The organism is Amycolatopsis sp. NPDC114505 (assembly GCF_055633615.1).
This window is the reverse complement of sequence record NZ_JBVKDV010000002.1, coordinates 1,173,354-1,227,488: the sequence shown is the minus strand read 5'-3', so window position 1 is coordinate 1,227,488 and position 54,135 is coordinate 1,173,354. Positions and strand designations below refer to the sequence as shown.

The 54,135-nt window shown below is 72.1% G+C and carries 59 protein-coding genes and 1 pseudogene (2 of these 60 running past the window's edge); 23 read left to right on the top strand and 37 right to left on the bottom strand.

All coding sequences use genetic code 11. The features are described 5' to 3' along the window. Positions 1-480: the 3' portion of an ABC transporter ATP-binding protein gene (locus ACZ7OU_RS23905; RefSeq protein ID WP_470256744.1), read on the top strand. 246 nt of this gene lie to the left of the window's left edge; only the last 480 of its 726 coding nucleotides appear in the window; its start codon lies off the left edge, out of view; the stop codon is at positions 478-480. A 48-nt stretch (positions 481-528) separates the two neighbouring features. Here the strand turns inward: ACZ7OU_RS23905 and ACZ7OU_RS23900 are convergent, their stop codons facing one another. The 6 genes from ACZ7OU_RS23900 to ACZ7OU_RS23875 are packed head-to-tail and all read right to left on the bottom strand — an operon-like array spanning position 529 to position 5,087. Beyond that, positions 529-987 (bottom strand): hypothetical protein, encoded by a 459-nt coding sequence (locus ACZ7OU_RS23900; RefSeq protein ID WP_470237881.1) that lies wholly within the window; start codon positions 985-987, stop codon positions 529-531. Between the two features lie 12 nt (positions 988-999). After that, positions 1,000-1,971 (bottom strand): ThuA domain-containing protein, encoded by a 972-nt coding sequence (locus ACZ7OU_RS23895; protein WP_470256743.1) that lies wholly within the window; start codon positions 1,969-1,971, stop codon positions 1,000-1,002. Positions 1,972-2,030: 59 nt separating this feature from the next. Beyond that, complete coding sequence (gene pqqB, locus ACZ7OU_RS23890; protein WP_470256742.1) at positions 2,031-2,891, bottom strand: pyrroloquinoline quinone biosynthesis protein PqqB; 861 nt, start codon at positions 2,889-2,891, stop codon at positions 2,031-2,033. Continuing rightward, positions 2,888-4,273 carry a pyrroloquinoline quinone biosynthesis protein PqqE gene (gene pqqE / locus ACZ7OU_RS23885; RefSeq protein ID WP_470256741.1) on the bottom strand — a complete coding sequence of 462 codons (1,386 nt, stop codon included), beginning with the start codon at positions 4,271-4,273 and terminating at the stop codon, positions 2,888-2,890. The genes pqqB and pqqE overlap by 4 nt, the downstream gene beginning before the upstream one ends. Further along, the gene (pqqC, locus tag ACZ7OU_RS23880; protein ID WP_470256740.1) at positions 4,270-4,959 is read right to left on the bottom strand and encodes a pyrroloquinoline-quinone synthase PqqC; all 690 of its coding nucleotides are present in this window, start codon (positions 4,957-4,959) and stop codon (positions 4,270-4,272) included. Before pqqC ends, pqqE begins: the two co-directional genes overlap by 4 nt. Then, positions 4,944-5,087 (bottom strand): hypothetical protein, encoded by a 144-nt coding sequence (locus ACZ7OU_RS23875; protein ID WP_364385643.1) that lies wholly within the window; start codon positions 5,085-5,087, stop codon positions 4,944-4,946. The genes pqqC and ACZ7OU_RS23875 overlap by 16 nt, the downstream gene beginning before the upstream one ends. Before the next feature lie 254 nt (positions 5,088-5,341). On the opposite strand from ACZ7OU_RS23875, the gene ACZ7OU_RS23870 reads away from it, so the two are divergent. Further along, positions 5,342-7,492 (top strand): outer membrane protein assembly factor BamB family protein, encoded by a 2,151-nt coding sequence (locus tag ACZ7OU_RS23870; protein ID WP_470256739.1) that lies wholly within the window; start codon positions 5,342-5,344, stop codon positions 7,490-7,492. 65 nt (positions 7,493-7,557) lie between these two features. Next, positions 7,558-8,370 (top strand): Fpg/Nei family DNA glycosylase, encoded by an 813-nt coding sequence (locus ACZ7OU_RS23865; RefSeq protein ID WP_470256738.1) that lies wholly within the window; start codon positions 7,558-7,560, stop codon positions 8,368-8,370. Between the two features lie 10 nt (positions 8,371-8,380). Here the strand turns inward: ACZ7OU_RS23865 and ACZ7OU_RS23860 are convergent, their stop codons facing one another. Continuing rightward, positions 8,381-9,160, bottom strand: a complete 780-nt coding sequence (locus tag ACZ7OU_RS23860) for a class I SAM-dependent methyltransferase (protein ID WP_470256737.1) — start codon at positions 9,158-9,160, stop codon at positions 8,381-8,383. A 347-nt stretch (positions 9,161-9,507) separates the two neighbouring features. On the opposite strand from ACZ7OU_RS23860, the gene ACZ7OU_RS23855 reads away from it, so the two are divergent. The 9 genes from ACZ7OU_RS23855 (at position 9,508) to ACZ7OU_RS23815 (ending at position 17,411) form a co-directional block, all read left to right on the top strand. Beyond that, positions 9,508-11,241: a non-ribosomal peptide synthetase gene (locus tag ACZ7OU_RS23855; protein WP_470256736.1), complete on the top strand. Its 1,734-nt coding sequence runs from the start codon at positions 9,508-9,510 to the stop codon at positions 11,239-11,241. Further along, positions 11,238-11,945, top strand: a complete 708-nt coding sequence (locus ACZ7OU_RS23850) for a thioesterase II family protein (protein ID WP_470256735.1) — start codon at positions 11,238-11,240, stop codon at positions 11,943-11,945. The genes ACZ7OU_RS23855 and ACZ7OU_RS23850 overlap by 4 nt, the downstream gene beginning before the upstream one ends. Beyond that, the gene (locus ACZ7OU_RS23845; protein ID WP_470257648.1) at positions 11,945-13,123 is read left to right on the top strand and encodes a cytochrome P450; all 1,179 of its coding nucleotides are present in this window, start codon (positions 11,945-11,947) and stop codon (positions 13,121-13,123) included. Before ACZ7OU_RS23850 ends, ACZ7OU_RS23845 begins: the two co-directional genes overlap by 1 nt. 114 nt (positions 13,124-13,237) lie before the next feature. After that, positions 13,238-13,717, top strand: a complete 480-nt coding sequence (locus ACZ7OU_RS23840) for an Asp23/Gls24 family envelope stress response protein (RefSeq protein WP_470237892.1) — start codon at positions 13,238-13,240, stop codon at positions 13,715-13,717. 209 nt (positions 13,718-13,926) lie between these two features. Beyond that, positions 13,927-14,103 carry a hypothetical protein gene (locus tag ACZ7OU_RS23835; RefSeq protein WP_470237893.1) on the top strand — a complete coding sequence of 59 codons (177 nt, stop codon included), beginning with the start codon at positions 13,927-13,929 and terminating at the stop codon, positions 14,101-14,103. A gap of 6 nt (positions 14,104-14,109) precedes the next feature. Beyond that, entirely contained in the window at positions 14,110-14,481 is a 372-nt protein-coding gene (locus tag ACZ7OU_RS23830; protein WP_470256734.1) for an Asp23/Gls24 family envelope stress response protein, read from the top strand. Beyond that, the gene (locus ACZ7OU_RS23825) at positions 14,478-15,005 is read left to right on the top strand and encodes a DUF6286 domain-containing protein (protein WP_470256733.1); all 528 of its coding nucleotides are present in this window, start codon (positions 14,478-14,480) and stop codon (positions 15,003-15,005) included. Before ACZ7OU_RS23830 ends, ACZ7OU_RS23825 begins: the two co-directional genes overlap by 4 nt. Beyond that, positions 15,002-15,556, top strand: a complete 555-nt coding sequence (locus ACZ7OU_RS23820) for an alkaline shock response membrane anchor protein AmaP (protein WP_470256732.1) — start codon at positions 15,002-15,004, stop codon at positions 15,554-15,556. Before ACZ7OU_RS23825 ends, ACZ7OU_RS23820 begins: the two co-directional genes overlap by 4 nt. A gap of 100 nt (positions 15,557-15,656) precedes the next feature. Next, positions 15,657-17,411, top strand: coding sequence for a hypothetical protein (locus ACZ7OU_RS23815; RefSeq protein WP_470256731.1), 1,755 nt, complete (start codon positions 15,657-15,659; stop codon positions 17,409-17,411). 338 nt (positions 17,412-17,749) lie between these two features. On the opposite strand, the gene ACZ7OU_RS23810 is transcribed toward ACZ7OU_RS23815, so the two are convergent. The 10 genes and pseudogenes from ACZ7OU_RS23810 to ACZ7OU_RS23765 all read right to left on the bottom strand — a co-directional run bounded on the left by ACZ7OU_RS23810 (position 17,750) and on the right by ACZ7OU_RS23765 (position 25,937). After that, on the bottom strand, positions 17,750-18,184 hold the full coding sequence (locus ACZ7OU_RS23810; RefSeq protein WP_470256730.1) for a zinc ribbon domain-containing protein: 435 nt from the start codon (positions 18,182-18,184) through the stop codon (positions 17,750-17,752). Then, positions 18,181-18,429 carry a hypothetical protein gene (locus tag ACZ7OU_RS23805; RefSeq protein ID WP_470257670.1) on the bottom strand — a complete coding sequence of 83 codons (249 nt, stop codon included), beginning with the start codon at positions 18,427-18,429 and terminating at the stop codon, positions 18,181-18,183. Before ACZ7OU_RS23805 ends, ACZ7OU_RS23810 begins: the two co-directional genes overlap by 4 nt. A gap of 33 nt (positions 18,430-18,462) precedes the next feature. After that, positions 18,463-18,507, bottom strand: a pseudogene (locus ACZ7OU_RS23800) (hypothetical protein); the annotation flags it as partial. A 78-nt stretch (positions 18,508-18,585) separates the two neighbouring features. Continuing rightward, complete coding sequence (locus ACZ7OU_RS23795) at positions 18,586-19,002, bottom strand: S26 family signal peptidase (protein WP_470256729.1); 417 nt, start codon at positions 19,000-19,002, stop codon at positions 18,586-18,588. Then, positions 18,999-20,816 carry an ABC transporter ATP-binding protein gene (locus ACZ7OU_RS23790; RefSeq protein WP_470237901.1) on the bottom strand — a complete coding sequence of 606 codons (1,818 nt, stop codon included), beginning with the start codon at positions 20,814-20,816 and terminating at the stop codon, positions 18,999-19,001. The genes ACZ7OU_RS23795 and ACZ7OU_RS23790 overlap by 4 nt, the downstream gene beginning before the upstream one ends. Before the next feature lie 3 nt (positions 20,817-20,819). After that, entirely contained in the window at positions 20,820-21,323 is a 504-nt protein-coding gene (locus ACZ7OU_RS23785) for a TlpA disulfide reductase family protein (protein WP_470256728.1), read from the bottom strand. Then, on the bottom strand, positions 21,323-21,829 hold the full coding sequence (locus ACZ7OU_RS23780; protein WP_470256727.1) for a MauE/DoxX family redox-associated membrane protein: 507 nt from the start codon (positions 21,827-21,829) through the stop codon (positions 21,323-21,325). The genes ACZ7OU_RS23785 and ACZ7OU_RS23780 overlap by 1 nt, the downstream gene beginning before the upstream one ends. Positions 21,830-21,902: 73 nt before the next feature. Beyond that, a complete protein-coding gene (locus tag ACZ7OU_RS23775) occupies positions 21,903-22,070 on the bottom strand; it encodes a hypothetical protein (protein ID WP_470237904.1) in 168 nt (55 codons plus the stop codon). 497 nt (positions 22,071-22,567) lie between these two features. Next, the gene (locus ACZ7OU_RS23770) at positions 22,568-25,000 is read right to left on the bottom strand and encodes a tetratricopeptide repeat protein (RefSeq protein ID WP_470256726.1); all 2,433 of its coding nucleotides are present in this window, start codon (positions 24,998-25,000) and stop codon (positions 22,568-22,570) included. 40 nt (positions 25,001-25,040) lie between these two features. Then, the gene (locus tag ACZ7OU_RS23765) at positions 25,041-25,937 is read right to left on the bottom strand and encodes a LysR family transcriptional regulator (protein ID WP_470256725.1); all 897 of its coding nucleotides are present in this window, start codon (positions 25,935-25,937) and stop codon (positions 25,041-25,043) included. A 117-nt stretch (positions 25,938-26,054) separates the two neighbouring features. Between ACZ7OU_RS23765 and ACZ7OU_RS23760 the strand changes: the two genes are divergently transcribed. After that, positions 26,055-26,696, top strand: a complete 642-nt coding sequence (locus ACZ7OU_RS23760; protein WP_470256724.1) for an NADPH-dependent F420 reductase — start codon at positions 26,055-26,057, stop codon at positions 26,694-26,696. A 24-nt stretch (positions 26,697-26,720) separates the two neighbouring features. Then, complete coding sequence (locus ACZ7OU_RS23755) at positions 26,721-27,731, top strand: LLM class flavin-dependent oxidoreductase (RefSeq protein WP_470256723.1); 1,011 nt, start codon at positions 26,721-26,723, stop codon at positions 27,729-27,731. Here ACZ7OU_RS23755 and ACZ7OU_RS23750 read toward each other — a convergent pair. Next, positions 27,720-29,861 (bottom strand): 2Fe-2S iron-sulfur cluster-binding protein, encoded by a 2,142-nt coding sequence (locus tag ACZ7OU_RS23750; protein WP_470256722.1) that lies wholly within the window; start codon positions 29,859-29,861, stop codon positions 27,720-27,722. The two genes, ACZ7OU_RS23755 and ACZ7OU_RS23750, sit on opposite strands and share 12 nt — an antisense overlap. A 66-nt stretch (positions 29,862-29,927) precedes the next feature. Between ACZ7OU_RS23750 and ACZ7OU_RS23745 the strand changes: the two genes are divergently transcribed. Next, entirely contained in the window at positions 29,928-30,590 is a 663-nt protein-coding gene (locus ACZ7OU_RS23745; protein ID WP_470256721.1) for a TetR/AcrR family transcriptional regulator, read from the top strand. On the opposite strand, the gene ACZ7OU_RS23740 is transcribed toward ACZ7OU_RS23745, so the two are convergent. The 5 genes from ACZ7OU_RS23740 to ACZ7OU_RS23720 form a co-directional block, all read right to left on the bottom strand. Then, positions 30,559-32,811: a protein kinase domain-containing protein gene (locus ACZ7OU_RS23740; RefSeq protein ID WP_470256720.1), complete on the bottom strand. Its 2,253-nt coding sequence runs from the start codon at positions 32,809-32,811 to the stop codon at positions 30,559-30,561. The two genes, ACZ7OU_RS23745 and ACZ7OU_RS23740, sit on opposite strands and share 32 nt — an antisense overlap. Positions 32,812-32,947: 136 nt before the next feature. Next, a complete protein-coding gene (locus ACZ7OU_RS23735; protein ID WP_470256719.1) occupies positions 32,948-34,105 on the bottom strand; it encodes an NAD(P)/FAD-dependent oxidoreductase in 1,158 nt (385 codons plus the stop codon). A 16-nt stretch (positions 34,106-34,121) separates the two neighbouring features. Then, positions 34,122-34,886 carry an amino acid ABC transporter ATP-binding protein gene (locus tag ACZ7OU_RS23730; RefSeq protein WP_470256718.1) on the bottom strand — a complete coding sequence of 255 codons (765 nt, stop codon included), beginning with the start codon at positions 34,884-34,886 and terminating at the stop codon, positions 34,122-34,124. Further along, positions 34,883-35,728, bottom strand: coding sequence for an amino acid ABC transporter permease (locus ACZ7OU_RS23725; protein WP_470256717.1), 846 nt, complete (start codon positions 35,726-35,728; stop codon positions 34,883-34,885). Before ACZ7OU_RS23725 ends, ACZ7OU_RS23730 begins: the two co-directional genes overlap by 4 nt. A gap of 2 nt (positions 35,729-35,730) precedes the next feature. Continuing rightward, on the bottom strand, positions 35,731-36,627 hold the full coding sequence (locus tag ACZ7OU_RS23720) for a transporter substrate-binding domain-containing protein (RefSeq protein WP_470256716.1): 897 nt from the start codon (positions 36,625-36,627) through the stop codon (positions 35,731-35,733). A 71-nt stretch (positions 36,628-36,698) separates the two neighbouring features. On the opposite strand from ACZ7OU_RS23720, the gene ACZ7OU_RS23715 reads away from it, so the two are divergent. Beyond that, a complete protein-coding gene (locus ACZ7OU_RS23715; RefSeq protein ID WP_470256715.1) occupies positions 36,699-37,604 on the top strand; it encodes a MurR/RpiR family transcriptional regulator in 906 nt (301 codons plus the stop codon). Positions 37,605-37,620: 16 nt separating this feature from the next. Here the strand turns inward: ACZ7OU_RS23715 and ACZ7OU_RS23710 are convergent, their stop codons facing one another. Beyond that, a complete protein-coding gene (locus ACZ7OU_RS23710) occupies positions 37,621-38,475 on the bottom strand; it encodes an alpha/beta hydrolase (protein ID WP_470256714.1) in 855 nt (284 codons plus the stop codon). Between the two features lie 52 nt (positions 38,476-38,527). Here ACZ7OU_RS23710 and ACZ7OU_RS23705 point away from each other — a divergent pair, with 52 nt between their 5' ends. Continuing rightward, positions 38,528-39,076 (top strand): TetR/AcrR family transcriptional regulator, encoded by a 549-nt coding sequence (locus ACZ7OU_RS23705; protein WP_470256713.1) that lies wholly within the window; start codon positions 38,528-38,530, stop codon positions 39,074-39,076. A gap of 19 nt (positions 39,077-39,095) precedes the next feature. Here the strand turns inward: ACZ7OU_RS23705 and ACZ7OU_RS23700 are convergent, their stop codons facing one another. Beyond that, complete coding sequence (locus tag ACZ7OU_RS23700) at positions 39,096-39,575, bottom strand: hemerythrin domain-containing protein (RefSeq protein WP_470237919.1); 480 nt, start codon at positions 39,573-39,575, stop codon at positions 39,096-39,098. Between the two features lie 126 nt (positions 39,576-39,701). Here ACZ7OU_RS23700 and ACZ7OU_RS23695 point away from each other — a divergent pair, with 126 nt between their 5' ends. Then, complete coding sequence (locus ACZ7OU_RS23695; RefSeq protein ID WP_470237920.1) at positions 39,702-39,827, top strand: hypothetical protein; 126 nt, start codon at positions 39,702-39,704, stop codon at positions 39,825-39,827. A gap of 95 nt (positions 39,828-39,922) precedes the next feature. Continuing rightward, a complete protein-coding gene (locus ACZ7OU_RS23690; RefSeq protein ID WP_470256712.1) occupies positions 39,923-41,188 on the top strand; it encodes a PP2C family protein-serine/threonine phosphatase in 1,266 nt (421 codons plus the stop codon). A gap of 73 nt (positions 41,189-41,261) precedes the next feature. On the opposite strand, the gene ACZ7OU_RS23685 is transcribed toward ACZ7OU_RS23690, so the two are convergent. Next, the gene (locus ACZ7OU_RS23685) at positions 41,262-42,314 is read right to left on the bottom strand and encodes a hypothetical protein (RefSeq protein WP_470256711.1); all 1,053 of its coding nucleotides are present in this window, start codon (positions 42,312-42,314) and stop codon (positions 41,262-41,264) included. After that, positions 42,314-42,814, bottom strand: coding sequence for a SigE family RNA polymerase sigma factor (locus ACZ7OU_RS23680; protein WP_470237923.1), 501 nt, complete (start codon positions 42,812-42,814; stop codon positions 42,314-42,316). Before ACZ7OU_RS23680 ends, ACZ7OU_RS23685 begins: the two co-directional genes overlap by 1 nt. A gap of 122 nt (positions 42,815-42,936) precedes the next feature. Between ACZ7OU_RS23680 and ACZ7OU_RS23675 the strand changes: the two genes are divergently transcribed. Next, entirely contained in the window at positions 42,937-43,344 is a 408-nt protein-coding gene (locus ACZ7OU_RS23675; RefSeq protein WP_470256710.1) for a DUF6153 family protein, read from the top strand. A 55-nt stretch (positions 43,345-43,399) separates the two neighbouring features. Then, positions 43,400-43,975 (top strand): DUF305 domain-containing protein, encoded by a 576-nt coding sequence (locus ACZ7OU_RS23670; RefSeq protein WP_470256709.1) that lies wholly within the window; start codon positions 43,400-43,402, stop codon positions 43,973-43,975. Positions 43,976-44,047: 72 nt separating this feature from the next. Here the strand turns inward: ACZ7OU_RS23670 and ACZ7OU_RS23665 are convergent, their stop codons facing one another. Together ACZ7OU_RS23665 and ACZ7OU_RS23660 are read right to left on the bottom strand one after the other, a co-directional pair. Continuing rightward, entirely contained in the window at positions 44,048-44,647 is a 600-nt protein-coding gene (locus ACZ7OU_RS23665) for a DUF2218 domain-containing protein (protein WP_470256708.1), read from the bottom strand. A 3-nt stretch (positions 44,648-44,650) separates the two neighbouring features. Continuing rightward, positions 44,651-44,959 (bottom strand): hypothetical protein, encoded by a 309-nt coding sequence (locus tag ACZ7OU_RS23660; RefSeq protein WP_470256707.1) that lies wholly within the window; start codon positions 44,957-44,959, stop codon positions 44,651-44,653. A gap of 76 nt (positions 44,960-45,035) precedes the next feature. Between ACZ7OU_RS23660 and ACZ7OU_RS23655 the strand changes: the two genes are divergently transcribed. Continuing rightward, positions 45,036-45,617: a TetR/AcrR family transcriptional regulator gene (locus ACZ7OU_RS23655; protein ID WP_470256706.1), complete on the top strand. Its 582-nt coding sequence runs from the start codon at positions 45,036-45,038 to the stop codon at positions 45,615-45,617. 174 nt (positions 45,618-45,791) lie between these two features. On the opposite strand, the gene ACZ7OU_RS23650 is transcribed toward ACZ7OU_RS23655, so the two are convergent. The 8 genes from ACZ7OU_RS23650 to ACZ7OU_RS23615 are packed head-to-tail and all read right to left on the bottom strand — an operon-like array spanning position 45,792 to position 53,653. Continuing rightward, positions 45,792-46,871 carry an MSMEG_0565 family glycosyltransferase gene (locus ACZ7OU_RS23650; protein WP_470256705.1) on the bottom strand — a complete coding sequence of 360 codons (1,080 nt, stop codon included), beginning with the start codon at positions 46,869-46,871 and terminating at the stop codon, positions 45,792-45,794. Beyond that, positions 46,871-47,701: a carbon-nitrogen hydrolase family protein gene (locus tag ACZ7OU_RS23645; RefSeq protein WP_372665914.1), complete on the bottom strand. Its 831-nt coding sequence runs from the start codon at positions 47,699-47,701 to the stop codon at positions 46,871-46,873. The genes ACZ7OU_RS23650 and ACZ7OU_RS23645 overlap by 1 nt, the downstream gene beginning before the upstream one ends. Beyond that, the gene (locus ACZ7OU_RS23640) at positions 47,702-48,532 is read right to left on the bottom strand and encodes a carbon-nitrogen hydrolase family protein (RefSeq protein WP_470237930.1); all 831 of its coding nucleotides are present in this window, start codon (positions 48,530-48,532) and stop codon (positions 47,702-47,704) included. Further along, positions 48,529-49,899, bottom strand: a complete 1,371-nt coding sequence (locus tag ACZ7OU_RS23635) for an MSMEG_0567/sll0787 family protein (protein WP_470256704.1) — start codon at positions 49,897-49,899, stop codon at positions 48,529-48,531. Before ACZ7OU_RS23635 ends, ACZ7OU_RS23640 begins: the two co-directional genes overlap by 4 nt. A gap of 1 nt (position 49,900) precedes the next feature. Continuing rightward, positions 49,901-50,971 (bottom strand): MSMEG_0568 family radical SAM protein, encoded by a 1,071-nt coding sequence (locus ACZ7OU_RS23630; RefSeq protein WP_470256703.1) that lies wholly within the window; start codon positions 50,969-50,971, stop codon positions 49,901-49,903. A gap of 9 nt (positions 50,972-50,980) precedes the next feature. Beyond that, the gene (locus tag ACZ7OU_RS23625) at positions 50,981-51,493 is read right to left on the bottom strand and encodes an MSMEG_0572/Sll0783 family nitrogen starvation response protein (protein WP_086864132.1); all 513 of its coding nucleotides are present in this window, start codon (positions 51,491-51,493) and stop codon (positions 50,981-50,983) included. A 4-nt stretch (positions 51,494-51,497) separates the two neighbouring features. After that, positions 51,498-52,334 (bottom strand): amidohydrolase family protein, encoded by an 837-nt coding sequence (locus tag ACZ7OU_RS23620; RefSeq protein ID WP_470256702.1) that lies wholly within the window; start codon positions 52,332-52,334, stop codon positions 51,498-51,500. Beyond that, on the bottom strand, positions 52,334-53,653 hold the full coding sequence (locus ACZ7OU_RS23615) for an MSMEG_0569 family flavin-dependent oxidoreductase (protein WP_470256701.1): 1,320 nt from the start codon (positions 53,651-53,653) through the stop codon (positions 52,334-52,336). The genes ACZ7OU_RS23620 and ACZ7OU_RS23615 overlap by 1 nt, the downstream gene beginning before the upstream one ends. 245 nt (positions 53,654-53,898) lie before the next feature. On the opposite strand from ACZ7OU_RS23615, the gene ACZ7OU_RS23610 reads away from it, so the two are divergent. Continuing rightward, positions 53,899-54,135: the 5' portion of an ATP-binding protein gene (locus tag ACZ7OU_RS23610; protein ID WP_470256700.1), read on the top strand. It continues 216 nt past the right edge of the window; the window shows 237 of its 453 coding nt (coding positions 1-237); the start codon lies at positions 53,899-53,901; the stop codon falls past the right edge of the window.

Below are 54,135 nucleotides of genomic sequence, written 5' to 3'. Positions count from 1 at the left end.
CACGGCATCGGGTACGTACCGGAGGGCCGGCACGTGTTCACCGGCCTGACGGTGGAGAAGAACCTGCTGCTCGGCGCGTACCTGCGCTCGTGGAAGGGCGCGACGCAGGAGAAGCTGCGGGAGATCTACGAGATGTTCCCGGTACTGGGCGAGATGCAGCACCGCCTGGCCGGAGCGCTGTCGGGCGGTCAGCAGCAGATGCTGGCCATCGGACGGGCCCTGATGTCCGAGCCCCGGCTGGTGCTGCTGGACGAGCCGTCGATGGGCCTGTCCCCCAAGCTGGTCGAGGAGATCCTCGGCACGCTGCAGCGGCTGTCCGCGTCGGGGCTGGGGTTGTTGCTGGTGGAGCAGAACGCGAAGCTGACGTTCGAGGCGACCGAGACGTGCGTGGTGATGGAGAACGGGCGGATCGCGATGACGGGGAGTTCCGCGGATTTGGCGCACGATCCGCTGGTCCGGCAGATCTACCTCGGGCTCTAGGGCTTGCTCGGAAGCGCCCGGCCGTGGAAGCCACGGCCGGGCGTTTCGCTATCCGTGGAGGCACCTCGGCAGGTCACCGCGCTCGATGGTGCACCCGTCCAGGTACTTGCCGGTGGAGTCGGCGATCCAGACACCGACGCTCGCGGCACCGCCCACGACGTCGGCGCTGAGCGGGATACTCGGCCAAGTGTGGTCATCGCAATGCAGACTGGTACTGCGGTAGTCGAGCCGTTTCCCACTCGCGGTGTAGGTCGCTCCGTACAGCCGGAGGCAGCTGAACGTTCCCACTCGGAGCTCTCCGACGACGCTCGCCGACCGGTTGGTGAAGCTGACCGTCCCGTCGAACCAGGTCGTCATGTCGGTCCCCTCCAGGTAGACCCGCGTCGCGTCCGCGGCGGCCGCGCTCGGTGCGGCCACTGAGGTCAGGCCGGTCGCGGCCATGAGCGCTTTCGTGAAGTGCCCTGTCAACGCGATGAGCCCGGCCGGGGATCTCCCGGCCGGGCTCATCTGTGCGCAGGATCAGCGGCAGAACGGTGCCGCCCCCGCGGCGGACTTGATGCCGTTCGCGATCAGCGTCTGGAAGTACGCCGCGCCGTCCGCTGTCGTCGTGTTGGTGAACGCCCAGCTCTCGTGGCCGAGCGTGGTCACCCATGACCGGCCGCCGTCGTAGTACTGGCACCATGCCACCGGGTGGTCGTCGCCGTGGCCCGGGTGGCCCATCGAACCCTTCACGCCCTTGGCGAGTGTCGACTCGTCGACTTTGGCCAGGACCCGCACGTCGCTCGGGAACGGGACCAGGTTGTACCACTCGTCGGTGAACGCCCAGCGGTTCGGCAGGCCCTTCGTCGACACGTCGTTACGGTCCACCGTCTGCACCACGCCGGCCTGCGCCGGACCGTGGTCGTAGTAGTTCGCGCCGCCCAGGAGGCCCTCGTACCACGGCCAGTTGTACTCGGTGCCGAACGCGTTGTGGATGCCGACGAACCCGCCGCCGCCCCGGATGTACTGCCGCAGCGACGTCTGGGCCGAGTCGTCCAGTGCGTCGCGGGTCGTGCTCATGAAGATCACGGCGTTGTACTTGAACAGCGTGCTCGGGCTCGCGAGCTGGGTGACGTCCTCGGTCCAGTCGACGCCGAATCCGCTCTTCTTGCCGAGCTCGATCAGCCCGTTCTGCGCGACGTTCGCCGCGGTCAGCGGCGGGTTCAGCCCCGGCCCGAGCGCCGGCCCCAGGTTCGCGTGGCGCGGGCCCGCCGTGCGCGAGTAGACGAGGACCCGGACGCCCTTGGTGAGGTCGAAGTTGCCCCAGTTGTGGTAGCAGCGCGAGTCGAGGCCGCGGCACACGCCGTAGTCGGGGTCGCCGAGTGCCTGGGCGCCCTGCTGGTTCTTCCCGTCGTGGGCCGACGCGGGCATCCCGATCAGGGCGGCCGTGGTCAGCGCCGCGGTCACCGCGCTCCCGACCATCGTCAGCAACGTCGTCGATCTCTTCTTCATGGTGTTCCGACCTTTCTCCGGGCACGGCGGTGCCACGGCGTCCATGGGGAGGCGAGCGGTTACAGCTCGAGCAACCGGCCGTCGGCGGCCACCGACGCGCCCGCGGCGGTGACTTCGGCCCGCTCCGGCGCGTCCGGCCGGAGGAGCGGGTTGGTGTTGTTGAGGTGGGTGAACAGGAACCGCGTGCGCGGGCGGGCGTGGATCAGCGGGAGCTGCTCGCGCACGGCGAGGTGTCCCATGCCCGACGCCGGACGCGCCGGGCCCATCTCGTCTTCGGTGAAGAACGTGCCGTCGACCGCGACGACGTCGGCGCCGTCGATCGCCCGCTCGAACTCCGGGCTCCACGCGGCGAGGCCGGGTGCGTAGGTGAAGGAGCGGCCGCCCGCGTCGAACCGGTACGCGCACACCGCGTCGCCCGGGCCCAGCCCACTCGCGTACCGAGGCCGCTTGGCACTCAGCACGGTCGCCGTGACCCGCAGGCCGCCGGCCAGCTCGATCGGCTCGCCGTCGCGGACGTCGTGCCGGCGCACCCGGGTGTACCCGGACAGGACGGCGTGCAGCGGGAACGCCGTCGTCAGCGCCTCGTGCACCCACGCGGTGGCGTAGACGTCGAGCTCGCCGGCCTCGCGCAGGCCGAGCAGACCGAGGGTGTGGTCCAGTTCGGCGCTGGTGAACAGAACCCCGCGCACGGGGGTGTCCCGCGTACCGGCGGGCGGGCGCAGCTCGGGGGTCGCCAGCAGCTGCGCGCGCAGGTCCGGGGAGGCGTTGACGAGGTACCACGCGCGGCCGTCCCCGCTGACCGCCAGGCCGTCTTGGGTTCGCGACCGGCCGGCGTCGCGGGCCGCCTCACACTCCGTACAGCCGCAGTTCCATTGTGGAGAGCCGCCGCCGGCCGCGGTCCCGAGGATGCGGATCTTCATCGCATCCGCCGGGGGACGGCGGGTTCCGGCGTGAGGTTCGCGAGCCCGGCCAGCACGAGGTCGTGGTGCTCCGACAGGTCGCAGACGGGGTCGGTCACGGTCGCGTCGCCGGTCAGCTGGTAGGCCTGGCACCGGCAGCCGCCGAAGTCGATTTCCTTGAGCGCACAGCCACTGCAAGGCGAAGGCAGCCACTCGGTGCCGCGGAACTTCCGGAACGCCGGGGACTCGTACCAGATCGCCGCGAGCGGATCCGTGCGCACGGAAGGGACTTCCAGTCCGGGCAGCGTTTCCGCGGCCAGGCAGGGCAGGACGTGACCGTTGGGGGTGACGCTCAGCTGCCGGGCGCCCCAGCCGTAGTTGCACGGCTTGGGACGCGGGTCGTAGTAGTCGGCCGCGACGTGCACGACCTCGAAGGCGTACCGCTCCCGGACCGCGGCGACGTCCCGGGCGGCCTGGTCGACCTGGTCGCGCGTGGGTATGAGCGCGGCGCGGTTGCGCAGCGCCCAGCCGTAGAACTGCGTGTGGGCGAGTTCGAGCCGGTCCGCGCCCAGACGTTCGGCCAGCGCGGCGATCGCCGGGATGTGACCGGCGTTGGCCCGGTGCAGCACCACGTTGATGGTCAGCGGGAGCCCGGCGGCGCGGACCGCCCCGGCGACGACGAGCTTGCGGTCGTGCGCCGCCCGCCCGGCCACCCGGTCCGCCGGCGCCGCTTCGGCGTCCTGAAGGGACAGCTGGAAGTGATCGAGACCGGCGTCGGCGAGCCCGGCGATCCTCTTCTCGGTCAACGAGATCCCGCTGGTGACGAGGTTCGTGTACAGGCCGAGCCGGTTCGCCGCCGCGACCAGGTCGGCCAGGTCGCGGCGCAGGCCCGGCTCGCCGCCCGACAGGTGGAGCTGCAGCACGCCGAGGGAACGGGCCTGGGCGAACACGTCGAGCCACGCGGCGGTGTCCAGTTCGTCCCGGTAGCCGGCGAGGTCGAGCGGGTTCGCGCAGTAGGTGCACTGCAGCGGGCACCGGTAGGTCAGCTCGGCGAGCAGGCCGAGCGGCACCGGTGTTCGTTGCGGTACAACAGTTCCCGGCCGCGACGTCGGCATCCGGGCCGGCCGCGCGTCCGGCGTCTCCCCCACCAGCCCGCGGTCTTCGAGGCCGGCCAGCGTCCGGAGCACCGAGCCGGCCTCGACGCCCGCGTACTCGGCGGCGAGGTCGTCGACGATGTCCGCCACCGAGCGCCGGGTGTCGCACCGGGACACCACGGCCGCCGCGGTTTCGTTGAGCAGCAGCACCCCTTCGGGGAAGAGCAGCGCCGTGCGGCCGCGGACGGCGTCGAACTCCAGCCGCACGCCGCGGCGCAGGCCCGGCTTGCTCTCGGCGGTCACGCTCATGAGGCCCCCGCGTAGTCCACCGCGTCGAGCACCGCCCACAGCACGTCACACTTGAAGGACAGCGCACGGACGGCGGCGTCCTGCTGTTCCGCGGTGACGCAGTGGTCGAGCACGAGGCGCAGGGTGAGCGCGCTGTCCTCCCGCGCCGCGGGGATCCGGCGTTCGAAGTAGGCGAACCCCGCCGGCCGGATCCAGTCGTAGTGCTCGCGCCACGCGGTGACGCGGTCGGTCATGTGCCCCGGCGAGAACACCTCGGTCAGCGCCGCCGCGACGCTCTCGATCCACGGCTTCGTGCGGCAGAAGTGCAGGTACCCGTCGACGGCGAACCGCACCCCGGGCAGGACGTGCCGCTCGTCCAGGACCTCCGCCCGGCTCAGCCCGACCGCTTCCGCCAGGCCCAGCCACTGTTCCATGCCGCCCTCGCCGGCGTTCGCGCCGTCGTGGAAGACGATCCGGTCGACCCACGCGCGGCGCACCTCCGGCAGCGGGCAGGCCGCGATGATCGCGGCGTTCTTCCGCGCCAGGCACTTCTGGTAGTACCAGCGGTTGGCCACCCAGCGGCGCAGGTCCGCCGGGGTGCACCGGCCTTCGTGCAGCCGGAGGTGGAACGGGTGGTGAGCCCAGTAGCGCTTTTCGAGGCGGAGCAGGGCGTCGGTCAGCTCCGCCCGGCTCAGCGGGCCCGCCACGGCTCGCTCTCGCCGGCGTACGCGGTGACCTCCGGGCGGGTCTCGTAGCACTCGACCACCGGATCCGACCACTGGGGAAGGACCCCGCCTTCGCCCTGCGCCACAACGGTTTCCAGAACTGCGGACATACCGGGACTCCTTTTCGGTACGGCGGGGCGACGATGCCCCTAGGTCCACCCAGCGGTCCTTTCGGTCCGCCTGGCGTTCCGCGACAGTACCCCGGCGACGGCGCGCCGAACAAGAGGCGAATCCCCTTGTCCGGCGCACGCGACAGTTCTAGACTCGACCGTCGAGCGGTCCGATAGTACCACTAGACGGACCTCGTGCTCACTCAGACCATCTCGTGGCAGCGCGCTTTCCTCAACGAAGAGAGGCCCAACCGATGGATCGACGCAAATTCCTGACCGGCGCGACCGGGGCCGCCGTGGCCGGGACCGTGCTCGCCGCCACGCCCGCGGTCGCGGCGCCGTCGACGGCGGACACCCCGCGCCAGCCCGACGCCTTCGGCAAGCCGGGACGGGACTTCACCAAGGTGGGAGGCGACCTCGGCAACCAGAACCACACGCCGCTGCACCAGATCACCCGGCAGAACGTCACCCGCCTCGGCGGCGCCTGGCACGTCAACCTCGAAGGCGGGGACACCTCCCGCGCGCAGCAGAGCACGATCGTCGCCCAGAACGGCGTCCTCTACGTCCAGACCACCCAGCAGAACGTGTTCGCCGTCGACGGCCGGACCGGCGCGGTGCGCTGGAAGACCAACCTCGGCACCGAAACCACCAACATGCGCGGGGTGGCCCTCGGCCAGGGCAAGGTGTTCTCGACCTCGGGCGCCAACATCCTCTACGCACTCGACCAGAAGACCGGCGCCGTCGCCTGGAAGACCCAGCTGCTGACCGAGGACGCTTCGCAGGGCACACCCGAGCCGTGCGATCCGGCGAACGGCCAGTGCGGCGGCAGCATCGGCAGCCTCGCCGGCGCGGTCGTCTACTCCGACGGGCTCATCTACGTGGGCATGCAGGGCAGCACCGCCGGCGCCCGCGGCCGGGCGTACGCCCTCGACGCCGCCACCGGCAAGATCGCCTGGACCTTCTGGGCCGTCCCCGGCCCGGGCGAGTTCGGCCACGACACGTGGGAAGGCGAGTCCTGGAAGACCGGCGGCGCCGTGCCGTGGATCCACCCCGCGGTCGACCCCGAACTGGGGCTCGTCTACTGGACCTTCGGCAATCCCTACCCGCGCACCAACGGCTCGACCCGCGGCGGTGACAACCTCTTCGCCAACACGATCGTCGCGATCGACGCGAAGACCGGCAAGCGGCGCTGGCACTTCCAGTCGGTGCACCACGACATCTGGGACTACGACAACGTCATGGCGCCGGTCCTGATCGACCTGCGCATCGACGGCAGGCTGCGCAAGGTCGTCGTCTACGGCAGCAAGGTCGGCATGTACTACATCCTCGACCGCACGAACGGGAAGCCGGTCCAGGGCGTGACCGAGCGCCCGGTGCCGCAGGACCCGCGGCACAAGACGGCGCCGACGCAGCCCTTCCCGGCCGGTGACGCGTTCGTCCCGCAGGAGCCCCGGCTGGACAACTCGACGCGACCGGTGCCGTTCTACCCCACCGGCGGCCTGTTCGCGACGCACTGGGACCGTGCGACGATCATCTTCCCCGGCGCCGGCGGTGGCGCCGACTGGGCCCACGTCTCGTTCAACCCCACCACCGGCTGGGTCTACGTCGGCTACGGCCTCGTCAACTCCGCCTATTCCAACACGACCGGCGGCCGCGTCAACACCGCCCGCCCGTACGGCGAGTACTTCGCGGGCGGGATCGCCGCGGTCGACCCGCGCACGAACAAGCTGGTGTGGAGCAAGGACAGCGAGTGGTCCCTGGCCCACGGCAACGGCATCCTGACCACCGACGGCGGCGTGATGTTCCAGGGTGGCCCGGACGGCAACCTCCTGGCGATGAACGACGTCGACGGCCGCGAGCTGTGGCGCTTCCAGTGCGGCGCGGGCGTCCACACGAGCCCGATCAGCTACGAGATCGACGGCGACCAGTACCTGGCGGTCTTCGCCGGCGGCAACGGCCTCCCCTACCCCGACATCCCCAAGGGCGACCACCTCTGGGCGTTCAAGCTCGGCGGCAAGGTGGCCCCGGCCGCGACGCCGGTTCCCCCGTCGAAGCGCAACCAGATCCGCACGGCCGCGGTGACCGCGGCGGCCGCGAAGTACACGGTGACGCTCGGCCGCGTCTGGGACGCCACCGCGGGTGCGCCCGGCGCGACCGAGAACACGGTGGCGCAGACGGCGATGTCCCCGCAGAACCTGACGGTCCCGGCGGGCACGGAGATCACGTTCGTCAACCCCCAGGGCAACGCGTTCGCCCACGGCGCGGTCTCGTTCTTCGAGTACGAGTTCGACAGCGGCACGCTGATGCCGGGCCAGTCCTTCAAGCACACCTTCACGCAGAAGGGCGAGTTCTTCTACAACGACCCGATCTTCCCGCAGAACACCGGCAAGATCGTGGTGACCTAGCCGGCGTAGGCTGGTGCTCAGTCAGAGAACGTCCGTTCTCTGACTGAGCGGAGAGGGGCCATTCCGTGCCTGAGCTGCCCGAGGTCGAGTTCGCCCGCTCGGTGATCGAGCGCGCGGCGCTGGGCCGGCTGATCACCGGCGTCGACGACTCCGACGGCTACGTCTGCCGGCCGCACCGGCCCGGGCAGATCCGCGACGCGCTCGTCGGGCGGCGGCTCGTCGCCGCCCGGCGCCGGGGCAAGTCGATGGGGTGCGAGACCGACGGCGGGCCCGTGCTCGGCGTCCACCTGGGCATGTCCGGGAAGATCGTGGTGGCGGACCCGGACGGCTCCGAGGTCGACGGCGGCGACTACTGGGAAGGCCGGCGCGCGCCCGGCGACTACCGGTGGTCGCGCTTCGCCCTGACGTTCGAAGACGGGGGCCGCCTGCTGCTGGTCGACCCCCGCCGGCTCGGCCGGATCGTGCTCGATCCCGCGCTGGACGAGCTCGGTCCGGACGCCGCGACCATCAAGCCCGCCGAGTTCCGCGCGGTCATCACCAAGGGGACGACGGCGGTCAAGGCCCGGCTGCTGGACCAGAGCTCCATCGCCGGCGTCGGCAACCTGCTCGCCGACGAAATCCTGTGGCGGGCCCGGGTCCACCCCGCCCGTCCGGTGGACGACCTCGGTAGGGACGACGTCGAGCGGCTCCTGCGTGCCACGCGCGGTGCGGTGTCCGCCGCGCTGAAGCACGGCGGCGTGCACACGCTCGACGTCATCCCGTTCCGCAAGCCCGGTGCGCGGTGCCCGCGCGACCACGCGCCGATGGTGCGGGGGAAGGTCGGCGGTCGCACCACCTGGTGGTGCGACGCCGAGCAGCAGTGGGGCGGCGCCGCCTGATCCGGGGCCCTCAGCTCCGGCGGCCGCGCGCCCCGACGGTCATCCAGCTGTAGTCCACAAAGGACGGCGTCTCGTACAGCTCGTACGCCTCGTCGAGCACCTCCCGGGTGACCAGGCCGGTGGCGAGCGCGTGCTCCTCGACGAGCTTCGTCGTGTTCTTGAGCCAGCCCGCCAGCGGCCGCCCGCCCCGCGCCGGCAGGACCACGCCCTCCGCGGTGCAGTCCGCCAGACCCGCCGCTTCCAGCGGGACCGGGAAGGTGTGGCCCCACCGCGGGTCGGTGCCGACCCGGTCCGCCATGACCCGCGCGAGCGCCGTCATCGTGCGGCGGGTCGCCGGGTACGCGGACAGCTCGGGCAGCGTGGTGCCGATTTCGATGAGCAGCCACCCACCGGGTTTGAGCCAGGAAGCCAGCCGCTTGATCACGTCCTCGCGCTCGGGCAGGTGCTCCAGCACGAACCGGGTGTGGATGACGTCGAACTCCCCCGGCGCGTCGTCGGTGGTGACGTCGTGGTGCAGCACCGTCACCCCGAGGTCGGCGAGCGGGCCGAGGAACGCGTGGCTGAGGTCCGTCGCCACCACGTTCTCCGGGCCGGCCAGCTCGGCCATCCTGGTCGCCACCGAACCCGCCCCGGCGCCGACTTCCAGGCACTGCCACCCCGGCCGCACCCCGATACCGTCGAGCTGCCGGAAGCTGAACGGGTCGAAGCTCTCCTCGAGCAGTCGGAGCCGCCGGTACTCGGCCCGCGCCTGGGTGTCGACGAAGTTGTTCCAGCCGATGGTCTCTGGCATCCGGTGTTTTCCCTCATTCGATCAGATCGGGCGACGCCGCATCGTACGGCTCACCGGGCCGCGTCCGACAGGGGCAAAATCGCTTTTTCTCGCTGTGCCCGAACAAAAGGCGCGGCCGTGACGTGCGTCACCGGACGGCCGGTCACTACACCATCCACATCGGACCTGGGAAGGGAAAGCATGCCGGAATCACGGGAATCCACAGACTTACGCTGATCGGCTTATCCCACTCTGCCACGAACGGTCGCACACCGGGATTGATCACCTTGGCGCAGTATTGCCCCGGCCGCGATCTCGCCGTAGCTTCTCCAGCGTTCAGCCGCCTTTTCATTGTCGCGTCCGAAAGAATGGATTCCAGCACGATGACGGATCTCGCGTTGCCGGTGAACGCCGCCCGGAGCAGGGGCATCGGGTTGCTGGAGGAGGCGGTCGAGCGGTGGGCGGCCGACCGCCCGGCGGCCACCGCCTGCTCCGCACCGGACGGCGCGCTCGACTTCGCCGGCCTGGCCGAGCGGACGACGGCGATCGCCGGAGCGCTGGCGGCCGCCGGGGCGGGGCCGGGCACCGCCGTCGCGCTGACCACCGGCCGGTCGCGGCTGGCCGTGGCGAGCCTGCTCGCCGTGTGGCGCCTCGGCGCGACGGCGGTACCGCTGGACGAGCGGCACCCGGCCGCCCGGATCGCCGAGGTGCTCGACGACTCCGGCGTGACGCTGATCCTGGGACAGCGGCCTCCGGGCGCGCCGGCCGACCTGCCCGTGGTCGACCCGGAGAGTGCCCGCGGCGGGCGGTTCGCCGCAGCCACGAGTGAGATCGCCTACCTCATCCACACTTCGGGCAGCGCGGGACGGCCGAAGGGCGTCGAGGTCACCTACGCGGGGCTGGAAACGGCGCTGGGCGCCATGAGCACCCTCCACATCGGACCGGGCGGCTTGGGGATCAACCCGCTTTCGCCCGCGTTCGACGGCTGGCTCTGGTGCGTGCTGCTGCACCTGCTCAACGGGATCGGCACGGCGATCCTCGACCTCGCCGACGACGGCGAGCACGTCGACCTGGCCGGCCGGATCGCCGCGGTCGCGCCGCGCACGGCCAGCCTCACCCCGTCGCTGCTGGCCTCCTGCGCCGACGCGCTCGCCGGGGCCGAGGTCGTGGTGGTCGCCGGGGAACGCTGCCCGCGCGGGCTGCTCGAGGTGCTGCTGGCCCGGCACCGCGTGCTGAACGTCTACGGCCCCACGGAGGCCACGATCGCGGCGACCTGCGCCGACAGCGCCCGCGGCGACGACGTCACGACCATCGGGCGTCCCCTGCCGGGCTATAAGGCCCGGGTGCTCGACGCCGACTTACGGCCGGTCACACGCGGTGAGCTGTGCCTCGGCGGAACCGCGCTCGCCAGGGGCTACCGCGGCGACCCGGAGCTGACGGCACACCGGTTCGTCACCGTCGACGGCGAGCGGCTGTTCCGCACCGGCGACGAGGTCCTCGAACGCCCGGACGGCCAGCTCGAGTTCCTCGGCCGGCTCGACACCCAGGTGAAGGTCCGCGGGTTCCGGATCGAGCTCGGCGAGGTCGAGCGGGTGGTGGAGCAGCTGCCGGCGGTGCTCGCGGTGACGGCATTCGTGCGCACGGCGGGCGGCACCCTCGGCGTCGCCGCGGTACTGGCCGACGGGCACGACCCGGTCGCCGGCGCCCTGCTCGTCCGCGAGCACTGCCGGACGTTCCTGCCGGAGCACATGCTGCCGTCCACAGTGGACTTCGTACCCGCGTTGCCGTACAACGACCGCGGCAAGGTCGATCGGGAGGCGCTGGCCCTGGCCGCCGACGCGGCGCGGCCCACGGGCCGGGCGCCGGAGACTGACCGCGAAATCGAGGTATGCGCGGTTTTCGCGGAGGTGCTGGACCAGCCGGTGTCCGACGTGGCGGCCGACTTCTTCGAGCTAGGCGGGCACTCGCTGCTCGCCGCCCGGATGGTCGCGGCGCTGCGCAAGCGGACGGGGTTGCGGGCGTCGATTCCGCTGCTGCTGGGCAACCCCAATCCGGCGGCGCTGGCCTTGGAGCTGGACCGGCTCGCGGAGGTGCCCGCGTGAGCGGCTGGGTAATCCCGTGGCACCCATCCCCCGCCGGCCGCCCGACCTTGGTCTGCGCGCCGCCCGGGGGCGCCGGGTGCAGTCGTTTCCGCGGCTGGCAAGCCCGCCTCGGACTAGCCGTCTCAGTGGTCGGCATCCAACTTCCCGGGCGAGAGAACCGGTTCGCCGAAGAACACCCGGCGACCTTCGCCGAAGCCGTCGACGCCGTCGCCGCTGACCTCGCCGAACTCCGGGCCGGCGCGCCGCTCGTCATCGTCGGTGAGAGCTTCGGCGGGCTGCTCGCCTATGAGCTCGCGCGGGCGACCGGTCCCGACGCGCTGGTGCTCGCCGCGACCGAGCCCCCCGGCAACCGGTCGGCCGCCGAGCACCTGGTCATCGACGAGCAGATCCTGCGCGACCTGTTCGTCTCCGGCCCGCCCGAGCTCCGTGACCTCGATGAGGACAGCCAGGAGTTCCTGCTCGACGTGCTCCGGCGGGACGACAAGCTCGCCGACACCCACGTCCTCGCCGAGCGGTTCCGGCTGGACTGCCCGATCCACGCCTGGTCCGGCGACCTCGACACCGTCGTGCCCGGGCACCTGCTCGACGGCTGGTCGGGCTACAGCACCGCCGGCACCACCCGGCGGGCCTTCGCCGGCAGCCACACCTTCCTGACCGACCTCGCCGACGAGACCGTGCCCGCACTGGGGAGCCTGCTGTGCTGATGGACCTGACCGACGACCTCAGCTTCGCCGGTACCGAGTTCTGGCCGCACTTCGCGTGGCTGCGCGAGCACGATCCGGTGAGCCGGCACCCCGACGCACACGGCGGCTTCTGGGTCGTCACACGCTATGCCGACGTGCTGTCGGTCTACCGCGACGCCGCCGGGTTCAGCTCCCGGCACGGGATGCGGCTGGGCACCAACCCGACCGCGGTGGACGCCGTGACCGGGCAGATGCTGATCGTCTCCGACCAGCCGGACCACGCGCAGCTGAAAACGGTGCTGGCCAAGGGTTTCTCGCCCGCCGCGATCCCGCACGCGGAGGACCTCGTGCGCACGGTGGTGCGCGGTCTGCTCGACGACGCCCTCGCCGCCGGCGAAGTGGACGTCGTCGAGACCGCGCGCCGGCTGCCGACTCGCGTGGTCTGCGCGCTGATGGGCGTGCCGCGCGAAGAATGGGACTGGCTCGGCGGCACCATGAACGACGCCTTCGAGGGCGAGGACGAACAGAGCAGGCTCGCCGCGCACGCGGAGATCTTCCTGTACTTCTCGGAACTGGTGCTCGACCGCCGGGACCACCCGGGCGACGACTTCGTCAGCCGCATCGCCGCCGACCGGCGGTCCACGGCCGACGGGACGAAACGGCCGTTGACCGACACCGAGATCGTCGTGAACTGCAACGGTGTCCTCGCGGGCGGCAACGAGACCACGCGCTACTCCGCGGCCGGCGCCGTGCTCGCCCTCATCGAGCACCCGGACCAGTGGGCCGCGCTGCGCGCCGACCGCACGCTGCTGCCGGACGCGGTCGAGGAGGTCCTGCGCTGGACCACCCCCGGCGTGCACGTGCTGCGCACCGCGACCGCGCCCACCACGATCGGCGGCGTCGACATCGCCGAGGGCGACCGGGTGACCCTGTGGAACGTCTCGGCCAACCGCGACGACGCCGAGTTCGGCGACGCCGGCCGCTTCCGGGTGGACCGCACGCCCAACCGCCACCTCGCCTTCGGCGGCGGCCGCCACCAGTGCCTGGGGGCGCGCCTGGCCCGGCTCGAACTGACGGTGTTCCTGGAGGAGCTGCTGAACCGGGTGACCGCGGTGGACATCGTGGGCGAGCCCCGCTACACAGCGTCGAACTTCACCTGGGGTGTGCGCGAACTGCCCGTGCGCCTGCACTCCGTCTGAGCGAGATCCACGCCACACGATCGTGGTCGTGACGTTTCCCGGGTGGCCGGGTCCTTCAGGTGTGCAGGCAAGCGGCTTGCACGGCCCACACAGGACACCACCCGAGGAGACGTCATGACGAACACCGCGACCACCAGCCCGGTCAAGACCACGACGCAGCCCGCCGCGACGGTCACGAAGGCCGAGGGCGGCGCGCTGTCCTCCAGCCACGGCGCCACCACCATCGCCGACGTCGTCGTGCAGAAGGTCGCCGGCATCGCCACGCGCGAGGTTCCCGGCGTCCACGCCCTCGGCGGCGGCGCCTCGCGCGCCTTCAACGCCCTGCGCGAGCGCATCCCCGGCGCCACCGCGTCGGCCGGCCAGGGCGTCGCGGTCGAGGTCGGCGAACGCCAGGCCGCGATCGACCTGCAGATCCTCGTCGAATACGGCGTGTCCATCGCCGACCTGGCCGGCTCGGTGCGCCGCAACGTCATCTCCGCGGTCGAGCAGACGACCGGGCTCGAGGTCGTCGAGGTCAACATCAACGTCTCGGACGTCCACATCCCCGGCGACGACGACACCGCCGAGCAGACCGACTCCGGCCGCGTCCGCTGACCTGAGGCGTCGAGATCGACGCCGACCCGCTCGCCGCCGCCGTGCCGGCGCCGCCCCAGGTGGCGGGCCCGCACCGCGGCGAGATCGCCACCGTCGGATCCCCGGCACCGGCGACGCCGCGCGAGCCGCCGCCGGGCGCTCGACCCGCCCGTCCACATCCGCGCCGGCCACCGCGTGAGCCGGCTCCACCGACCCAGCTTGGAGAGACCATGAGCACCACCCACCTCGGTCTGCTGACCGGGCTCGTCCTCGGCGTGGCCGCCGCGTTCGGCGGCTTCGGCGCCTTCCTGCTCGTCCTCGTGCTCGGCGCGCTGGGCCTGCTCGTCGGCCGCTTCCTCGACGGCAAACTGGACCTTTCGGCGCTGTCCGGCCGCGATCGGGGCTGACCCGCCATGACCACCGCGACCAGCACCGACCGCGGCACGCTCACCATCGCCGACACGACCGTCGAGCGGATCGCCGCCCAAGCCGTCACCGAGGTCGACGGCGTCGGCGGCGCCGCCACGCGGCTCCTCGGCGTCGCCGTCGGCGGGGAAGACCCGGACCACAGCGCCAAAGTCGCCGCGAAGGTCACCGGCGGCACCGCGACCCTCTCGGTACGCCTGTCGATCAGCTATCCGCGTTCGGTGCTCAAGACCGGCGACGCCGTCCGTGAGCACCTCACCAACCGGGTGCACGAGCTGACCGGCTTGAGCATCGAGCGCGTCGACATCACCGTGACCGCGCTGCACACCGACGTCACCGAAACGAGGAGGGTCCAGTGAAACGCCGGCCCCGTCGCAGCATCCCCGCCGCACTCACGGCGCTCGTCCTGCTCGGCGCGTGCGTGCTCGCCGCGGTCTCCGCGATCCAGATGATCACCGGGCAACCGCCGTTGATCGGCTACGACAGCGTCGCCGGCTGGTTGCACGGACAGCGGTGGAGCGACCTGATCCCGGCGGTCGCCGGGGGCGTCGCCGCGCTGCTCGGACTCGTCCTGCTCCTCGCCGCGGTACTCCCGGGCAAGCTCACCGTGCTTCCCCTGCAGGGCGAGCTGGAATCAGGAGCGTCCCGGCACAGCTACCGCTCCGCCCTGCGTGCCGCGGCATCCGGCGTCGACGGCGTGTCGGGGACGACGCTGAAGCTCAAGCGCCGCAAGGTAACCGCCCGCGTGCGCACCGAACGCACCACCACCGAAGGTCTCGCCGAGGCCGTCCACGCCGCGATCTCCGAGCGGCTCGCCCGGATCGCCCCCGCCACCGTCCCCGCGGTGCACGTCAAGGTCAAGGCCACCAGGAGCGCATCATGAGCGGTCTCAACCGGGCTCTGCTGGCCCTGATCGGCCTGCTGCTGGTCGCCGCCGGCGGGTTCGCCGTCGCCCTCCACTTCGGCAAGCTGACGGTTCTCGCCCCCGAGACGCCGCTCGTGCCCGGCACCGCGCCGCCACCGACGTGGGTCTGGTACGTCACCGCCGCGGCCGCGGTGCTCCTCGGCCTCGTGCTGCTGCGGTGGCTCGCCGCCCAGCTGAGCCGGAAACCGAAGACCCACACGTGGATCTTCGCCACGGACCCCGGCCGCGGCCGCACCGAACTGCCGGCCGGCACGGCGATCGAGCCGTTCCTCACCGAAGTCCGGACGTACCCCGGCATCCACACGGCGCAGGCGACGCTCGCCGGCACCCGCGAAAACCCCGCGCTGGCCCTGATCGTCCGAGCCGACCAGGACGCCGACCTCACGGCCATCCGCCACCGGCTCGACACCCACGGCCTCCCGCGGCTGCGCCAGGCCGTCGACGTCGACGCCCTGCCGGTGACCGTCGAGTTCCGGTTCACCACGAAGACCGGAGTCCGCGCCCGGTAGCGACTCGCCGAAGCATCACACGTTCGGGGGTACGGAGTCTGTAACACGGCACCGCACGGCGGACGACTCCTGGCCGGAAGAGCCGGTCAGGAGGAACGCCATGGCGGTCGATGTCGGTGCGGGGCGGAACCAGAGCTGCTGGCGGTGTCGCGCGGTCAACCGGCCCGGGGACGGGTTCTGCCAGCAGTGCGGCGCGACCCTGACCCGCCGGGACAACACGACCCGCTACCTGTGCGCCGCCGCGCAGCTCAGTGAGGACTACGCGAACGCGGCGATGCGGGAGTTCCTGGTCGAACCGCTGCGCTCGCTCCCACCCACACCCGGCGTGGACACCGCCGCGGTGCTGCGCGAGGCGGTCGCGTCGCGCACGCGGCGTCGCATCCGCGACGGGGTGCTCCTGGTGCTCCTGCTGGTGCTCCTGTTCGCCGATCCGGTGGTGCTGATGGCCTGGCTCCTGGGCGCCGTCGTGCTGGCGGCGATCCCGGGCCGGTTCCGGGTGCGCGGCATCGGCAACTTCGTCGTGGCGGCGGGATTGCTGGCCGCCGCGGCGATGGTGCTGGGGCTGGAGGTGTTCAGCGGGGTCAGCGACATGGTGTCTTCCGGGAGCTCTTCGAGCTTCAGCTCCTCGCGTCCCCTCACCTCCACGGCCACCGACAGCGCCGTCCAGGTCGTCGTCGTGACCGTCGTGCTGGTTCTGCTGATCGCCGGGGTCCTGCTCACCGACCTGTTCGCCGTGCGGTTCCTGGTCTTGCGCCGCTTCCGCCGCGCCACGTTCGTCGCCGACGGGCGCCGGAGCTCCGCCGAATGGGAACGCCGGCTCCGCGGCCTGGGGCTCGACGCCTTCCACCTGCCGCTGGAGCGCGTGGTCGCCGCCGAGGAAGCCGGCGCCGGCCATGAAACGAGCGCCGATGTGGTGGTGCACCGCGGGTTTTCCCCGTTCGTCGGCGCCGGCGTCCCGGTGCACCGGCAGGTCATCGCCCTGCCGCTCGACTCGTCCGACGACGACGTCGACCCCCGGCACATCAGCGTCACGGAGTTGCAGGACCACGTCGGCGCGGCGATCGAGGCGCTGAAGGAGACGTCGTCGCTCGGACCGGGGCGCCGCCTCGAAAACCTGACTCACCGCGAACAGGTGCTCGTGCCGGCCGACCGGCTGGTCGTCGACCACCGGTCGGTCCCCGAGGTGCTGGCGGACCTCGACCGCGCACCCGCCCGCCGCCTGCCGGTCGAGAAGGCGCGGGCGCTGGCCGACAGCGTCGTCGAATGGGCGCGGTACTACCGGTGCTACCGCGTCGAGTCCTGGGACCGGGACCTGACCACGTCGTGCTACGTGCACGCCGGGACGGACCAGCGGATGTTGTACCTGGAGTGGCAGTTCCTCGCGCTGCTGCCGATCGCCCCGGAGTACCGCGCGATCGACCGGCACCACTCGCTCGCCCGGTCGCTGGGCCACGCCTTCCTGGATCTGTGGCTCCTGCCGGCGACGGTGTTCCGCCGCGGGCTGTCGGTGTTCCGGCCGTTCAAGCCGCTGCGGCAGGACCTGGACGAGGCCGTCCCGGCCAAGTACGGCGCCGACCGCAGCCTGCGCGAGCTGGCCCAGGCCGAGCGCGTGCAGAGCTACTTCCAGGACGTCGACGCCGAACGGTACGTGAAGATCCTGGACGCGACGCTGTTCCGCGCGGTCGGGCAGTACCTCCAGGAGCGCGGCTACTCGGTCGTCGAGTTCATGAAACTGGCCGACCCGGTCGTCAACAGCTACGACATGCGCGGCAGCACGTTCGTCGACTCGGCGGTCGGCACGAACAGCAAGGTGACCACCAGCGGTGCGGCGAAGGGAAAGCAGACCCATGGGTGACCGGTTCGACATGCGGGACGCGCACATCTCCGGCAGCGCCATCGGCAAGAACGCCACGGTCCACAACGACTCGGCGGCGGCCGGCGCGTCGATCCAGGACCTCATCGCGGAGCTGACGCGCTCGCGGGAGGCGATCGCCGCGTCGGCACCGGAGCCCGACCGCGAGGAGGTCCGTCAGGCGCTGGAGAGGATCGAGGCGGAACTGCGGAGCGACGCGCCGCGGGGTGGCCGTCAGCTCGCGCTGGAAGACGGTCACCAGCCTGATCGGCTCGCTGACCGAACCCGCGGCCAAGATCGCGGAGCTGGTGACGAAGCTGTTCGGCTAGGTTCCGTTGGGGTCAGCGGGGTTTGGAGTTGCCGGCCGGGCCGCCGGCGTGGGTCAGCCGGCTGGCGTGGCAGTCCTCGCGGGCGAAGTTCTGCTCGTCGCACCAGGCGTTGGCCGTGTCGGCGTCCGGGAAGACCTTCGCCTCGAGGGTGACCCAGAAGTTCTTGCGCGAGAAGGTCTTGAAGTCACTCGAGTTGACCATGACGGCGTCGGGGAAGCGGGTGCGGAGGGTCTGGAAGTCGGCCATGATCGCCGGGTAGTCGTAGGTGGTGGTGCCGACGACGAGGCCCAGGCCCTTCGAGGACAGCTGCGGAACCCATTTCCCGACCAGGCTTTCGGCGACCGCGCTGTCCTGGGCGACCTGGCGGCGGAGGTCCGCCTCGGTCGCAGTGGTGGTGGCGACTTCCGTCGACGTCAGCGGTTGCGCCGCGGCGGTGGGGATGCTCACCGCCGCCGTGGTGCCCGGCTGAGTGGTGTCCGGTTGCGCGGTGCCGGGTTGCGCGGTGCCGGGTTGCGCGGTGCCGGGTTGCGCGGTGCCGGGTTGCGGGTGAGGGCGAAAGTCGTCACACCGGCCGCGGCGACGACCACGGCCGCGGCGACCACGACGACGGCCGTCCGCTTCGGCCGCGTCGTCTGCCTCGGCGCACCCGGTGCGACGGCGACCGGTTCGTCCCGGGTCTCGGGCGGGAGCACGCTGACAGGAGTGCCGCACGCGCCGCAGAACTTCGCCTGGGAGCCGAGTTCCCGGCCGCATCTCGAGCACGAGTCCATGCCTCGTAGTCCGCGAGCGGCAAGGAGGCGTTACACATCGGCGGCGGTTCTCACCGTCACGGCGGAACGGTCCCCGCCTCACCGGACGTGCCGCACCACCACGCCGATCATCCGCTCCCTTGGCACGAACCCGTAGTGCCGGGAGTCCCAGCTGGTCGGCCGGTTGTCGCCCAGGACGACGGTGCAGCCCGCGGGCACCACCGCTCCGCCCAGCCCGTGCACGTCCGGGTCGGCCCAATCAGGCCGGACACGGTCACCCGCCACCGCCACCACGCGCTTGAGCAGCAGTTGCTCCCCCGTCGACGCTCCGCTCGGCAACGGCGGGTAACGCAGCAGGGCCACCTGACCGCGTCGCGCGCGGCGGGTCCGGCGCACCAGGACCCGGTCGCCGGAACGCAACGCCGGGGCCATGCTCGCACCGTCCACTGTGGTCAGGATCAGCACCCGGCGGGCGATGATGGCGGTCAGGAGCCCGAGGAAGACCAGGATTCTCACGGCACCGCCTGGTAACCGTCGGCCTGCAGGCGGAACAGGCGCGCGTACCCGCCGTCGTCGGCGAGCAGGCTGTCGTGCGTGCCCAGCTCGCTGACCCGGCCGTCCTCGAGCACCGCGATGCGGTCCGCGCCGCGCACCGCGCTCAACCGGTGCGAGATGAGCAGGCTCGTGCGACCCTGCCGGTGCTCGCGGATGCGGGCGTGCACCTCGTGTTCGGCCTCCGGGTCGAGACCGGAGCTCGGCTCGTCGAGGATCATCAGGTCGCGCCCTTCCCGGACAAGGGAACGGGCCAGCGCCAGACGCTGCCACTGGCCGCCGGAGAGCACGACGCCGGTCGAGGTGTCCTCGGTGCCGATCTCGAAGATCCGAGTGAGCGGCGTGTCGTAACCGCGCGGCAGTGCGGCGATCCGGTCGTGCGCGCCCGCCCGGGTCGCCGCGTCCACCAGCCTGGCCCGGTCGTTCATCGCGGACAGCTCGCCGAGCCCGATGTTCTCGGCCGCGGTCATGTCGTAGTTCATGTGGTCCTGGAACACCGCGCTGATCCGGTCGCGCAGCAACGCGGGCGGGATGTCGCGCAGGTCCACGCCGTCCCAGAGGATCCGCCCACGCGTCGGGTCGTACATGCGGCACAACAACTTCACGAGCGTGCTCTTGCCCGCGCCGTTGAGGCCGACCAGCGCGACCGCCGCGCCGTGCGGGATGGTGAGGTTCACCCCGCGCAGCACCCACGGGTGGTCGTCGCTGTAGCGGAACCACACGTCGCGCAGCTCGAGCTCCCGCCGCAACGCGGGCGCCGCGTCACCGGACCCGCTCGGCAGATCGGGTTCCGCGCGGACGACGGCGACGTAGTGCGCGAACGACAGCAGCCGGGCCTGGCCGCCGGCGATCGACGACGCCAGCGTGCCCAGCGCGGCCTGCACCCCGGCGACGGCGGCCACGAACATCGACACGTCCCCGGCGCTGAGCGACCCGTCGCGCGCCGACGTGATCGCCCACCAGAGCCCGGCACCGGCGACTCCCGCGCTCAGCGCCGTCAGCCCGCCCATGGTCCACAGCTCGCGTTCGTCCATGCGGCGCTGGGCGTCGTTGGCGCTGCGGCGCTCGTCCATCATCCGGGCGCGCAGGAACGCCCCGATGCCGAACAGCCGGATCTCGGTCGCGGCGGCGATGCCGGTGAGCAGCTGGCTGTAGAAGAACTCGCGCCGGGCGAACCGCTCGATGCGCCACTCCACCGCGGCGCGGCGCCGGGCCAGCAGCAGTTCGGCGAGCAACGCGGGGATCGCGGCGGCCAGCACGACACCGGCCATCGCCGGGCTCAGGAGGAGCAGCGAGCCGAGGAAGCCGGCCAGCGAGAGCGTCCCGCTGAGCGTGCCGCCGACGCCGTCGACGATCTCCGGCATCCGGCCGCAGCTCTCCTGGGCCAGCCGCAGCCGGTCCTGGTAGGCGGGGTTCTCGAAGGTGCGCAACCCGACCTGACGGCCCAGCGCGTCGAACAGCCCGTCGGTGGCGACCGTGCTCGCCGAGCGGCCGATCTGCGCGCGGACGTAGTGCACCACCAGGGGCAGCGCGGCGAGGGCGAGCCCGGCGAGCACCAGCGCCGCGGCGAGGCCGCCGACCGCGCCGGTGCGCGAGACGAGCCGGTCGAGGACCAGCTTGGTCAGCCAGGCGGTGGCGATCGGCGCGGTGGCCGCGGCCGCCGTCATGACCAGGAGCCCCACCAGCCGCGCCCGGCCGGAACGCCACAGCAGCACGGCGGCGGCCGCACCCGCCGCCCGCACCTGGTCCGCGCCGATCCGCCGGTCCGGTTCGCGCACCGGTCAGCGCCCGGCGGGCACGGGCAGCTCGTGCACGCGGCCCGCGGTCGCGACCACCCGCCCGTCGGCGACCACGTACAGCGCGGGGGTCCAGGTGTTGCGGAACGCGGCGGCGACCGGGCCGCCGTCGAGGTCCGCCGCCACCACCCGCGCGACGTCGGTGAGTGCGCGCACGGTGTCCGGGTCGTCGCCGCCGACGACGGCGAGGACGTTGTCGCGGCCCTGTTCGCGTGCGTAGGCGAGGAAGTCCGGCAGGGTGTCGTGGCAGGCGGCGCAGTCGGCGGAGAAGAACGCCACCGTGCCTTGCAGCGCAGCGGTGCTGACCGGTTCGCCGTCGGTGGTGGTGGCGGTGAACTCGCCGATGGCGGAGCCGGAGCGCAGCGCGAACATCGCCCCGGGCCGGTGCTCGGTCTGTGCCCGCATCCGGCGCAGGATCCCGACGGTCAGGAGCAGGTTCAGCAGGCACAACAGGCCGAGCAGCACCAGGGCGGCGACGACGAAGGGCATCAGGAACTCCTTGCGAACACGACGGCGATGTCATCCATCGCGAGGACGAATACGGCCACCACCACGCCCGCCGTCACCGCGACGGCGGCTCCGGCGAGGGACGGCAGGTGCGCCGGCCCGAGCGCGCCGAGGACGGCGAAGCAGACCAGCACGGCGTTGCGGGCCAGGTGACGCGGGCCGACCGGCGTCTCGGCCGCGCCGAAGCAGCGGCACGGCGCCCGCTGCCCGCGGCGAAGCGAAGCGGCGATGGCGGCGGTGAAGGCCAGCAGCAAGCCGGTTGCGAGGACGAACCCCGCCGTCGCGACGGCGGGCACGACCACGAGGACCGCGATGCTCCCTTCGGCGGCCACGACGGCCACCGCCACCGGCGGGACCCACCTCGCGGGCATCGGCACCAGCACGGGCACCGACCGCGCGAACCCGCGGAAGTCCCGCAGCTTCGACACCGCCGAGACGGCGAACACCACCGCGATCAGCGCCGCGCAGGACGCCCGGAGGTACTCCATGTCACTCCATCCCGGCCGGGCGGTGGCCACGGGACTTCCCGCGGACACCGCCCGGCAGGCTCGGGACCGGTGGTCAGCAGGTGCTGCGGACCTTGGACCACTCGCAGCCGGTCTGCGGGCAGCAGAACCGGTACCAGTAGCCGGGGTGGCCGGCGGAGTTGCAGAAGTAGCCGCCAGCGCAGGCGGAGGCTTCGGCGGTGGGCACGATCCGGGCCAGCACGCGGTCGATCAGGCGCCCCATGGTTTCTCCCTTCGACGGTGGATGTCCACGGTGCGGGAAGCGTTTCCGCGTTCCCGCACCGGCTGCGAGCATCGCGGTCGGCGACGTCCCCGGGCAGCAATCCCGGACGAACCCGGACGCCGCCACCGGGGCACCCGGCTCGCGGGTCCGGGGTTCGCCGGCCGCGGCCCGGCACCCGACTCGCGCGCGACACCGGCACCGGCTCGCGCGCCCGAAGTTCACCGACAGCGGCCCGGCTGACCCGGCACGCGCGACACCGGCACCCGACTCGCGTGCCCAAAGTTCACGACAGCCCGGCACCCGACTCGCGCCCGAAGTTCACCGACAGCCCGGTGCCCGGGAGCCGGGCCTGCTCGGCACGGGCGACACCGGCATCCGGCCCGCGCGCCCGAAGTTCACCGACAGCAGCCCGGCACCCGGCTCGCGCGTCCGACGTTCACCGACAGCCCGGCGCCCGACAGCGGCCCGGCTGACTCGGCACGCGCGACACCTGCACCTCACCCACCGGCCGCGACCGACCACCCGGCACCCGCGGTGATCTCAGCCGGTTCCGGCAAGCCCAGCTCACGGTGGTGATCGCGAGCTTCCAGCCAGTGGTCGCGGGCGCGTCCCGGGTCGCCGAGCGCGGTCAGGGCCCGGGCGAGGCCGGTGTGCGCGCGGGCCGCGTGGTGCATGACGCCGAGGTCCGCCGCCATCGCGAGCGCGCACTCGTACGTCGTCCGGGCGGGGGCCGTGCGGCCGAGTTCCAAAGACGCGTCCGCGAGGCACAGCAGGGCTTCCAGGTGGAGGTCGCGGTCGCCCGCCTGCTCGGCGATCGCCGTCGCGCGGCGGAAGTAACCGCAGGCCTCCGCGCGCCGGCCGGACCGCAGGTGCGTGTCGCCGATGTTGAGCAGGGTGCGGCCCGTGTCGGACAGGTCGCCGGTCTCCTGGTCGATGGCGAGCGCCTTCACGTGGATCTCCAGCGCCTCGGCGTACCAGCCCAGCCGGCCGTAGACGTAACCGAGGTTGGTCAGCGCGGTGCGTTCGGCCGACCGGTCGCGGACCGCGCGGGCCAGGGTCAGCGCCTCCCGCAGGAACCCCGCCGAGCGCACGAAGTCGGCGTTCCACGACGCGATCGCGCCCAGCGTGCCGAGCGCCCGGCACTCGCCCTCGCGGTCGTCCGCGCCGCGGAAGCAGTCCAGCGCCTGTTCGGCGTGCCGCGTCGCCACCTCGTAGCGGCCGACCTGGCTGTGGGTGGCCGCGAGGCTCACCAGCGCGTGCCCGCGGGCGACCGGGTCCGCCGACTCCGTCGCGCTCGTGTGCAGGACCAGCGCCTCCCGGATGTAACCGCCGGTCTGCAGGTACCGGAACAGGATCCGCGAGAGCAGCCCGGCGTGGCCCGACCGCACCCCGTGGACGCCGGCGCTGACCAGGTTCGCCCGTTCGGCGTCCAGCCACGCGGCCGCCAGCTCGCGGTCGGTCAGCGGCGGGATCGGCAAGCCGGGGTCGGGGACCTGCGGCCGGTGGCCACGCACGCGCGGCGCGTAGTGGTCCATCGCGGTCGCGGTGGCGAACGTGTAGTAGTCGAGCAGGCCGGACAGCGCGGCCCGCCGGCCGGCGGAGACGTCCTCGTCCTCGGCCCGGGCCATCCCGAACGCGCGGATGAGGTCGTGCAGCTCGAACCGGTCCCCCTCGCCGCGCCGCACCAGGCTCGCGGCGACGAGCCGGTCCGCGGTCCGGGTCGCCTCGGCCAGGCCCGTCCCGGCGAGCGCGGCGATGCCGTAGGCGTCCAGGTCCGTGCCCGGGTGCAGGGCGAGCAGCCGCAAGGCGCGCCGTTCCGGTTCGCCGAGCTGGTCGTAGGACAGGCTGATGGACGCGTCCACGACGTTGTCCAGGCGCAGGTGCGCGCGCCGCTGCTCGAGCCGCTCCAGGTGGTCGGCGAGCAGCCACGACCGGTGCGCGGGCGCGGTCATCCGCAACGCGGCGAGGGTCAGCGCGAGCGGCAGGTTGCCCAGCTCGGCGGTGATCCGCCGGGCCACGTCGAGCTCCTGGTCGACCCTCTCGACGCCGACGGTGCGCCGCAGGTAGGCCAGCGCGTCGTCCGGGCTCAGCGTGTCCAGCCGCACGTGCGCCGCGCCGGTCAGCCCGGAGAGCGCGGTGCGGCTCGTGACGAGCACCGGCCCGCCCCGCTCGTCGGGCAGCAGCGGCCGGACCTGGTCCTCGCCGCGCGCGTCGTCGAGGACGACCAGCAGGCGCCGCCCGGCCGAACGCTCCCGGTACGCCCGCTGCTTGCCCGCCAGGTCGGCGGGGACCGCGTGCCCGGGCACGCCGAGCAGCCGCAGGAACGAGTCGAGCACCGCGCCGGGATCCACCGGCGGCCGGCCGGGATCGGGGTGGAACCCGCGCAGGTTCACGAAGAGCGCGTTGTCGAACCGGCCCGTGCGCAGCAGCTCGTGGCCGACGTGCACGGCCAGCCCGGTCTTGCCGACCCCGGCCATGCCCGCGATGGCCGACACGTGCCCGCCCGCGGCGTCGCCGAGCACCGCGCACAGCCCCGCGAGGTCCGCCCGGCGCCCGGTGAAGTGCGGGATCGCCTCGGGCAGGCCGAGCTGAGCCTGCACGAAGGTCGCCGCCTCCGCGCGGCTGCGGACGACCCGCAGCATGTCCTGCCAGCCGGCGACATAACCCGGATCCGGGTGCAGCACCTCGACCACGGCCAGCAGGAGATCGGTGTTGGGCCGGGCCCGGCCGACCTTGAAGCAGTCGGCGACGGTCGTCCGGGCGGTGCGCTCCCCGGGCGGCCGCCCGGCGGCGGTCCAGAGCCGGTTGACCCGCTCGGCGATGTGCGCGTAGGAAGGGCCGCCCGCCCAGGCTTTGAGCAGCCGCAACTGCGCGATGAGCTCGGCCAGCGTACCCGCGCGGCCGGGATCGGGTGGTTCGGTGAACGCCATGTCGCCATGGTGGCCGCGATCCGCGGTCAGGGGGCGCGGTTTACCCTTCTCCGCGACCGTCCGAATAGGCCTCGGCGTTCCCGCATTCCGCCGTGATCCCGGCCGTCGCCCGCGCGGCGGCGAAGAAGCCGTCGGCCAGCGGCGAGGTGCGTGACGCCGCCACCGCGAGGCACACCTGGCCGGGCGCGAGCTCCGGGATGGGGACGTAGCTGATGTCCGGACGCGAATAGAACACGGTCTCCGAACGCTCCGCGAACGAGATGCCCCGCCCGGCCGCGACGTGCTCGAGCTTCTCCTCCACCCCGCGCACCCGGAGCCCGGAGTCGGGGAACGGGCGGCTGGTGGGCAGCGTGCCCGGGTCGTGCCAGACCAGCGGCTCACCGGCCAGGTCGGCTTCGGTGACCTCCTCCTTGCCGGCCAGCCGGTGGCCCGCGGGCAGCACCACCATGAGCGGCTCGGCGTACAGCGGAGTCACGCGCAGACCGGTCTCGTCGATGGGCAGCCGCACATAGCCGACGTCGACGCGGCCGTCGAGCAGCATCGGCGCCTGGTCGTCCCACTCCATCCGCTGCACGTCCACGACGACGTCCGGATGCCGGGCCTCGAACGCCCGCGCCGCCGGGATGACCGGGATGCCGGCCCGGAAGCCGACCACCAGCCGCCGCCCGCCGCGGGCGGCCACGGAAACCCGGCGGCGGGCGGCGTGCGCGGACGCCAGCAGCGGACCGGCGTCGGCAAGGAGCTGCCGGCCCGCGTCGGTCAGCTCGACGCCGTGGCGGTCCCGGGTGAACAGCGCGGCGCCGAGATCCTGTTCCAGCGCGCGGATCTGGCGGCTGAGCGCCGGCTGCGCGATGTGCAGCTCCTCGGCGGCGCGGCCGAAGTGCAACCGGTCGGCCACGGCGACGAAGTAGCGCAGTTTGCGCAGGTCCAGATCCATGGCGCCTCCCCGATCTGGTGATGCCTTCAGGTTATCACCGCGGCCGAAACGGGTCTTGGACGCCGATTCGGGCCGATGCCAGCCTGGACAGGTAACCGATCGGAAAGCAGGAAACCCATGAGCAGCGTCAGCATCATCGGCCTGGGAACCATGGCCAGGGCACTGGCCACCCGCGCGGTCGAGGGCGGCAACGCCGTCGAGGTCATCGGCCGCGACCGGGCCAAGGCCGAGGAACTGGCCGCGGCGCTCGGCGGCGGCGCCACGGCCGGGACGTTCGGCACCGCCCCGGCCGGCGACCTCGTCATCCTCGCCGTGCCGTACGCCGGTGTCCTGCCGGTCGTCGCCCGGTACGGGGACGCGCTGGCCGGCAAGGTCGTCATCGACATCTGCAACCCCGTCGCCCCCGATCTCAAGGGCCTCGCCACCCCCGACGGCAGTTCCGCCGCGCAAGAGGTCGCGAAGGCCGTCCCGGCGAGCACGCACGTCGTGAAGGCGTTCAACACCGTCTTCGGCCACATCCTGGCCCCGGGCCGCCGGCTGGACGTCCTGTTCGCCGGCGACGACGCGCGGGCCAAGACGAGCGTGTCGGCGTTCGTCGAGAGCCTCGGGCTGCGTCCGCTGGACGCCGGTGGCCTGGAGATGGCGCGCTGGCTGGAAGGAGCGGGTCTGCTGATGATCAGCCTGGCCAACCACGGCGTGGGGAACTTCGACTTCACCCTCGGCGTCGACGAACCGGGCGCGTTACCTTCACGGCGTTGAGCGCTGCGAGGGCGGGGAGGCCGGATGCGGGTCGGGGTGTTCGTCCTGGCGGGAAGGTTTCCCGGTCAGGACGACGGAATGGCGCTGCGCCGGGCCCGCGACACAGTGGCGTGCGCGGAGACCGCGGGCTTCGACGACGCCTGGATCGCGGAGCACCACTTCATGTCGTACGGGACGTGCCCGTCGGCGATCACCTTCGCCGCGCACGCGCTGGGGAGCACGTCGCGGATCGCCATCGGTACCGCGGTCAGCGTGCTGTCCACGACGCACCCGGTGCTGCTGGCCGAGCAGGTCGCGTTGCTGGACCAGCTCAGCGACGGAAGGCTCCGGCTCGGCGTCGGCCGGGGCGGGCCGTGGGTGGATCTGGAGGTGTTCGGCACCGGCCTCGCCCGCTACGAGGAAGGCTTCGCCGAAAGCCTCGACCTCTTGCTCGAATCCCTGACACGGCAACGGATCGCGGCGACCGGGAACCATTTCGCGTTCCGCGAGGTGTCCATGGTGCCGAGGCCGCTGACCCGGCCGCACCCGCCCGTGGTGGTGGCCTGCACGTCGGCCGCGACAGCCGAACTGGCCGCGGCCCGCAGGCTGCCGATGCTGCTGGGCCTGCAGATGAGCGACAGCGAGAAGGCGGCAATGGTCGAGCACTACGCCCAGGCGGCGCGCACCGCCGGCCACGATCCCGACGGCGTCGGGCATGTTTCGGCCGTGCTCGCCCACGTCGCTGATACCCGCGAGCAGGCGGTGGCGGAGCTGCGGGCGGCAATGCCGGGCTGGCTGGCCGAGGGCCTGGCCGGCTACCAGCCGATCGACGGCCGGGCCCGGTCGCGTCAGGATCCCGAGAGGTACACGGATCTGTTGTGCGGGCTGCATCCCGTGGGCAGCGCGGCCGACTGCGTCGAGCGGCTCGAGCTGGGCGCGGAACGCACGGGTATCGACCATGTGATCGCGTTGGTCGACGGCACCGGCGATCGGAGTCGCACCCTGGCGAACGTCACCCGCCTCGGCGCCGAGGTACTGCCGTACCTACGCGGCTGACGGATCGGTGATGTCCACAGTGACCGTCGACGAGGGAAAACCCACGCAGGCAAGGATGTACCCCTCGGACTTCTGCCCGGCGGTCAAGCAGTTCGGCCCACTCATCGCAACCTCACCACCCCGCAGCTTCACCATGCAGTCCCCACAATTGCCGACCGTGCACGAGTACGGCATCGGCAACCCGGCCGCCAACCCGGCGGCGAGCAGCGTCTGACCCGGCTCGACCACCACCGCCCCGACCTCGTGCGCCCCCTCCTCGACGACCATCCGCTGAGGCGCAGTCACAGCAGCCACCGTGTCCGCCCCACTCGTGTAGCGCTCATGGTGCACCCGCTCCCCCGGTACCCCGCGCTCGGTAAGCACGACCTGGACCGTCTCCATCAACGCCTCCGGTCCGCACAGGTAGTACCGGGCGTCGTCCGATGGGCCCAGCTCGGCCAGCCAACCGTGCACGCCCGCCGCGTCGAGGCGGCCTTGGCGTCGCGTCAGGACGTGCGTGACCGACAACCGGTCCGGGTTCGCGTCTTCCAGCCGCCGGAGTTCGGAAGCGAAGATGACGTCGGCCTCGCTGCGATTGATGTAGAGCAAAGCGATCCGGCCCGCCGGCGCCACCGCGAGCAGCGTGCGGATCACGCTCATCATCGGCGTCACACCGCTGCCCGCGGCGATCAGCACCACGTCGTACCCGGCCGCCGGGTCGGCGTGGAACGATCCGGACGGGCCGCGCACCGACAGCCGGTCGCCCGCGCGCAGGGTGTGGGTCGAGAACCGGCCTCCGTCGACCCGCTTGATCGTGACCTCCAGCCGCGCCGTCCCCGGTGCCGAGGACGCCGAGTACGCGCGCCGCACCGGGCGGCCGTCGATGTCGGCGATCAGCGTGAAGAACTGGCCGGGCCGGAAGTCGAACGCATCCGGGTGCTCGGCGTCTTCCAGCACGAGCGTGACCGCGTCCGCGGTCTCCCGGCGCACCTCCGCGACGCGCACCTCCCGCAAGCCGTTCTCCACCGAGGTTCCGGCCGCCCGCGGCGCGTTGACCTCGACGTCGTCGTAGCCCTCCTTCCGCAGCCCGGACGCGTAGGCGCGGTTCATCACCAGCCGCATGATGCGGCCGAGGCCGGGGATCGCCGAGACGGCCTTGAGCACGCGGGGAAGCAGGCCGCCCTGGGCCTCGGCCATGTTCGCGGCGAGGTGGTCGCCGGCCAGCACCATCAGGTCCGGCACCGTGCCGCGCTCCAGGTGCGCGGCCGGGGTCCACACCCGCGAGCGCACCGCGTCGCTCGCGGTCACCTCGGCGTGGTCGACGTCGATGAGCAGCGCCGCGTGCGGCGGTGTCCCGCGCAACGCCATCGGCACCAGCAACGCGGGGTCGTCCGTGATCGACGCCCGGCCGCTGACGTGCAGCACCCCGGTCCGGCCCGGGACGAGCGCGGCGAAGGACACGCGGTCGTCCTGGAGCACGTTGTGGAGGCTGTCCGCGCGCTTGTTGCCCTTGCGGTCCGGGATCGCCAGCGTCCGGCCGTCGAGGATCCGCGCCACGGTCCGCCGGTCGCCGCGGGGGCTGGTGTCGCCGCCACCCGAACCGTCCCAAGTGGACAGAGCAAGGAACGGCGCGGCGGCGAGGAACTCCGCGACGCCGGGGCCGCGCAGCGGACCGTCGCCGTCGACTTCGGGCACCGGCCCGGCGGGGGCGGGTGGCTGCCACAGCCGTGAGCGGATGACGGCCTGCGCGCAGTGCACGTACGCTTCTTCGACGTCGACGAAGGTCTCGGCCCCCTTCCGCTTGGCCACGGAGCCGTTGACGCGCAACGTTTCCCCGACGCCCGGCAGGAGGAAGACGAACGACACCGGGCCGTGCGCCTCGCCGTCGGGGAGGGCGAAGGAGATCCGCGTGGGCGAGTGGACGCGCACGAAGCCCGGCGCACCGCCGAGGAACGTCGTCCGGCTGACGCCGTGGGCGTCGCGGTAGCCGAAGCCCGCCAGCGGGGAGTGCGCGAGGACGGTCCGGCAGCCCTCGTCCAGGGCGCCGATCTGCTTCAGCATGATCATCGACGGCGGCCGCCCCAGGATCGCCTCGACCTCGCCCGCCGTGGTCAGCAGGCGCTCACCCTGGGTCTTGTTTCCGCTGGTCACTACATTATTATGAGCAATAGCTCAGATATCGGCTACTCGCTTTTGCCGCCCGTCAGGAGGACCACGATGCCCCCGGCCGATCGCCGCTTGGAGCCACGTCGCAAGCCCAGTCAGGTGCGCGCCGAGCTCACCCGCGAGCGGATCCTGACCGCGGCTGCTCACGTTTTCGCCGAGCACGGCTACGCCGGCGGGACCACCAACCGCATCGCCGAGCACGCCCGCATCTCCATCGGCTCGCTCTACCAGTACTTCCCGAACAAGGACGCCATCCTCGCCGAGCTCCTGGTCCAGCACATCGACCGCGGCACGTGGACCGACGTCGGATCCCTCGACTTCTCCCCCGGGACGCTGGAGGCGACGGTCCGGGCGCTGATCCGCGACGCGATCGACAACCACCGCGACGACCCGCGGCTGCTCCGGGTGATGGTCGAGGAGGCGCCGGTTTCCCAGGACCTGCTCGACGCGATCGACCGGCACGGGAAGCTGCGCACGGCCCAGGTGCGGGAGATCATCGTCCGGCACCCCGACGTCCACGTGGGCGACGCGGACGTCGCCGCGGAGATCGTCCTGTTCACGGTGGAGATGAACACCCACAAGTTCATGGCCGCGCCGCGGACCGCCGCGGTCGAGACGTTCGAGGACGAGCTGGTCGCCATGGTGACCCGCTACCTGCGCGGGGACCGCGGCGAACCGGCGGTCAGTGCGGCCGGGAAAGATCGCCGGTCTTGAACGCCTTCACCGTGTCGGTGACCGGCCCGTCGAGCTCCGCCTTGTGCTCGGCCGGATAGACCCAGCGCAGGCCGGCCGCCGAACCGGTGCCGATGGACTCGTGCTCGTAGAAGATCTTGCCGTCGCCCTGGTAGCCGGAGACCGTGTACCCGGCGCCGTCGGCGTCACGGAAGGTCACCCGGCCGCCGTTCCCTTCCACCGAGGCCACCAGCTGGGCCAGCTCGTCGGCCGGCCGGCTGCCTCCCGAGTTGGTGCCCCACACCGTCAGCGTCGCGCCGAGACCGGCATTGGTGAACCGCATCCCCTCACCGTTCTCCGGAACCCACGACGACGCGGTGTAGCCCGGCGGCACCTGCGTGGTGAAGCCGAAGCGGGCGTTCGTGTACGTCTTGCCGGCACCCGGCGGCGCCGACGTCGGAGAAGCGGACGGCGCCGTCCGGCCCAGCATCGTCAGGAACTTGGGCTGCAGCAGGTCGCCGAGCTCGTCGTACGGCAGCGCCACGGACTCTTTCCCGGACGCCGAATCACAGCCGAGCTCGTACCAGAGGATCTCGAACTCGGCCCCGGCCCCGGTGAACCCGAACGTCGCGGCCGGCACGTGGTCACCGCCGCCGGGCCGGTCCGCGGCGTCCATGCTGACCTGCCGCTCCGAATCCCCCACGACCGTGGGCACGGTGCAGAATCCGTTCTGCGTGTGCGGTGTCAGCCGCCGGGTCAGCGTCCGCATGCCGGCGGCGGTCAGGATCTCGGGCCGGAACACGTCCTTCGGGCCCAGCACCTGCCCCGTCGCGAGGTCGACGGAGAACGCTTCGGGGAACCGCCAGGTGGTGTGCCCCAGCAGGTCCGAGTCGAGATCGTGGTCGTACCGCACGGAAAGCAGGCCCGGCGTCCGCAGCAGGACCCGCGCGGTCGAGTGCAGCGCGGCCGTCTCGCCCGCCTCCCGGAACCGATCGACCAGATCCGGCTGGGCGACCGCGTCCCGCACCGACTTCAGCCGCTTGTCGATCGGCGCCCGCAACGCGTCGTTGATCCGCTGCCGGACCGCGGCGTCGGCACCACCGGACACCTGCGCGTACTGGAGGTCGTAGCTCATCGGCAGCGCCGGGTCCCGCCCGGACAGGGTCTGCGTCGCGACCGTCAGCGCCGCCGCCGGCGGCGGGGCGGGCGGATCGTCGCCGCTCGGGAGGAGCACCAGGCCGCCGGCGACCAGCCCGGCGGCGATCGCGACCGCCGCGGCGATCTTGCCTGCCATCGCCGCGGTCACCCCGGTCCCGGTGCCCGCGGCCGTCACGCCGGCACCCGCACCGGCCGCCGCGAGCGGCGCGGCGGCCGTGCCGGCGGTCGTCAGGAGCGCCAACGGCGTCAGCGCGGTCAGCGCCGCGGCCGAGCCGGCCAGCCGCTTCCAGCCGCGCTTCTCCCAGTTCTTCCCGTAGGCCTCGCGGGCGACGGCTTCCAGCTCGGTCACGAAGGCCTCGGCCGTCGCCGGCCGCCACGCCGGGTCCTTCGCCATGCCCCGCGCGATCAGCGGGCGCAGCGGCTCGGGCACCGCGTCCAGCGGCACCGGCGCTCCCCCGTGCAGGGCGCGGAACTGCTCGCTCGTCTCCGCCTCGAACGGCCGGTGCCCGGTGACGCACTGGTAGAACACGCACGCGGCCGCGTACACGTCCGTGGCGGGCACACCGGGCTGGCCGGCCCACTGCTCCGGCGCCATGTAGGCCGGGGAACCGGCGGTCAGTCCGTTGTGACCGTCCAAAGTGGCCAGTCCGAAGTCGACCAGCTTCGACTCGCCCTCCCGCGACACCAGCACGTTGCCCGGCTTGTAGTCCCGGTGGACGACGCCCGCCGCGTGCGCGTCGGCGAGACCCAGCAGCGAGCCCTTCAGGATCGCCAGCGCCGCCTCGGGCGCCAGGACGTTCTCCGCCACCAGCAGGGCGCGCAGCGACACCCCGGGCACCGCCTCCATGACGAGCGCGGCACCCTGGGGCGTCTCGGCGAAGTCGAACAGCCGGACCACGTGCGGGCTCCGCACGCCGGACAGCAGCCACGCCTCCCGCCGGAACCCGTCGACGATCCGCGCGTCGGTGAGGAACTCCGCGCGCAGGTACTTGATCGCCGCCATCTTCCCCGAGGCCTCGTGCTTGGCCAGCACGACCCGCCCGAAACCACCGGTGCCGAGCACATCCACCTCGGCGTACCCGGGCACGTGCCAGGTGTCGTTCATCCCCGCCGCTGTCCCCTCATCGTGTCCGTCTCGCGGAGGACATCCGATCACGGCCGACCGGGTCCCACCACCGGAACGCGGCATCTGGCCAAGACCGGACACTGGCCTGAACCGCGGCCCTCCGCCGGACGGGACATCACCCGGCACTCCCCCGGCCGACGCCCAGCCGGTCGAAGGTGAAGGGCCGCACCGCTTCCGGGCGCTCTCCGTCGAGGGCCCAGTCCGCCAGCGCCTCGCCGGCCGCCGGGGCCAGCGCGAAGCCGTGGCCGCTCCAGCCGGTGCCGGCGAACACCGTGCCGTGGCCGGGCACGGCGTCGATGACCGGGATCAGGTCGATGGTGCTGGTGTCGGCGCGGCTGTTGTCGACGGCGAGCACCTCGGCGCCGGCCAGTGCCGGGATGGTCGCGGCCACGTCGGCGAGGGTGGCGCGCAGGACCTCCGGATCGGGCGTGCCGACGCCGCTCGCCGCGTCCCAGCCGCCCGGCCGACCGCCGGACAGCATCACCCGGCCCTCGTCGGTCAGCTTCACCGACAGCGAGCGCCGGGTGTGCCCGACCTGGTGGTTCAGGGAAAAGCCCGGTGGCCGCGCGACGAACGTGACCTGGGTGGCCTTCTCCCACACCGGCAGGCTCAGGCCGAACGAGTCCGCGAGCAGCCGCGGCACCGCCCGGTTGGCCGCGAGGACCACCCCGCGGGTGACGCGCACCTCGTCGCCCTCGGCCAGGCGCAGCGTGACCGAGCCGTCGGCGTGCGGGACGAGCCCGGTCACGGCGGTGTGCTCGAGGACGCGCGCACCCAGCTCGCCGGCGGCCTTGGCGAACGCCCTCGTGGTCGCCGGGTGGTCGGCGGTGCCGTCTTCGGGTGTGAAGAGCGCGACCCGGATGTCGCCGGCGAGGCCCGGCTGCATTGCGTCCAGCCGCTCGCGCTCGACGACCTCGCACGGGATGCCCGCCGCCCGCTGCGCCTGCGCCCGGGCGGGCAGGCTCTGCCAGCCCGAAACCCCGGCGACCTCGACGTCGTAGAGACTGAGGAGGCCGTTGCGCCGGTAGCCGGTCGGCGCCCCGAGCGCCGAGTCCAGCTCCGGCCACAGCTCCATCGCGCGGCGCGCCAGCGGCAGCTCCCGCAGGTCCCGGCCACCCGCGCGGACACCCCGGCGCCCGGGGCCGCCCGACGCGCCGGACGCGAGCTCGTTCCCTTCCAGCAGCACGACTTCCGCGCCGCGGCGGGCGAGGTTCCACGCGGTGGCGGTGCCCACGACACCACCCCCGACGACGGCGTACTCGACGGATTTCACGTGCGATTCCTCCCTTTCAGCCGACCCGCTCGAGGAAGCGGCGGGTGCGGTCCTCACGCGGGGCGTCGAGGACCTGACCGGCCGGTCCCCGTTCGACGATCCGGCCCTGGTCCATGAAGACGATCGTGTCCGCCACCTGGCGGGCGAACCCCATTTCGTGCGTGACGATGACCATGGTCAGGTCGTCCCGGGCGAGGTCGCGCAGGACGTCGAGGACCTCGCCGACCAGCTCGGGGTCCAGCGCGCTGGTCGGTTCGTCGAACAGCATGAGCTTCGGTTTCATGCACAGGGCGCGCGCGATGGCGACGCGCTGCTGCTGCCCGCCGGACAGCTGCGCCGGGTAGCTCTCGCGCTTGTCGGACAGCCCGACCTTCGCCAGCAGCTCGTCGGCACGCTCGACCGCCTCGCGGCGCGGGACGCCGAGGACGCGGACCGGCGCCTCGATCAGGTTCTGCAGCACCGTGAAGTGGGAGAACAGGTTGAACTGCTGGAACACCATCCCGATGTCCCGGCGGGCGCGGCGGGCTTGGCGCGGCGTCGTCTCCCGCAGGTCGTCGCCGGCCCACCGGTAGCCGACGAGCCCTCCGTCGACGAGGATCGAGCCAGCCTGGATCTTCTCCAGGTTGTTGATGCACCGCAGCAACGTGCTCTTCCCGGATCCCGACGGGCCGATCAGGCAGACGACCTCGCCGGGCCGCACGACCAGGTCGACCTCGTGCAGGACGGGCAGGGAGCCGTACCGCTTGTGCACGCCCCGGATCTCGATCGCCGACGTGGTCACAGGACCGCCTCCCCGCGGTTGAAGTGGCGTTCGACGCGTCGCTGGGCGACGGTGAGCAGAGCGGTGACGACGAGGTACCAGAACGTCACGACCAGCAGCAGCGGGATCGTCTCGTAGGTGCGCGCGTAGATGATCTGGGCGCTGTAGAGGAGTTCCGGCATCGCGATGACGCTGACGATCGACGTCGTCTTCACGACGTTGACGAACTGGTTGGTCAGCGGCGGGACGATCGTGCGCATGGCCTGCGGCAGGATGATCCGGCGCAGCGCCAGCGAACCGGGCATCCCCAGCGCCTCGGCCGCTTCGCGCTGACCACGTCCCACGGAGATCAGCCCGGCGCGGAAGATCTCCGCGCAGTACGCCGCTTCGTGCAGGGTGAGCCCGATGATCGCCGCGCCCGCCACCGTGATGACGGTGTTCGTGTCCACCGAGACCAGCGTCCCGAAGGAAAGCTTCGGGTACAGCGCGGCCAGGTTGTAGAGCAGGAGCAGCAGCACGAGCAGCGGCGTCGCGCGGAAGACCCAGACGTACGCGCCCGCCGCCGTCGTCAGCACCTTGTTCGCCGACTGGCGCATCATGGCCAGGACGACCCCGAGGACGATCGACAGCGCCATCGAGATCACCGCCAGCTCGACGGTGTGCCACAACCCGAGCAGGAGCGACGGGCTGAAGAGGTAGTGCCCGAACGCCGGCCAGGAGAAGTTCTCGTTCGTGAAGGCGGACACGAGGACCAGCGCGACGACCACCGCGGCGACCGCGCCGGCGATCCACGTGCCGTACTTCTTCCGGCCGAGGATCCGGGCCGGGAGCCGCGTTTCCGTGCCGCGGTCGAGGGAAACCATGCTCAGGACCGTCCTTTCAGGATCTCCGTGGTGTCGAGGTGGTTCTCCTGGAGGCCCCACTTGTCCAGGATCGCGCGGTAGGTGCCGTCGGCCATCAGGCGGCGCACGGCGTCGTGGACGGCGCCGGTCAGCGGCGAGTCCCGTTTGAGGCCCAGCGCCACGATGGCCCGTTTGTACCGGCCGGCCAGCCGGAACAGGTCCGGCGACCGGCTCGCGACGTACTGCGTCAGCGAAATCGAGAAGTACAGGACGTCGATGCGGCCGCTGCGCAGGGCGAGCACCGCCGCGCTGCCGTTGGGGAACAGGCTGACCCGCCAGGCGGGCCGCCCGGCCTCGGCGCAGGTGTTCCCCGCCTGGTCCAGCTGTCCTTGCTGGACCGACCCGACGACGACGCCGACCTCGCGGCCGCACAGGTCTGCGTAGGTGTTCACGGCGAAGTCCGTGGTGCGGCCGGCGAGGAAGCCCTGCCCGCCGTTGTAGTACGTGACGAAGTCGGCCTTCTTCCGCCGTTCCGCGGTCGGGCTGAGCGAGGCGAGCACCAGGTCGTAGCGCCCGGAAGCGAGCCCGGGCACGACCGCGTCGATGTTGGTGGGGACCGGGTCGGTCCCGACGCAGAACACGTCGGCGATGGCCTGGCTCAGGTCGCGGTCGAAGCCGACGATCGTCGCGTCGTCCTCGGCGTAGTAGGCCATCGGCGGCGTGTCCGGCACCATCGCGACCTGGAACGCGCCGCGCTGGCGGACGGGCCCGGGGAGGGCCGCGGTCATCGCCGGGTCGCACCGGCCGTGGGGCCGGGTCACCAGCGCGGGGTCGGCGGCGCCCGCCGAGCCGAGCCCGCAGCCGGTCAACGTCAGGATCGGGACCAGTACCGCCGCGAGCAACCGGCGTGTCCGTGGCATCTCACTACCTCCGCCCATCAGGGTGATGTAGTGTGTACTTCATGAAATCGCGAATGTCTAGTGGGCACTAGATGGATCAGACGCTCACGAAACGCATCGCCCAGGTCCGTGACCAGCTGAGCGCCGGCGGGATCCGGGTGGTCGACTTCTTCGCCCGCCACCCCGCCGAGGCGTCGGTCTTCTCGGCGCAGGAGATCGCGCGGCGGGCCGAGGTCAGCGACGCGACGGTCATCCGGACGGTCAAGCAGCTGGGCTTCAGCGGCCTCGGCGAACTGCGCCGCGCGGCCGCGGCGGTGCTCAACCCGGTCCGCGACCCGGAGCAGACCCTCGCCGAGCACCTGACCCGGTCCGACGACGGCGGTCAGCTCCTGGCCAAGATCAGCCTGGACGCGGCCGAGCTCGTCCAGGCGCTCCCCCGGTCGGTCCCGCCCGAGACGTTCGAGGCCGCGGCCGCCACCCTCGCCGCGGCGGCGAACACCCTGGTCGTCGGCTACGGATCGGCCCTGCCGGTGGCCGACTCACTCGCGCTCGGGCTTCGCCGCATCGGCCGGATCGCGACGGTGACCGGCCTGACCGGCTACAACTTCGCCGACGAGCTCGGCCAGCTGCGGCCGGACTCGGCGCTGGTGCTGGTCGCCCCGCTGCGCCACGTGCGCGAACACGACGTGGCGATCAGCGAAGCGCTCCGCATCGGCTGCAAGATCGTGCTGATCACCGAGATGCTGGCCAGCCACTTCGCGGACCGGGTGGAAACGGTGCTGGTGACGCCGTCCACGGAGAACGCGCTGCCCAGCGGCCTGGTGTGCCAGCTCCTCCTCGTGGACGCGCTGCTCCTGGCGGTGTCGGCGGCCGACCCGGCCCGCGCCCTGGACGGCTGGAAGGCCACGAACCGGCTGCGGACGGAGCTCGTCGAAGGAAGCCTCGACGTGCCGCTGACCCCGCCGAAGTTCCCGTTGCCGGACAACGGATCCGACTGACCCGGCGGGTGCGCCGTCACCGGGCGCGGCAGGTCCTGAGGTAGCTGAGGAAGGAGGCCTGCAGGCCGGTCACGTGCGTTTCGCGCAGGACCGCGCTGGTGACGTCGCCGCCGCGTGAGGTGAGGCGGTGCAGGAGGGCGGCGGTGTTCTTCGCGATGCTTTGGTAGACGGCCAGGTCTCCGAGAAGCTCCCGATCGTTGAGGGTCACGTGGAGCTTGGCGGCAGGCAGGCTGTCACCCATCTCCTGGAGCTGGGCGAAGACCGTGCTGTCTTCGCCGGCGACGCCGGGGCTGCCCGCGCCGATGCTCTCGAAAAGCGTGGTGCCGGTGAGCCAGGCGTAGAGGCTGAAGAGGCCGCCGTAGGAGTAGCCGAAGAGGCCGTGGCCGCTCTCGGCGACGCCGTAGTCGCGTTCGATCCGCGGGTGCAGGTCGTCGACGAGGAAACCCAGGAACGCATCGGCGCGGGTGTCACGCAGTTCGGCGAGGTAGGCGTCGGCTTCCTCGCGCGTCATGGCGCCCGCTTGAAGTCCGATCTCGACGGCATCGACGAGCTCCTGGGCGATGGGCTCGCCGGGTGGCACGAGGTCCCGGTTGCGCAGCCGGGCCCAGTGCTGGGCTTCGTCGCCCGCGTAGCCGACGCTGACCTGGATGTAGGGCCGGAGCCGCTGCATGGGGTCCAGCTGGGTGACGATGAGCGGAGCGGTCATGCCGACAGCCCAGTTGCCGTCAAGCACATACACGACCGGCGCTCGCGTCGTGGCGGGGCCGTAGCCCGGTGGCGTGGTGACCCAGACGCCGTAGTCGTGCCCACCGCCTGAACGCAGCTCGAAGTAGTCGGTGTCAGCGAGGCAGCCCTGCCACATCGCGCTCATCGCAATCCCTCCGCCGTTGCAGTCTCTCTTTTCCAATGGATAAACTGCGGAGGTGATCCTGTCAAGCAAGGGCGACGCCCGCGAGCGTCTTTTGGCCCGGCTCCTCGAGGCCTTCGACGAGGCTCTTCCCTCGCCGGAGGTGTCGCTGCGCGAGGTCGCGGCCCGGACCGAGACGAGCCACGCCCTCCTGCGCTACCACTTCGGGTCGCTCTCGGGCGTGTTGGCGGCGATGCTCGAGGCCCAGCGAACGCGTGACAACGAGGAGCTGTTCAAGTCCGCCCAGCAGGGCACGTTCGACGACCTCGTGAGGGCGATCTGGCGGTCGTACACCCGCCCGGAGCAGCTGTCGCGCGTACGCGGCTTCTTCCACGTCGCGGGTCTGGCCGCGTACAACCCGGACGACTTCCGCGAGTTCATCGACTCCCTCGACGACCTCACGAAGCTGCTGGCCTCCCGCGCGGAAGGGCTCGACGCGACGGAAGCGCTGACCTTGGCGACCGTCACGATCGCGGCGATTCGAGGGCTGCTCTTGCAGGAAATCCTGAGTCCGGCGGCCCATTCGGAGGACGTGGTCGCGTTGATCCTGCGCATGCGTCCTTGAGCGGTCGGCCGTCAGTCACTCAGGCGTGCGCGCTGGCGATCTTCAGGGGATCCTTGGGCGCGTCCGGACGGGCGTCGAGCATGCGCTGCCCCACTTCCTGGAGGCGCTTGCGGCCCAATGCCTTGCGAACCTCCGGGAACCACTCCTCTTCTTCTTCCTCGACGTGGTGGCGGACGTTCTCCGTGAGCACGGTGACTTTCGCGTCGAACGTCTCGTCCTGCGGGTCCAGGTCCCGCAGCTCGGCCATCAGCCACACCATCACGTGGTGCTCTTCGACGCTTTCCAGCACGTGGTCGCGTGTTTCCGGGACCGCTTCCTTGGCGACCGGGTAGAAGATCTCTTCTTCGATGTAGGTGTGGGTCGTCAGCTCCTCGACCATCGCGTCGACGAGCTTGCGCTTCTCCTTGAAAGCCTTGTCACCCGCCTTCTCGAACGCCTTGAACAGCTTCTCGACTTTCCGGTGATCCTCTTTGAGCAGAACGATCGCGTCGGTCGACATCGGCAGCCTCCTTGGTTACCGGGGGTATACCCGGCATCACCCGCTTCAACCGACCGTGCCGCGGGGAGGTCCCGCGTTTGTCCTGCGCACCCGGGGGTAGCCGTGGCCTGACGAAAGGAGACCACCGTGACCGAACCGTCCCCCGAGGACCGCCGCGACGCCGCGGAATCCCCGAACGACGAAGAAGCCCGAGGCGAGCAGGGAACCTCGTCGGGTGATCAACACGACGACTCCGACCCGCAATCGGGTTGACTCGAAGTCCACGTCGGCCTGACAACGCATCCTCGCCGCCGCGGACCTTTGTCATCGTTCTGCCGGTTCGGCGGCGAGGTGCGAGAGTGATCCTCGTGGATCTGTCTCGCACGGAGCCGGCTTCGGGCGGGGCGGCCGGCATACTCGGCATCAACCGGCAAGAAGCCGTCGCGCGGCTGCGACGCCGAGTTCGCACCGCGTGCGGCGAAGGCGGGATCCCCGCCGAAAACCGAGCCCGGCTGGTGCTGGCGGTCGGCCATCTCACCGACCCGGTCCTCGCCGCCGGCGGGACCATCGACCTGGAAACCGCCGTGGACGACGGCGTACTCACGGTCAGCGTCCGGCTGCCGGAGCCGGTCAGCCAGTCCGACCTCGACACCCTGCCGCGGCCCGCGACCGCGACGGACGACGGCCGCGCCACCTGGCGCCTCATCACCGGCGACCGCCCGATCCCCGCACCGGCCGATGACGACCAGGCGACCCGCGAAGAGCTGCTCGCGCTCACCCACCGGGCCGACGCGCTCGCCCGCGAACAGCAAGAACTCAAGCAGGAGCTGGCCGAGACCAACAGCGGCGTGCTGGCCATGTACGTCGAACTCGAACAGCGCGACGAGCAGCTCCGCCACGCCCACTCGCGGATCTTCCAGGAACTGGAAGACGCGCTGCGGCCCCCGCCACCGTCGGTCCCGGGCCTGGAGCTCGGCGTCTGCTACTCCCCCACCGAACCGGACTCCCCCACCGGCGGCGACCTCTACGACTGGTTCGTCCTGCCCGACGGCCACCTGCACATAACGCTGGTCGACGCCGTCGGCCACGGCGTCGCCTCGACCCGCGACGCCCTCACCGTCACCCACACGATCCGCACCCTCGCGCTGGAAGGGCACCCCCTTCCCGACCTGATCGCCCACGCTTCGCGCACCGTCGCACCGATCGCGCCCCACCTCATGGCGACCGTGGTGCTGGCCCGGATCGACCCCGCGACCGGCGCGACCCGGCTCGCCAACGGCGGCCACCCGGAACCCGTCCTCATCGACCCCGCCGGCTCGACGCGGCTCCTGTGCCCTCCGGCCACCGGCCGCGGAGTCGGGTTCCCCGATCCGGGCAGCCCGCGCCTGCTCGACGTCGAGCTCGAGCCGGGGGCGACCTTGCTGCTCTACACCGACGGACTGGTCGAAACCCGCAAGAACATCGATGAGGGCCAGGCCCGCTTGCTGGAACAGGCCGGCGCGCACGCCGACTGGCCCACGGCGGGGCTGCCGCGCGAAGTCGTGAACCGCATGCACGATGTGGTGCTCTACGCGGACGACACCGTGCTGCTGGCCATCCGCCGGCCCACGACGCGACAACCGGCGGGCACGTGACGACGAACAGACACGCCCGGGGCCGCCGACCGTGGGTCCTCCTCGGTCGTGTCCGAAGAGGACCCACGGGACCTCAGCGGGGCAGGACGAGGTGCTCGGCGATGGCGTACAGCTCCGCCTGCGCGCCGGGGCCCGCAATGGCGATCGGCGCGTCGTGGACGGCCTTGAGGATCCAGAGCGTGCGGTAACCGTTCTCGTCCACGTAGCGGGTCGCGTGTCCCTGGACCGGCTGTCCCGCGGTGCCGCGCACCTGGCCGGCCTCGTCGCCGCGCACCTGGACCGGCGGCAAGGTGCTGCACGTGCCCACCGAGTAGCTCGTGCGCGGACCGCTCGAACCGAAGGGGCCGCCCTGCTCGACGCCGAACGTGCACATCCGCAGGCCGTCGGGCAGCTTGCCGAGGCCGAACGCCGGGGTGACGGTGGTCTTGCCCGGGAAGGCGACGTTCTCCGCGACGCGGCGGCCCGCGTCGGTCAGTTGCTGCGCCGACGCCGCGCTGCCCGGCTGCGCGGCCACGTTGACGTACAGCGAACCACCCTCGGGGTGGGTCAGGTACACCTCGTAACCGCCAGGGCCGCCGGAGTTCGAGCTCTCCACGCCGGCCCGCCCGCCGATCGTGACGGCCCGGCCCGGACCGGACTTGAAGGCGGCCTGCCCGACCGGCATCATCTTCATCTCCTGCACGTCCACGAGCAGGACCTGACGCCCGGACGTGACGGTCAGCATGTACTCGCCGCCGTACACGGGCTTGTGCGGGTCGGCCGCGCTGCCACCGATGTTGATCCGGCGCGCGAGGTAGTCGGCCTTGCCCGGCGGCAGCCAGCCGAGCGAGTAGGGCATGGCCAGCTCCGCGATGGCCGCCTTGGCCGGTGCCTCGACGGCGACCGGACCGCCGGCCTGGCCGGTGCCCGCGGCTACCTGGTTGTCGCCCGCGGGCCGGTTCAGCGCGACGGCGGCGACCACGCCCAAGGCGAGCAGCACCACCCCGGCGCCGGCCGCGAGCGGACGGCTCACCGCGGCGCGCTTGCGGTCGAGGCGCTGACGCGTGGCCGCGAGCACCTGGTCGCTGTCGGGGGCGTCGGGCTCGTGGGCGGTGAAGGTGTCCTTGATCAGGTTCTCGATGTCCATCAGCTCTCCTTCGCCTGGGCCATCCGGTCGGTGCTCAGGCCGTGTCGCAGGGTCGTCAGGGCTTTACGGGAGTGGGCTCGCACGGTGGCTTGGGCGCAGCCGAGCAGGTCCGCGATGTCGGTGTCGGCGAGCTGCTCGTAGTACCGGAGCACCACGACCGCGCGCTGGCGCCGCGGCAACCGCGCCAAGCGCTGCCACATGTCCTCGCGGGCCGCGTGGTCCGACGCGAAGTCATCCGGCCGCGCCTCGTCCGGCGGGTCGCCCACGGCGATCAGCCGCGCCGAGCGGCTGCGCCGCCAGGACAGGTAGTCGTTGGTCACCATCCGCAGGACATAACGGTCGGGGTGCTCGGCGTCGCTGATCCGCGACCACCGTCGGTACGCTTTGACCAGCACGTCCTGCACCAGGTCAGCGGCCTGTTCCCGCTCCCCGGTCAGCATCGTCGCGTAGCGCAGCAACCGCGGCAGGTGCGCCCGGACGAAGTCCTCGTAGTCAGCCATCACTACGTAGACTGCTGCCGTGCACGATCCGTGTACCTCCACGCAGAACTTCTTTCACGAACCCGCGCTGCGCCGAAACCAGCGCCCGCCGGGGAGCTGCCCGTGGTTGATACGGTGAAGCCGTGACGGCGAACCGGCTCGGCAAGGTGCGGCAGGTTCTCCTCCTGTGCGCGCTCGCCTTGGGCGTCGTCGCCATGCACCACGTCGGGATGGCGAACGCCGCCGGCGGCACGGCCATGCACGCCATGGCGGACCCCGGTCCGCAGTCAGCCACCGCTCCGCCGGAAACGGGCTCCGGCGAACACGATCCGGGCATGCCGGGCGGCCTGCACGACATCCTCCACCTCTGCCTCGCCGTCCTGTGCGCGGCGGGCGCCCTTCTGCTGGCCGTCGCCGTCCTGCTGGGTGTCTCGTGGTTCACCACGGCGTTCTCCCGGACGACCGACTCCCGCGGCTCACCGAGCCGGGGACGTCCGCCGGACGGAAACGGCCGCGCCATCCTGACTTCTCTGTGCGTTCTGCGGACCTGACCGGGCGGTTTCCCCCGACCGTCGGATCCCGCACGTTCACAGAGAAAGATTTGTCATGCGCAAAAACTTCACCATCGCCGGCCTCGTGCTGGCCTCCGCCGTCCTGCTCGGCGCCTGCGGCAGCAACGACTCCATGCCCGGGATGAGCTCCAGCCCGTCGGCGCAGGCGGACGCCGGCCACAACGCCGACGACGTCACGTTCGCCCAGCAGATGGTCCCGCACCACAGCCAGGCGCTCGAGATGGCGAAGCTCGTGCCGTCACGCAGCACGAACCCGAAGGTGCTCGACCTCGCGAGCCGGATCGAGAAGGCCCAGGACCCCGAGATCCGGCAGATGCAGGGCTGGCTGACCACCTGGGGCGCCGGCATGTCCGGCATGCCCGGCATGGATCACGACATGCCCGGGATGATGCCCGCAGACGACATGAAGAAGCTCGAGGCCGCCAAGGGCGCCGAGTTCGACAAGATGTGGCTGGACATGATGATCAAGCACCACCAGGGCGCGATCGACATGGCCGGGACCGAACTCGCCAAGGGCGGCAACACCGACGCCAAGGCGCTGGCCCGGAAGATCATCGACGCCCAGCAGGCCGAGATCACCGAGATGCGGGGCTTGCTCGCGCAGAGCTGAGCGAGGCCGGGGCGGCGTCGCACACCCGCGGTGCCGCCCCGGTTCCCTCGGCTGCTCGGAGACCCTGACCGGTCACGCGCTCGGGTCCGGCGGTCTTCTGCGGTGAGTTCGCGCCGAGGTGAGCGCGGCGAGTCCGTGTCCTCGGAACCGGCGCCGCGCGAACAACGTCACCGCGACGATCTTCAGGATCACCAGCCCCACCAGGACGTCGGCGACCACGCTCGTCCAGCGCCACGCGGCCAGCGCGGCGCCACCGAGCACCAGGTGCGCGGCCACGGCGACCACCGCGGCGACGACGAGCGCGATCGTCGTGCTCCGCGACCGGCGGACGGCTACTCCTTCCTGGCCGTGCCAGGTCACCTCGAGGTGGTCACGCCGGCCGAACCTCTCCAGGTCCGCGGTGAGAATGCCCTGAAGCCGCGCCAACTGGTCCGCGTTCCCGGCTTCGACGCGCACCCACAACATGTCCGAAGTGGACCGGAGGGTGCAGTCACCCCAGCTGAAGGTGATCTTCCCTTCGTTGCCGGCGTACTCGACCTTCACGACTTCGGGACGCGGTTGCCCATCGCCGCGGTGCGGGTGACGGGCGCCCATGGCTTCGGCGTGACGGCACAGCTGGGCGAGGAACCGCTCGGCGCGCGGGGTGTCGACGTGCGCTTCGGCGACCGGCATGGTTCAGACCCTCGTGCACGCGACGGACCAGGCGCGGACACCGGCCGGGTCGGTGGTGATTTCGATGGTGGCGGGCTCGATCGAGTCGACATGCCACCCGCGACCGCCGGGCCGCAGCACGGTGCGCAGGCCATCGACGTAGGCGGCACGGTCTTCGGCGTCGAAGATGTGGAACAGGCCGCAGTCGAGGACCCGGCCGCGGATCGCGCCCGCGTCGGCGAGCGCGCGGAAGGCGCTTTGGGGCCGTCCGATGTCCCACGGTGGCGGGGTGCGGTACAGGTCGTCGGGGCCATGGGGTCGCGAAGCTGTCATCGGCCCAGTTTTATCGAGACACTGTGTCGCTGTCAATTCATATTGTCTCGCAGGCGGCGGTATGTATGCTCAGAGCGTGCCGAAGCTGTGGAACGACACGATCGAGGCGCACCGGGAGGCGGTGCGCGACGCGACCCTGGACGCCACGGCGGAGCTGGTGGCCGAGCACGGCCTGACCGGCGTGAAGATGGCGCAGATCGCCGCGAAGACCGGCATCGGCCGGGCGACGCTGTACAAGTACTTCCCCGACGTCGAGGCGATCCTGTCCGCCTGGCACGAACGCCGGATCCGCGCCCACCTCGCCCAGCTCGCCGAGATCCGCGACCAGGACGGCACGGCCGCCGAGCGCCTCGAAAAGGTGCTCGGCGAGTACGCGGAGATCCAGCACGAACGGGCCCGGCACCACCACGGCACCGAGCTGCCGGCGCTGCTGCACCGCGGCGAGCACGTCGCACAGGCCCAGCAGCACCTGCACGCGCTGTTCCGCGACCTGCTCGCGGAAGCCGCGAAAACCGGGGACGTCCGCGACGACGTGTCGGCCGACGAGCTGGCGACCTACTGCCTCCACGCGCTGACCGCCGCCGGCGCACTGCCGTCCCGCGCCGCGGCACAACGCCTGGCGACCATCACCCTGGACGGGCTGCGCCGCCCGAGCTGACCGAGACGCCGAAGCTCCGGGTTCAGGCGCCGGCCGCCGCCTCGGCCATCCGGCCCAGCGGGGTCGACGAGCTGATCCGCTCCACGACACCGGGCCTGCGTGGGCCCGAGGAACGTCCTGGCCGGCCTCCGGCTTCCGGGTTCGAGGCAGCCGCCGAGTTCGGACCCGGCGAACTCACGCCGACCGGTTCGGAAGAGGCGCAGACCCGGCGGATCTGCGCAGGCTCCGGTAGAAGGTCCGATGAGCTTCGGCGGCCCCCGTCCACGTGTAGCGCCGGGCCAGTGCCCGTCCCGGTGCCGGGTCGGCGCCGCCGAGCGCGGCTCGCAGCTCCCGTGCGAAGCCGGGTGGGCCGTCGGCGAACCGCGCGGCCCCGCCGAAGACCTCGCGCAGCACCGGCAGGTCGCGGGTGACCACCGGCACGCCGGCGGCGAGGGCCTCCATCGCAGCCAGCCCGAAGCCCTCCTTGGTGGACGGGAACGCGAACACCGCCGCCGAGGCCACCAGCGACGGCAGCTCGTCGTGCGCGACCGGGCCCAGCACGACCGGCTCGACACCCAGTTCGGCGGCCCGCTTCTCCCAGCGGGTCCGGTAGTCGCGGTAGTCGAAGAGCGTCTCGCCGCCGGCGATGAGCAGACGGAGGTCCGGGTCGGCCAGCAACGCATACGCCTCGAGGAGGTCGAGCGACCCTTTCCGCGGCTCGATCCCGCCGACCGCCAGCACGTACCGGCCCCGCTCCCCCGTACGCGGCGCCGTCGCGAAACGGTCGTAGTCGACGCCGTTGGGGATCACCGTCGCCTCGATGTCCCAGCCGGTGCGGACTTCCGCCGCCACCGACGCCGACACGCAGATGTGCGCGTACGGCCGGACGATCGCGCGCTCGTGGCAGGCCGCCAGTTCCGGGGTCGTGAAGGTGTCCAAGTGGTGGATCGTCCGGACGCAGCGGTCGACGGCGTTGGCGCTGATGCAGTCCTGCGCGTGCACGACGTCGTATTCGTCCGGGGTGAACGCCGCGCGCAGCACCGCGATCGACCGCAGGATCCGGGCCCCGACCGATTCGCCGGGGACGTCCGGGAAGGGCACGATCGAAAGCCGCACCCGCGGGTCGACCGGCCGGAAGAACCCCGCGTCGCCGCCGCGTCCGAGCGTCCACACCGTGACGTCCTCGCCCAGCTCGGCGAGGGCCTCGGCCAGCGCGAGGGTGTGCACCACGCCGCCGCGGGGTTTCGTGGAGTAGCTGAGCAGGGCGATGCGCATCAAGCCTCCCGGTACACCGACGGTTTCCGTTCCCCCAGGTGGTGCAGCACGCGGCGGGCGTTGGCGAGCTCCTGCTCGACGTCGAGCTCGGCCACCGCGATGCCGGCTTTCGACCAGGTGCGGGCGAGGATCTCCCCGCCGGGTCCGACGACCTTGGCCTGGCCGAGGAACCGCATCCCGCCCATCGCGCCGGTCTGGTTGGACGAGACGAGCACCACCTGGTTCTCCGCCGCCCGCGCCTGGTCGTAGAGGTCGAACAGGCGCGACTGCCGGTCCTGCGCCATCCGCGGCGCGCGGTTGGTGATGCTGGTCGGCCACGCGCTCAGGCAGGCGACGACGTCGGCGCCGTCGACCGCGAGCGAGCGAGCCGACTCGGGGAACGTCTTGTCGTAGTCGATCAGCATGCCCAGCCGCCCGACCGGGGTGTCGAACGCGGCGAACTCGGCACCGGGTGCGTAGGCGACCTGCTCCCCCGGCGGCTGGTGGACCTTGCGGTGCCGGCCGAGCACGCCGTCGCCGGTGACGCACACCGCGGAGTTGTAGCGCCGCGGCCCGTCGGCCTCGCAGTAGCCCACGCAGACGACCATTTCCGCGGCGAGCGAGGCGATGGTCTTCAGCTGCGGGCAGTCCGGGTCGAGCGCGGGCGGCAGCGCGTCCGGGTCCGGATGGCGCAGGTCGGCGAGGTACCCGCCGAGGGCCGCGTCCGGCAGCACCAGCAGCGCGACGCCGGACGACCGCGCGTGGTCGATCAGCGTCGCGATGCGCTGCAGGTCGAAGTCGAGGTCGCGGCCGAAGTGCGCGGCGACGGCGGCGATGCGGATCTGCCCCATTCACGGGACACTAACCGGGTAGGCGTCGGGTCGTCTGTCCGCCAGGTGTCCCATCGACCGCCGGGCCGTGGTCAGCGCCTGCTCGACGTCGAGTTCGGCGATCGCCATGCCCTCGGCGACGCCGGTGTCGGCGAGGACCTCGCCCCCGGGTTCGACGACCTTGGCGCTCGCGACGAACCGCAGGTCGCCGAAGGTGCCGGACTGGTTGGCCGAGAGCCAGACGATCTGGTTCTCCAGCGCGCGAGCCCGGTCGAACAGGTCGAAGCGGCGCTTCCAGCGGTCCTGCGCCAGATCGGGTGCCGCGTTGGTCCGGCTGCCGGGCCAGGCGCTCATGCAGACGACGATCTCGGCGCCGTCCAGCGCCAGTGCCCGCGCGGACTCGGGGAAAGCCTTGTCGTAGCAGATCATCATGCCGAGACGCCCGACCGGTGTGTCGAACGCGGCGAACCCGCGGCCGGCGCCGTAGCTGGCGTTTTCGGCGAGCGGCTGGTGGACCTTGCGGTGGTTGCCTAGGACACCGTCGCCGGTCACGCAGACCGCGGAGTTGTAGCGGCGGCCGCCGGCGATCTCGCAGTACCCGGCCGTGACGACGAGGTCGCCGGCCAGCGCCGCCAGCCGCTTCACCTCCGGGCCGTCGACGGCCAGCGCGGGCGGTCCTTCGGCGCCGCCGTCGAGGTTGGCGAGGTAACCGCCGAGGGCCGCTTCCGGCAGCGCCAGCAGCCGCACGCCCTCGGCCTTCGCCTCGCCGATCAGCTTCTCGATGCGGGCGAAGTCGCCTTCGAGGTCGCGGTCGAACGGCGCGGCGACCGCGGCCATCCTGAGTGTGGTCATGAGTTCCCCAATCCGGTGACGCCGCCGTCGATGGCGGGCGTCGTTTCGCCGTCGGGCCAGCGCAGTGTGACGCCGGTGCCCGCGACCAGCTCGCCGCACTCCGCGGTGACCGCCGGGCCGGCCGGCGCCGGCGCGCCGGCGGTGAGCATCGCGAAGCCGGGAAAGCAGGTCAGCCAGTCCCCTGTGGACGCTTCGCGGGGCCGCGGGACGCGCTCGACGTCCAGGACCGCGCCGCAGCCGGACGCCTCGGCGAGCATGCCGAGGGTGCCCGCGATCCCGGCCATCGAGACGTCCTTGGCCGCGGCCGGTCTCGCCTTCGCCACCGAGCCGAGCAGCTCGCGCAGCTCGGGCGTACGCCGGAAGCTGGTCGAGTCCCACTGGCGGCCGGTGTAGCCGGGCCGCCAGCCACCGGCCAGGTCCGCGGTCAGCCAGACGCGCTGACCCGGCTTTCCGCCACCGCCGGGCACCGGGTCGGTGGTCCGGCCCAGCGCCGTGACCGACAGCGAAGCCGGCACGCCGAACTGCGTGTGGCCGCCGAGCACCGGCACGCCGTACGCTTCGCTCGCCTTGCGCAGTCCACTCAGGACACGAGCGGCGAAGGACGCGTCCCGGGCGCCCAGCGCGTCGAGCAGCCCGGTCGGCATGGCCCCCATCGCGGCCAGGTCGTTGAGGTTGACCAGCACCGAGCACCAGCCCGCCCATTCCGGGTCGCGTTCGACCATGGCCGGGATGATCGCGTCGCAGGCGGCGACGACGTCGGTGCCGGGCAGCGGGACGCCGTCGTCGCCGACGAAGCCCGGCACGCCGGTCAGCCCGCGCAGCAGCGGGCCGAGCGCGGCCTTCGTCGACCGGGCCAGCGCGGCGATCCGGCCGATCGGCCACCGCATCAGCACGTGGTCGTGCCCGGCGACGGTGACCGGCCGCACCCGGTGCCAGCCGAGCCGGGTGAACAGCTTTTCCGTGCGGATCTGCACGGTCGCTTCGAACCGCAGCGCCCCTTCGGCTTCGGCCCGCGCGCACGCCGCGCGGACCAGCGCCGAGCCGATCCCGGCCGGCGAACCGGGCGCGACGACCAAGCGCCCGCCCCGCCACCAGCCGAGGTCCGGGCCGTCCGTGGCCGGGCCGAGCCGGACCCCGCCGAGCACTTCTCCGGCGGTGTTCCGCGCGACCAGCACGATCGTGCGCGAGTCGGTGTCGTGGTCGTCGAGGTCGTGGCCGGCGAAAAGCCCTTGCCGCGCCACGAAAGCCTCATGGCGCAACGCGCGGTAGGCCGTCAGTCCACTGTGGTCGGCGGGCTCGAGGTGGAACGCCGGGCGGGCCGCGATGCTGCGGACGTCGCCCAGCAACGCGAGGATGTCGTGGTCCACGTCAGCCTCCCGCCGCGCTGAGCAGACCGCACGCGCCGCACGCGGCACAGCCCGCGCCCTGGTCCGCCCCGGTCATCCCGGCCGCCCGCAGCAACGCGGCGATGCGGCCGGTGACGTCCGCGACCAGCGCGGGTGAAGGTGCGGTCGCGCCGTCCCGACGGGCCAGCGTGCCGGCCATCGGCCGCATCGGCACGGCGAACGGGTAGACGCCCATGCCGATCAGCCGCCCGGCGCCCTCGACGAGGTCGTCCGGGTCCTCGCCGAGGCCGATCAGCAGGTACGTCGAGACGCGGTTGCGCCCGAACACCCGGACCGCTTCCGCCCACGCGGCTTCGTACTCCGCCATGGGCACCGTCGACTTGCCGGGCATCCAGCGCCGACGGACGTCGTCGTCGAGGGACTCGACGTGGATGCCGATCGACGTCGCTCCGGCGTCGCGCAGCTCGGTGAGCACAGCGAGGTCGCCCGGCGGCTCGATCTGCACCTGGATGGGCAGGCCCGGCACGGCGTCGAGCACCGCCCGGACGCACCGGACGAGGTGCCGGGCCCCGCGGTCGGGTCCGGCCGTGGTGCCGGTGGTCATGACCATCTGCCGGACGCCGTCGAGACGTACGGCCGCTTCGGCGACCTCGGCGAGCTGCGCCGGTGTCTTGGCGGCCACGGTGGACCCGGCTCGCAGCGACTCCTCGATGGTGCAGAACCGGCACCGCTGGTCCTCGGCGTACCGGACGCAGGTTTGCACGGCGGTCGTCGCGAGAACGTCCTTGCCGTGCAGCAGCGCGATCTTCCGGTACGGGGTCCCGTCCGAAGTGGACAGGTCGTAGAACCGCGGCCGCGCCACCGGTGTCACGCTCAGGCCGAGATCGACCGTTCCGCGGTGGATCCGGCCGTCGCGGACCTCGTAGGGGCTGTCGGGGTTCAGCGGCAGCGTGGCGTTGGCACCGTCGACGACCAGGTGGCCGTCGTCGCTCGGCCCGGCGCCCTTGCTGCGTTGTACGGGTGCGTCCACGCGCACCCCGCGGACGGCGATGTCGGCGCGGGTGTCCAGATCTTCTTCGATGCCAACGCGCACGGACCGCTCCTAGAACATGTAGGTGGAGTTGATGATGGCGCCCTTGCGCGCGTAGTGGATCAGCGCGTCCTGCACATCCAGGGGGTGGGTCGGGATGACGCCCTCGATGAGGTCCTCCTCGCGCGCGCCGTGCAGCGACAGGCCGAACCGGCAGCAGTAGGCCTTGCCGCCTTCGGAGATGAACGTCTTGAGCTGGTCGTTGATGTTCAGCTCGCCCGGGAACGCGGCGTTGCCGGTGGTCGGGAAGCCGCGGGTGGCCAGGCAGTTCAGCGAACCGGGGCCGTAGAAGTAGATCGCGGCCTCGAACCCCTTCCGCAGCGCGCGGGTGGCCTGCAGGATCGCGACGAAGCTCACCGACGACTCGTGCGCGATGCCGTGCACGAGCGTGAAGTAGCTCTGGCCGGGTTCGGCCTGGTAGTCCGGGAAGACCTTGGTCCCGCCGTAGAGGCTGGACCCCTGCGGCAGCGACGGGTGCGGGATCTCGTCGAGGCTGGTCTTCTCGGTTTCGGTCAGCTCTGCCATCGGTCTATTTCCCTTTCTTCGGTCCGTACAGCACGTCGAACGTGCCGCGGAAAACCAGGTCGGCGAGCTCGCCGTCGCCGGCCGCGGCGGCCAGCTTGGCGAGTTCGCCCTCGTGATCGCCCCACGGCTGGTCGGAGGCGAACAGCACGCGGTCGTGGCCGAGGCCCCGGCGCGAGATCTCTTCGACGAGCCAGCGCGGGGTGAAGCCGATCGCCCAGGACAGGTCGGTGTAGACCTGCTTGCCGGCGGCGATCCAGTCGAAGAAGCGGCCGCCGACGAGCTTGATGTGCCCGCTCATGCCGCCGCCGAAGTGGACGAGGTGCAGCTTGACGTCGCTGGCGTAGGCGTCGACGAGCTTGCCGACCTCGTCGATGTCCGACGCCGCGCCCGGCGAGGTGTGGACGTGCACGACCAGGTCGTGCTCCCGCGCGGTGGCGAAGATCCGGTCCAGCTGCGGCTTGCACGCGGGGTCGGATGCCTTGCCGCCCAGCAGGAAGCTGAGCTTCAGTGCCCGCACGCCTTCCTCACCCGCCAGCGTCAGCGCTTCTTCGGTGCGGTCGGCGTCTTCGGCCCGCGGGGACACCCACAGCGCGGCGCTGATCCGGTCGTCCTTGCCCGCCGCCTCGACGCAGAGTTCGTTGAAGGAGAACGCGATCGCCGGGTCCGGGACGCCGTAGTTCGGGATCACCAGCGCGCGTTCGGTGCCTTCACGGTCCATATCGGACAGCAGCTCGCCGATCGTCGCGCGGCTGCCGACCGCGGGTGCGACCGGTGGCCCGCCGTAGAACGGGTACGCCGGCAGCACGCCCAGGTGCCGGTGGGCGTCGTGGGTCCACTTCATCAGGCCACCGTCCGCGGCGCGACCCAGTCGTCGTCGGCCGGGTAGGTGCTCACCGGCGTGCCGGAGAGCCACCGGACGTCCCCGCGTCCGCCGCCGGTGATCCGCCGGGCGAGGTACTCCGCGTCCGCCGCGACGCCGCAGAACCGGCCGGAGCCCCAGGTGTGCTGCCACGGCAGGCCGAGGAAGTACAGGCCGGGACAGCTGGTGACGCCGCGGTGGTGCGTCGGGTAGCCCTTGCCGTCGAACACCGGGACGTCGATCCACCGGTGGTCCCGGCCGAACCCCGTGCTCCAGACGACGGCCGAAAGCGCTTCCACGTCGAGAGTGCGAGGGCCGTCCGGCGGCTCCCAGACCGGCTTGTACCGCTCCTCGCGGGGTGCCGCGATCCCGCGTTGCGCGATGAAGGCGTCGATCGAGTCCTTGATGCCCTCGGACACGGCGTCCGCGGCGTCGAGGTTGCGGCCCAGGTCGCCGGCGAAGCTCAACTGTCCACTTCGGACGTTCGTGAGCCGGCCGTAGAGCTGCATGCCTTGGGTGGCGAACGCGCGCAAGTCGATGTCGTGCCCGCCATCGCGGCCGGTGACGTAGTGGTTGGCGCGGAACCGGACGGCGTCCGCGTCGGCGAACTCGTCGATTCCCCTGGCGTAGTAACCCATCTCGTCGAGCCAGGCGACGACGTCGCGGCCGCGGTAGCGCCGGGCCACCCGCGGCGCCGACCCGACGGCGAGGTGCACGCGGCGCCCGGCCAGGTGCAGGTCCTCGGCGATCTGGCAGCCGGACTGCCCGGTGCCGACGACGAGGACGTCCCCCTCGGGCAGCTGAGCGGGGTTGCGGTACTCGGCCGAGTGCAGCTGGACGACGTGCTCGGGCAGCCGCTCGGCCAGCCGCGGCTTCAACGGCACCTGGTACGGGCCGGTGGCCAGCACGACGTGGTCGGCGGTCAGCTCACCGGCCGACGTCGTCAGCCGGAAGCCGCCGCCGGGCAGCTGACGCAGCCGCGTCGCCTCGACGCCCTCGTGCAGCGGGACGTCGAAGTCCTTCACGTACGACTCGAGGTAGGCGACGATCTCGTCGCGGACCATGAACCCGTCCGGATCGTCGCCCGCGTAGGGGAACCCGGGCAGCCGGCATTGCCAGTTCGGCGTGACCAGGCAGAAACTGTCCCAGCGGCGGGCCCGCCATTCGTGCCCCGCGCGCTCGCGTTCGAGCACCAGGTGCCCGACTCCGGCAGCGGTCAGGCAGTGGGACATCGACAGTCCCGCCTGGCCGCCACCGACCACGATCACCGGCCGATGCAGGCCGTCGAGCTCGAAGTTCATGCCGATCAGTGCACCGGCGGACGATGTCCGGACGGTTTCGCCCGGAACACCGGCGCGTTACCAGAACTCCGCGGGGTTACGCTTCTCCCGGCGTGCGCTTAACAGGACACTCCGGCGGTTCGCCGGCCTCCACGAAGCGAGCGCGTTCTCGGCGAGCGATGATTGACTGCACTTCTCACGGGGTACCGCCCGAACGTGGCCGTCTTCAGCAGCGAGGACGGAGCCCCTGGAAGGGTTGATCCGTCATGTCCGAGCCGAGCGACAACCCTGCCCCGGCGCCACCGTCGTGGTCGATGGATCTGCGCGGCACGTCCGCGCCGGCGCTGGTCGAGATCCGCCGCTGGGCGTCCCGGACACTGGCCGGCGTCGATGACGCCCACCTGGGTGACGTACTGCTGGTGGCCACGGAACTGGTGACCAACGCCTACGACCACGGCAACGGTCCGCTACAGGTGCGGATGAGCCGCACCCCGAGCCCGTGC

Coding starts and splice junctions, on each gene's coding strand:
- ACZ7OU_RS23900 (WP_470237881.1), bottom strand. CDS start 987: ATGAGCCCGGCCGGGAGATCCCCGGCCGGGCTCATCGCGTTGACAGGG.
- ACZ7OU_RS23895 (WP_470256743.1), bottom strand. CDS start 1,971: ATGAAGAAGAGATCGACGACGTTGCTGACGATGGTCGGGAGCGCGGTG.
- pqqB (WP_470256742.1), bottom strand. CDS start 2,891: ATGAAGATCCGCATCCTCGGGACCGCGGCCGGCGGCGGCTCTCCACAA.
- pqqE (WP_470256741.1), bottom strand. CDS start 4,273: ATGAGCGTGACCGCCGAGAGCAAGCCGGGCCTGCGCCGCGGCGTGCGG.
- ACZ7OU_RS23875 (WP_364385643.1), bottom strand. CDS start 5,087: ATGTCCGCAGTTCTGGAAACCGTTGTGGCGCAGGGCGAAGGCGGGGTC.
- ACZ7OU_RS23870 (WP_470256739.1), top strand. CDS start 5,342: ATGGATCGACGCAAATTCCTGACCGGCGCGACCGGGGCCGCCGTGGCC.
- ACZ7OU_RS23860 (WP_470256737.1), bottom strand. CDS start 9,160: ATGCCAGAGACCATCGGCTGGAACAACTTCGTCGACACCCAGGCGCGG.
- ACZ7OU_RS23855 (WP_470256736.1), top strand. CDS start 9,508: ATGGATTCCAGCACGATGACGGATCTCGCGTTGCCGGTGAACGCCGCC.
- ACZ7OU_RS23845 (WP_470257648.1), top strand. CDS start 11,945: ATGGACCTGACCGACGACCTCAGCTTCGCCGGTACCGAGTTCTGGCCG.
- ACZ7OU_RS23840 (WP_470237892.1), top strand. CDS start 13,238: ATGACGAACACCGCGACCACCAGCCCGGTCAAGACCACGACGCAGCCC.
- ACZ7OU_RS23835 (WP_470237893.1), top strand. CDS start 13,927: ATGAGCACCACCCACCTCGGTCTGCTGACCGGGCTCGTCCTCGGCGTG.
- ACZ7OU_RS23830 (WP_470256734.1), top strand. CDS start 14,110: ATGACCACCGCGACCAGCACCGACCGCGGCACGCTCACCATCGCCGAC.
- ACZ7OU_RS23820 (WP_470256732.1), top strand. CDS start 15,002: ATGAGCGGTCTCAACCGGGCTCTGCTGGCCCTGATCGGCCTGCTGCTG.
- ACZ7OU_RS23815 (WP_470256731.1), top strand. CDS start 15,657: ATGGCGGTCGATGTCGGTGCGGGGCGGAACCAGAGCTGCTGGCGGTGT.
- ACZ7OU_RS23785 (WP_470256728.1), bottom strand. CDS start 21,323: ATGCCCTTCGTCGTCGCCGCCCTGGTGCTGCTCGGCCTGTTGTGCCTG.
- ACZ7OU_RS23780 (WP_470256727.1), bottom strand. CDS start 21,829: ATGGAGTACCTCCGGGCGTCCTGCGCGGCGCTGATCGCGGTGGTGTTC.
- ACZ7OU_RS23775 (WP_470237904.1), bottom strand. CDS start 22,070: ATGGGGCGCCTGATCGACCGCGTGCTGGCCCGGATCGTGCCCACCGCC.
- ACZ7OU_RS23770 (WP_470256726.1), bottom strand. CDS start 25,000: ATGGCGTTCACCGAACCACCCGATCCCGGCCGCGCGGGTACGCTGGCC.
- ACZ7OU_RS23765 (WP_470256725.1), bottom strand. CDS start 25,937: ATGGATCTGGACCTGCGCAAACTGCGCTACTTCGTCGCCGTGGCCGAC.
- ACZ7OU_RS23760 (WP_470256724.1), top strand. CDS start 26,055: ATGAGCAGCGTCAGCATCATCGGCCTGGGAACCATGGCCAGGGCACTG.
- ACZ7OU_RS23755 (WP_470256723.1), top strand. CDS start 26,721: ATGCGGGTCGGGGTGTTCGTCCTGGCGGGAAGGTTTCCCGGTCAGGAC.
- ACZ7OU_RS23745 (WP_470256721.1), top strand. CDS start 29,928: ATGCCCCCGGCCGATCGCCGCTTGGAGCCACGTCGCAAGCCCAGTCAG.
- ACZ7OU_RS23740 (WP_470256720.1), bottom strand. CDS start 32,811: ATGAACGACACCTGGCACGTGCCCGGGTACGCCGAGGTGGATGTGCTC.
- ACZ7OU_RS23725 (WP_470256717.1), bottom strand. CDS start 35,728: ATGGTTTCCCTCGACCGCGGCACGGAAACGCGGCTCCCGGCCCGGATC.
- ACZ7OU_RS23720 (WP_470256716.1), bottom strand. CDS start 36,627: ATGCCACGGACACGCCGGTTGCTCGCGGCGGTACTGGTCCCGATCCTG.
- ACZ7OU_RS23715 (WP_470256715.1), top strand. CDS start 36,699: ATGGATCAGACGCTCACGAAACGCATCGCCCAGGTCCGTGACCAGCTG.
- ACZ7OU_RS23710 (WP_470256714.1), bottom strand. CDS start 38,475: ATGAGCGCGATGTGGCAGGGCTGCCTCGCTGACACCGACTACTTCGAG.
- ACZ7OU_RS23700 (WP_470237919.1), bottom strand. CDS start 39,575: ATGTCGACCGACGCGATCGTTCTGCTCAAAGAGGATCACCGGAAAGTC.
- ACZ7OU_RS23685 (WP_470256711.1), bottom strand. CDS start 42,314: ATGGACATCGAGAACCTGATCAAGGACACCTTCACCGCCCACGAGCCC.
- ACZ7OU_RS23680 (WP_470237923.1), bottom strand. CDS start 42,814: ATGGCTGACTACGAGGACTTCGTCCGGGCGCACCTGCCGCGGTTGCTG.
- ACZ7OU_RS23670 (WP_470256709.1), top strand. CDS start 43,400: ATGCGCAAAAACTTCACCATCGCCGGCCTCGTGCTGGCCTCCGCCGTC.
- ACZ7OU_RS23665 (WP_470256708.1), bottom strand. CDS start 44,647: ATGCCGGTCGCCGAAGCGCACGTCGACACCCCGCGCGCCGAGCGGTTC.
- ACZ7OU_RS23660 (WP_470256707.1), bottom strand. CDS start 44,959: ATGACAGCTTCGCGACCCCATGGCCCCGACGACCTGTACCGCACCCCG.
- ACZ7OU_RS23650 (WP_470256705.1), bottom strand. CDS start 46,871: ATGCGCATCGCCCTGCTCAGCTACTCCACGAAACCCCGCGGCGGCGTG.
- ACZ7OU_RS23645 (WP_372665914.1), bottom strand. CDS start 47,701: ATGGGGCAGATCCGCATCGCCGCCGTCGCCGCGCACTTCGGCCGCGAC.
- ACZ7OU_RS23640 (WP_470237930.1), bottom strand. CDS start 48,532: ATGACCACACTCAGGATGGCCGCGGTCGCCGCGCCGTTCGACCGCGAC.
- ACZ7OU_RS23625 (WP_086864132.1), bottom strand. CDS start 51,493: ATGGCAGAGCTGACCGAAACCGAGAAGACCAGCCTCGACGAGATCCCG.
- ACZ7OU_RS23620 (WP_470256702.1), bottom strand. CDS start 52,334: ATGAAGTGGACCCACGACGCCCACCGGCACCTGGGCGTGCTGCCGGCG.
- ACZ7OU_RS23615 (WP_470256701.1), bottom strand. CDS start 53,653: ATGAACTTCGAGCTCGACGGCCTGCATCGGCCGGTGATCGTGGTCGGT.